The 56,556-nt window shown below is 71.2% G+C and carries 52 protein-coding genes (1 of these 52 cut by a window edge); 30 read left to right on the forward strand and 22 right to left on the reverse strand.

The genetic code is table 11. The annotated features are described in order from the left end of the window. Positions 1-85: 85 nt before the first annotated feature. The 4 genes from ACZ63J_RS28445 to ACZ63J_RS28460 form a co-directional block, all read right to left on the reverse strand. Positions 86-1,117: a trypsin-like serine peptidase gene (locus tag ACZ63J_RS28445; RefSeq protein ID WP_465401942.1), complete on the reverse strand. Its 1,032-nt coding sequence runs from the start codon at positions 1,115-1,117 to the stop codon at positions 86-88. 96 nt (positions 1,118-1,213) lie between these two features. After that, positions 1,214-1,483, reverse strand: a complete 270-nt coding sequence (locus ACZ63J_RS28450) for a helix-turn-helix domain-containing protein (protein WP_465336578.1) — start codon at positions 1,481-1,483, stop codon at positions 1,214-1,216. A gap of 63 nt (positions 1,484-1,546) precedes the next feature. Then, positions 1,547-1,759, reverse strand: coding sequence for a hypothetical protein (locus tag ACZ63J_RS28455; protein WP_465401940.1), 213 nt, complete (start codon positions 1,757-1,759; stop codon positions 1,547-1,549). 124 nt (positions 1,760-1,883) lie between these two features. Beyond that, positions 1,884-2,759 (reverse strand): esterase/lipase family protein, encoded by an 876-nt coding sequence (locus tag ACZ63J_RS28460; protein ID WP_465401938.1) that lies wholly within the window; start codon positions 2,757-2,759, stop codon positions 1,884-1,886. Positions 2,760-2,876: 117 nt separating this feature from the next. Here ACZ63J_RS28460 and ACZ63J_RS28465 point away from each other — a divergent pair, with 117 nt between their 5' ends. Both ACZ63J_RS28465 and ACZ63J_RS28470 read left to right on the forward strand, forming a co-directional pair. Continuing rightward, on the forward strand, positions 2,877-4,004 hold the full coding sequence (locus ACZ63J_RS28465) for a PucR family transcriptional regulator (RefSeq protein WP_465401937.1): 1,128 nt from the start codon (positions 2,877-2,879) through the stop codon (positions 4,002-4,004). Positions 4,005-4,148: 144 nt separating this feature from the next. After that, positions 4,149-4,574: a hypothetical protein gene (locus tag ACZ63J_RS28470; RefSeq protein ID WP_465401935.1), complete on the forward strand. Its 426-nt coding sequence runs from the start codon at positions 4,149-4,151 to the stop codon at positions 4,572-4,574. Here the strand turns inward: ACZ63J_RS28470 and ACZ63J_RS28475 are convergent. Genes ACZ63J_RS28475 through ACZ63J_RS28490 form a run of 4 tightly spaced genes read right to left on the reverse strand, consistent with a single transcriptional unit; the run spans position 4,556 to position 9,320 of the window. Next, positions 4,556-6,184 (reverse strand): DUF885 domain-containing protein, encoded by a 1,629-nt coding sequence (locus tag ACZ63J_RS28475; protein ID WP_465401934.1) that lies wholly within the window; start codon positions 6,182-6,184, stop codon positions 4,556-4,558. The two genes, ACZ63J_RS28470 and ACZ63J_RS28475, sit on opposite strands and share 19 nt — an antisense overlap. A gap of 21 nt (positions 6,185-6,205) precedes the next feature. Beyond that, on the reverse strand, positions 6,206-6,976 hold the full coding sequence (locus ACZ63J_RS28480) for an IclR family transcriptional regulator (RefSeq protein ID WP_465401932.1): 771 nt from the start codon (positions 6,974-6,976) through the stop codon (positions 6,206-6,208). Positions 6,977-7,029: 53 nt separating this feature from the next. Further along, a complete protein-coding gene (locus ACZ63J_RS28485; RefSeq protein WP_465401930.1) occupies positions 7,030-8,544 on the reverse strand; it encodes a GMC oxidoreductase in 1,515 nt (504 codons plus the stop codon). Positions 8,545-8,576: 32 nt separating this feature from the next. Beyond that, positions 8,577-9,320, reverse strand: a complete 744-nt coding sequence (locus ACZ63J_RS28490) for an SDR family NAD(P)-dependent oxidoreductase (RefSeq protein WP_465401928.1) — start codon at positions 9,318-9,320, stop codon at positions 8,577-8,579. 105 nt (positions 9,321-9,425) lie between these two features. On the opposite strand from ACZ63J_RS28490, the gene ACZ63J_RS28495 reads away from it, so the two are divergent. From ACZ63J_RS28495 to ACZ63J_RS28505, 3 genes are read left to right on the forward strand one after another with little or no spacing between them, the layout of a single operon-like run. Continuing rightward, positions 9,426-10,469, forward strand: a complete 1,044-nt coding sequence (locus tag ACZ63J_RS28495) for an ABC transporter permease (protein WP_465401926.1) — start codon at positions 9,426-9,428, stop codon at positions 10,467-10,469. Beyond that, positions 10,411-11,451, forward strand: a complete 1,041-nt coding sequence (locus ACZ63J_RS28500; RefSeq protein ID WP_465401924.1) for a sugar ABC transporter substrate-binding protein — start codon at positions 10,411-10,413, stop codon at positions 11,449-11,451. The genes ACZ63J_RS28495 and ACZ63J_RS28500 overlap by 59 nt, the downstream gene beginning before the upstream one ends. A gap of 1 nt (position 11,452) precedes the next feature. Beyond that, the gene (locus ACZ63J_RS28505) at positions 11,453-12,874 is read left to right on the forward strand and encodes a sugar ABC transporter ATP-binding protein (RefSeq protein ID WP_465401922.1); all 1,422 of its coding nucleotides are present in this window, start codon (positions 11,453-11,455) and stop codon (positions 12,872-12,874) included. 39 nt (positions 12,875-12,913) lie between these two features. On the opposite strand, the gene ACZ63J_RS28510 is transcribed toward ACZ63J_RS28505, so the two are convergent. After that, entirely contained in the window at positions 12,914-15,508 is a 2,595-nt protein-coding gene (locus ACZ63J_RS28510; protein WP_465402214.1) for a glycoside hydrolase family 3 N-terminal domain-containing protein, read from the reverse strand. A 248-nt stretch (positions 15,509-15,756) separates the two neighbouring features. Between ACZ63J_RS28510 and ACZ63J_RS28515 the strand changes: the two genes are divergently transcribed. After that, on the forward strand, positions 15,757-16,185 hold the full coding sequence (locus ACZ63J_RS28515; protein WP_465401920.1) for a GNAT family N-acetyltransferase: 429 nt from the start codon (positions 15,757-15,759) through the stop codon (positions 16,183-16,185). A gap of 110 nt (positions 16,186-16,295) precedes the next feature. Here ACZ63J_RS28515 and ACZ63J_RS28520 read toward each other — a convergent pair whose 3' ends face one another. Further along, positions 16,296-16,712, reverse strand: a complete 417-nt coding sequence (locus ACZ63J_RS28520; protein WP_465401918.1) for an Lrp/AsnC family transcriptional regulator — start codon at positions 16,710-16,712, stop codon at positions 16,296-16,298. A 194-nt stretch (positions 16,713-16,906) separates the two neighbouring features. On the opposite strand from ACZ63J_RS28520, the gene pdhA reads away from it, so the two are divergent. From pdhA to ACZ63J_RS28560, 8 genes are all read left to right on the forward strand, one after another. Beyond that, entirely contained in the window at positions 16,907-17,977 is a 1,071-nt protein-coding gene (pdhA, locus tag ACZ63J_RS28525; protein ID WP_465401916.1) for a pyruvate dehydrogenase (acetyl-transferring) E1 component subunit alpha, read from the forward strand. Next, complete coding sequence (locus ACZ63J_RS28530) at positions 17,977-18,972, forward strand: alpha-ketoacid dehydrogenase subunit beta (protein WP_465401914.1); 996 nt, start codon at positions 17,977-17,979, stop codon at positions 18,970-18,972. Before pdhA ends, ACZ63J_RS28530 begins: the two co-directional genes overlap by 1 nt. Next, positions 18,965-20,143 carry a dihydrolipoamide acetyltransferase family protein gene (locus ACZ63J_RS28535; protein WP_465401912.1) on the forward strand — a complete coding sequence of 393 codons (1,179 nt, stop codon included), beginning with the start codon at positions 18,965-18,967 and terminating at the stop codon, positions 20,141-20,143. Before ACZ63J_RS28530 ends, ACZ63J_RS28535 begins: the two co-directional genes overlap by 8 nt. 55 nt (positions 20,144-20,198) lie before the next feature. Continuing rightward, complete coding sequence (locus ACZ63J_RS28540) at positions 20,199-20,747, forward strand: hypothetical protein (RefSeq protein WP_465401910.1); 549 nt, start codon at positions 20,199-20,201, stop codon at positions 20,745-20,747. Continuing rightward, positions 20,744-21,748 (forward strand): hypothetical protein, encoded by a 1,005-nt coding sequence (locus ACZ63J_RS28545; protein WP_465401908.1) that lies wholly within the window; start codon positions 20,744-20,746, stop codon positions 21,746-21,748. The genes ACZ63J_RS28540 and ACZ63J_RS28545 overlap by 4 nt, the downstream gene beginning before the upstream one ends. A 95-nt stretch (positions 21,749-21,843) precedes the next feature. After that, a complete protein-coding gene (locus tag ACZ63J_RS28550; protein ID WP_465401906.1) occupies positions 21,844-22,419 on the forward strand; it encodes a hypothetical protein in 576 nt (191 codons plus the stop codon). Beyond that, positions 22,416-23,315 carry a hypothetical protein gene (locus ACZ63J_RS28555; RefSeq protein ID WP_465401904.1) on the forward strand — a complete coding sequence of 300 codons (900 nt, stop codon included), beginning with the start codon at positions 22,416-22,418 and terminating at the stop codon, positions 23,313-23,315. Before ACZ63J_RS28550 ends, ACZ63J_RS28555 begins: the two co-directional genes overlap by 4 nt. A gap of 64 nt (positions 23,316-23,379) precedes the next feature. Next, the gene (locus tag ACZ63J_RS28560; RefSeq protein WP_465401902.1) at positions 23,380-24,405 is read left to right on the forward strand and encodes a class I SAM-dependent methyltransferase; all 1,026 of its coding nucleotides are present in this window, start codon (positions 23,380-23,382) and stop codon (positions 24,403-24,405) included. Here the strand turns inward: ACZ63J_RS28560 and ACZ63J_RS28565 are convergent. The 6 genes from ACZ63J_RS28565 to ACZ63J_RS28590 form a co-directional block, all read right to left on the reverse strand. Continuing rightward, entirely contained in the window at positions 24,398-24,883 is a 486-nt protein-coding gene (locus ACZ63J_RS28565; protein ID WP_465401900.1) for a putative immunity protein, read from the reverse strand. The genes ACZ63J_RS28560 and ACZ63J_RS28565 overlap by 8 nt on opposite strands. Positions 24,884-24,921: 38 nt before the next feature. Beyond that, positions 24,922-26,052, reverse strand: a complete 1,131-nt coding sequence (locus tag ACZ63J_RS28570) for an NAD(P)/FAD-dependent oxidoreductase (protein ID WP_465401898.1) — start codon at positions 26,050-26,052, stop codon at positions 24,922-24,924. Continuing rightward, the gene (locus tag ACZ63J_RS28575) at positions 26,049-26,369 is read right to left on the reverse strand and encodes a bifunctional 3-phenylpropionate/cinnamic acid dioxygenase ferredoxin subunit (protein WP_465303373.1); all 321 of its coding nucleotides are present in this window, start codon (positions 26,367-26,369) and stop codon (positions 26,049-26,051) included. The genes ACZ63J_RS28570 and ACZ63J_RS28575 overlap by 4 nt, the downstream gene beginning before the upstream one ends. Before the next feature lie 182 nt (positions 26,370-26,551). Continuing rightward, positions 26,552-28,207 (reverse strand): choline dehydrogenase, encoded by a 1,656-nt coding sequence (gene betA, locus ACZ63J_RS28580; protein ID WP_465401896.1) that lies wholly within the window; start codon positions 28,205-28,207, stop codon positions 26,552-26,554. Between the two features lie 9 nt (positions 28,208-28,216). Beyond that, the gene (locus ACZ63J_RS28585) at positions 28,217-29,785 is read right to left on the reverse strand and encodes an amino acid permease (protein ID WP_465401894.1); all 1,569 of its coding nucleotides are present in this window, start codon (positions 29,783-29,785) and stop codon (positions 28,217-28,219) included. Between the two features lie 35 nt (positions 29,786-29,820). Then, entirely contained in the window at positions 29,821-31,281 is a 1,461-nt protein-coding gene (locus ACZ63J_RS28590) for an aldehyde dehydrogenase family protein (RefSeq protein ID WP_465401892.1), read from the reverse strand. Between the two features lie 91 nt (positions 31,282-31,372). Between ACZ63J_RS28590 and ACZ63J_RS28595 the strand changes: the two genes are divergently transcribed. Next, positions 31,373-31,954 (forward strand): TetR/AcrR family transcriptional regulator, encoded by a 582-nt coding sequence (locus ACZ63J_RS28595; RefSeq protein ID WP_465303380.1) that lies wholly within the window; start codon positions 31,373-31,375, stop codon positions 31,952-31,954. 278 nt (positions 31,955-32,232) lie between these two features. Continuing rightward, positions 32,233-33,354: an aromatic ring-hydroxylating oxygenase subunit alpha gene (locus ACZ63J_RS28600; protein ID WP_465401890.1), complete on the forward strand. Its 1,122-nt coding sequence runs from the start codon at positions 32,233-32,235 to the stop codon at positions 33,352-33,354. Here the strand turns inward: ACZ63J_RS28600 and ACZ63J_RS28605 are convergent. Beyond that, positions 33,351-33,998: a GntR family transcriptional regulator gene (locus tag ACZ63J_RS28605; protein WP_465401888.1), complete on the reverse strand. Its 648-nt coding sequence runs from the start codon at positions 33,996-33,998 to the stop codon at positions 33,351-33,353. The two genes, ACZ63J_RS28600 and ACZ63J_RS28605, sit on opposite strands and share 4 nt — an antisense overlap. 57 nt (positions 33,999-34,055) lie before the next feature. Between ACZ63J_RS28605 and ACZ63J_RS28610 the strand changes: the two genes are divergently transcribed. The 9 genes from ACZ63J_RS28610 to ACZ63J_RS28650 all read left to right on the forward strand — a co-directional run bounded on the left by ACZ63J_RS28610 (position 34,056) and on the right by ACZ63J_RS28650 (position 44,189). Continuing rightward, positions 34,056-34,337: a hypothetical protein gene (locus tag ACZ63J_RS28610; RefSeq protein WP_465401886.1), complete on the forward strand. Its 282-nt coding sequence runs from the start codon at positions 34,056-34,058 to the stop codon at positions 34,335-34,337. Beyond that, on the forward strand, positions 34,334-35,563 hold the full coding sequence (locus tag ACZ63J_RS28615) for a sarcosine oxidase subunit beta family protein (RefSeq protein ID WP_465401884.1): 1,230 nt from the start codon (positions 34,334-34,336) through the stop codon (positions 35,561-35,563). Before ACZ63J_RS28610 ends, ACZ63J_RS28615 begins: the two co-directional genes overlap by 4 nt. A gap of 8 nt (positions 35,564-35,571) precedes the next feature. Beyond that, the gene (locus tag ACZ63J_RS28620) at positions 35,572-35,850 is read left to right on the forward strand and encodes a sarcosine oxidase subunit delta (RefSeq protein ID WP_285475991.1); all 279 of its coding nucleotides are present in this window, start codon (positions 35,572-35,574) and stop codon (positions 35,848-35,850) included. Next, entirely contained in the window at positions 35,847-38,384 is a 2,538-nt protein-coding gene (locus ACZ63J_RS28625; RefSeq protein ID WP_465401882.1) for a 2Fe-2S iron-sulfur cluster-binding protein, read from the forward strand. The genes ACZ63J_RS28620 and ACZ63J_RS28625 overlap by 4 nt, the downstream gene beginning before the upstream one ends. Further along, a complete protein-coding gene (locus ACZ63J_RS28630) occupies positions 38,374-38,841 on the forward strand; it encodes a sarcosine oxidase subunit gamma (RefSeq protein ID WP_465401880.1) in 468 nt (155 codons plus the stop codon). The genes ACZ63J_RS28625 and ACZ63J_RS28630 overlap by 11 nt, the downstream gene beginning before the upstream one ends. Beyond that, positions 38,838-39,680, forward strand: a complete 843-nt coding sequence (gene purU / locus ACZ63J_RS28635) for a formyltetrahydrofolate deformylase (RefSeq protein ID WP_465401879.1) — start codon at positions 38,838-38,840, stop codon at positions 39,678-39,680. Before ACZ63J_RS28630 ends, purU begins: the two co-directional genes overlap by 4 nt. Positions 39,681-39,690: 10 nt before the next feature. Beyond that, positions 39,691-42,126: a GcvT family protein gene (locus ACZ63J_RS28640; protein ID WP_465401877.1), complete on the forward strand. Its 2,436-nt coding sequence runs from the start codon at positions 39,691-39,693 to the stop codon at positions 42,124-42,126. Between the two features lie 3 nt (positions 42,127-42,129). Beyond that, a complete protein-coding gene (locus tag ACZ63J_RS28645) occupies positions 42,130-42,648 on the forward strand; it encodes a cyclodeaminase/cyclohydrolase family protein (RefSeq protein WP_465401875.1) in 519 nt (172 codons plus the stop codon). 134 nt (positions 42,649-42,782) lie between these two features. Beyond that, a complete protein-coding gene (locus ACZ63J_RS28650) occupies positions 42,783-44,189 on the forward strand; it encodes a S1C family serine protease (RefSeq protein ID WP_465401873.1) in 1,407 nt (468 codons plus the stop codon). Here the strand turns inward: ACZ63J_RS28650 and ACZ63J_RS28655 are convergent. Continuing rightward, a complete protein-coding gene (locus tag ACZ63J_RS28655; protein ID WP_465303410.1) occupies positions 44,186-44,560 on the reverse strand; it encodes a MarR family winged helix-turn-helix transcriptional regulator in 375 nt (124 codons plus the stop codon). The two genes, ACZ63J_RS28650 and ACZ63J_RS28655, sit on opposite strands and share 4 nt — an antisense overlap. A gap of 86 nt (positions 44,561-44,646) precedes the next feature. On the opposite strand from ACZ63J_RS28655, the gene ACZ63J_RS28660 reads away from it, so the two are divergent. After that, positions 44,647-46,113, forward strand: a complete 1,467-nt coding sequence (locus ACZ63J_RS28660) for an MFS transporter (RefSeq protein WP_465401872.1) — start codon at positions 44,647-44,649, stop codon at positions 46,111-46,113. Positions 46,114-46,164: 51 nt separating this feature from the next. On the opposite strand, the gene ACZ63J_RS28665 is transcribed toward ACZ63J_RS28660, so the two are convergent. Further along, entirely contained in the window at positions 46,165-47,535 is a 1,371-nt protein-coding gene (locus ACZ63J_RS28665) for an MFS transporter (RefSeq protein WP_465401870.1), read from the reverse strand. Beyond that, entirely contained in the window at positions 47,532-47,990 is a 459-nt protein-coding gene (locus tag ACZ63J_RS28670; RefSeq protein WP_465401868.1) for a carboxymuconolactone decarboxylase family protein, read from the reverse strand. Before ACZ63J_RS28670 ends, ACZ63J_RS28665 begins: the two co-directional genes overlap by 4 nt. Before the next feature lie 47 nt (positions 47,991-48,037). On the opposite strand from ACZ63J_RS28670, the gene pdxR reads away from it, so the two are divergent. Beyond that, on the forward strand, positions 48,038-49,426 hold the full coding sequence (gene pdxR / locus ACZ63J_RS28675; RefSeq protein WP_465401866.1) for a MocR-like pyridoxine biosynthesis transcription factor PdxR: 1,389 nt from the start codon (positions 48,038-48,040) through the stop codon (positions 49,424-49,426). A 57-nt stretch (positions 49,427-49,483) separates the two neighbouring features. Here the strand turns inward: pdxR and ACZ63J_RS28680 are convergent, their stop codons facing one another. Then, on the reverse strand, positions 49,484-50,284 hold the full coding sequence (locus tag ACZ63J_RS28680) for a hypothetical protein (protein WP_465401864.1): 801 nt from the start codon (positions 50,282-50,284) through the stop codon (positions 49,484-49,486). A gap of 261 nt (positions 50,285-50,545) precedes the next feature. Here ACZ63J_RS28680 and ACZ63J_RS28685 point away from each other — a divergent pair, with 261 nt between their 5' ends. Next, positions 50,546-52,126, forward strand: a complete 1,581-nt coding sequence (locus ACZ63J_RS28685; RefSeq protein ID WP_465401862.1) for a substrate-binding and VWA domain-containing protein — start codon at positions 50,546-50,548, stop codon at positions 52,124-52,126. A 10-nt stretch (positions 52,127-52,136) separates the two neighbouring features. Continuing rightward, positions 52,137-53,885, forward strand: coding sequence for a hypothetical protein (locus ACZ63J_RS28690; protein ID WP_465401861.1), 1,749 nt, complete (start codon positions 52,137-52,139; stop codon positions 53,883-53,885). A gap of 29 nt (positions 53,886-53,914) precedes the next feature. On the opposite strand, the gene ACZ63J_RS28695 is transcribed toward ACZ63J_RS28690, so the two are convergent. After that, positions 53,915-54,565, reverse strand: a complete 651-nt coding sequence (locus tag ACZ63J_RS28695; RefSeq protein WP_465401859.1) for a class I SAM-dependent methyltransferase — start codon at positions 54,563-54,565, stop codon at positions 53,915-53,917. Between the two features lie 127 nt (positions 54,566-54,692). On the opposite strand from ACZ63J_RS28695, the gene ACZ63J_RS28700 reads away from it, so the two are divergent. Next, on the forward strand, positions 54,693-56,556 hold the beginning of the coding sequence (locus tag ACZ63J_RS28700) for an alpha-(1->3)-arabinofuranosyltransferase (RefSeq protein ID WP_465401857.1). It continues 2,147 nt past the right edge of the window; only the first 1,864 of its 4,011 coding nucleotides appear in the window; it begins with the start codon at positions 54,693-54,695; its stop codon lies beyond the right edge, outside the window.

Here is a 56,556-nt window from a genome sequence, read left to right on the forward strand (position 1 = left end):
TTTTCCCCTCCCCTTTCCTTCGTTTTTTTTTTTTTTTTCTTCCCTCCCCCCCCCCCCCCCCCCCCCCCCCCCCCCCGGGGTGGGGTCAGGCGGCTTGCTGGGCGTTGTAGACGTTGATCGCCGCGTCGCCGAAGTGCGGGCTGCGCTCCTCGTCGGAGTTGTCGTCGGAGTGGTAGCTCACGTTGCCGACGAGGTAGCCCCAGCCGCGGGCGAGCTGCAGGTCGTCGAGCCAGGGGCCGCCGCTCGCGCCGTGGCCCTGGTCGCAGTGGATGGCCTCCTGGTCGGGCTGGAACGGCCAGATCCCCGGGCGCCACGTCGTCCCGGTGCAGTAGCGCAGCTGCTGCCCGGTGATGCCGGGGCGGGCCGGGTGCGTGTCGAACGGGTAGCCGAACTCGTAGACGTTCCAGTCGTAACCCTGGCCGAACTTGTAGCCCTGCCAGCCGGTCGCGTTCGCGACGCTCACACCGTTGCCGTTCGGCCACAGCGAGATGGCCGCGAAGTCGTAGTCGCTGTCCTTGCCGTCGAAGTAGCCGTTCGGTGTGGACAACGACTTCCAGGTCCACCGGCCCAGCGGCTCGCCGGAGCCGGCGTAGTCCGGGACGAAGACGAAGTTGCTGTACCAGTGCTTCGCGCCGTCGGTGACGCAGTGCCCGGCGGTCCAGACCATGCTGCGGTTGGCGGAGTTGATCACGCTGGCGGTGCACTGGTGACCGCCGTCGGGCTCGTCGAAGTAGAGCTTGCCGACGGTCGACGCGGGCATCTGGCCGTGGGCGGTCCAGACCCCCGACTGGCTGAGCGAGGTGAGCGCGGGCGGGCCCTGCGGAGCGGACTTCGGTCCCGCCGCGCCCGGCGCGGACGTCGCCGGCAGGACGTGGGTCTGCGGTTCGGCGCCGTGCCGCTCGGCGGGCACGTCGGCCGGCTTGGCCGCGCGCATCCGCTCGGGTGTCCACTGGCTCAGGACGTCCTTCGCGGGTGTGGTCGCCTGCTGGACGACCGCCGCGGATGCCTTGCCGGGCACCGCGTCCGCCGTCGTCGCGGCTTGCGCCGTGCCGTGGACCAGCATTCCCCCGAGCACTACGACGGCAAGGACCGCCCCTGCCGATCGGGTACGTCTCACTGGGCACCTCCAGATTCCCCCGGGCGGTGGTCCCGCCCAGCAGCCAGCCTCCCGCCGCGCGCCGGGCGGCGACACTGGACCTTGGAGTTGCGCCGTTCAGGGGAGACCGGGGTGCTCCGGCCGGGAGATGAGCAGGCCGGCGACCGAGCCCGCCTGCAGCCGCGACTCGACGCGCAGCTTGATCAAGACGTTGCTGACGTGGAACTTCACGGTGCGCTCGCTGATGCCCAGCCGGCGGGCGATGCCGCGGTTGGACAGGCCGTGGCCGAGCAGGACGAGGATTTCGTGTTCCCGCCGGCTGAGCCTCCCGACGCGCTCGAGGACCTGGCTCCGCCGGTGTTCGAGTGCCACGAAGTCGTCGTTCATGTCATCCCCCCAAGCCGGAAAACCCGCACCGAGAAGAGGGGGCAGAGGGAAGCTCAGATACGCCTAGTCGTCCGGACCGCTCTGGTGGCGCATGTTTTCGTCGGCCTGCCGGATGCGGTCGGGCGTCCAGTGGCGGTCGACCTCGGCCGGGTCCTGGGGGTTGGTGTGCACCACCGGGGTTTCGGGACCGGGTTGCCTCGCGGCGGCGGCACTGATCCCGGCCGCCGCGAGACCCGCGACCACGGCGAGCACGACGAACGCTTTTTTCCGGGACATGGGAACCACCCTCTCGGTGTCCCGAGAATACCAGGGTGACCGGACTGCGGATCGCGTGATCGTTTCGCCTGGGGGCGGCGGAAAGCGTGGTTGTCCACAGTGGATTCCGGCGCCCCTGCGCCGGTCAGCCGGGCGAGCCCACCGCGCAGACCTTGATCGGCGCCGCGTGCGCCGGGTCGAGGGCGTTGCGGACCAGATGCCAGACGTTGAGGTCGTACGCCTCGCCGATGTGGCCGACCGGGTCGAACGGGCACGAGTCCTGGACGTAGATGTTGTGCACCCCCGGCTCGCGGATGAACGACGTCTCCGTCGGGGTCACCAGCTCGTCGTAGCGCGAGGTGATGATCGTGTAGCCGATGCCGGGCTGGGCGACCGGGCCGGTGTTGAGGGCGACGATCGCCGCGCCGCCGTCCAGCTCGTCGGCGAAGATCGGGAGACCGATCGTCTTCACGATCGTGTCCCAGGTGCTCTTGCCGAGCACGGTGTAGGCCAGCGTCAGGAGCCCGGACGCGTTGGCGCCGTGGGTCGGCGGCGCGATCGCGACGACCTGGCCGATCTCGCTCTGGATGCCCTGCATCTTGGCCAGGTAGATCGACTGGAGACCGCCTTCGGAGTGCCCGACGACGTCGACCTTGGCCGCGCCGGTCGCCGCGCGGACCTTCTCGACGAAGTTCTTGATCTCCAGCGACGACTCCGCGACCGGCTTGAGGCCGCCGACGAACGGGAACTGCGGGTAGGCGCCGTAGGTCAGCGAGAACGTGCAGTACCCGCGCGCGGCGAGGTCGGCCTGCAGGAAGTTGAGGTCTTCGTAGTAGGTGGCGAAGGTGCCGTGGAGCAGCACGACCGGGTTCGGGTGGGCGGCGCTCGGGCGGCAGCCGAAGTTGTTGTTCCCGCCGCTGGGCGCGGCCTGGGCCGGGGCCGCAGCACCCAGGGCCAGCAGGCCCGCGATCCCGAGTCCGGCCAGCCATCGTTTTGTTCCCCGCGCCATTCCCCGCGCCATTGCGAAGTCCCTTCGTCTGGTTGCTATGCACAGCATGAACCACACAATCAAGGCTGTCTGCTGGCAGAACGCGCAGAAACTTGCCGTGGCCGTTTGTGCATGGTGACAATACCGGGCATGGATGCCGTCGACAGGTTGTTCCCTCGGACGGGTGAGATCGCCACCGCGATGATCACGCGGTGTGCCGCCGAGATCCCGGCGTACCGGCTGCTGCCGGAGAGCGTGCTGGCCGGCGACCTGGTCGCGAACGCGCGGGCGGTGTTCGAGCTGTTCCTGACCACGGTCGCCGAGGACCGGCGACCGACCGAGGACGAGCTGGCGCTGCCGATCGTGTGGGGCGCCGAGCGGGCGCGGGACGGCCTGCCGCTGGAGGCCGTGCTGAAGATCTACCCGCTCGCCGCCGGTGTCGCGTGGGAGCAGGCCGACGGCGACCGCGCGGTGCTCGGCGCGCGGATGCTGGACTTCCTCGGCGAGGTGATGCCGCGGGTCGCGTCGGCGTACCTGCGCGAGCGCGACGCCCTCGACTGGGAGCGGCGGGAGGACCGCCAGAACCTCGCGGCCAGCCTGCTCGCCGGCCGCCCGGTGCGCCACCGCGAGCTCGCGCCGAGCTACGACGTCGTCGTGTTCCACCTGCCGCTGCGGCCCGCACCCCCGGATTCCCGCGAAGCGACGGACCTCTTCCGGGCGATCCGGTCCGATTTGGACGGTCAGGCGGGTGTCCTGGTGACGTTCAAAGGGGACGGCGGTGTGCTGCTGGTGCCCTCGTCGTCTTCGGCATCCTCGGCAGACGAGGTGGCGGCGCGGGTGGACGTCCTCTGCGGCCGCCCGTGCGTCGCGGCGGTGGCCCGCGCGGGTGCGCTCGAAGACATTCCCACGGCGCATTCCGAAGCCGTGGAAATCCTGGCGCTGGCGGAAAGCCTGCGCCGTCCGCCGCGGTTGTACCGGCTGGCCGACCTGGCGATCGAATACCAGCTGGCCCGGCCGAGCCCGGCGCGGGAAGCGCTCGCCGCGGTTCTTTCACCGCTGGAAGACCATCCGCACCTGATCGACGCGTTGCGCGCGTTCGTGACGTCGGGCTACAACCGCGGCGAAGCGGCGACGGCGTTGAACATCCACCGCAACACGTTGACCTACCGCCTCGGCCGCATCCAGCTGATCACGGGTTACGACGCAACCCGGCCGGCGGACGCCCGCCACCTGGCCGCGGCGATGACGGCTTACGACATCAGCCGCCAGAACGGGTGAATGTCACGGGATAACGTTCGCGTCGCGATTCCCCCGGATCAAGTGCGCTTTCCGTGGTCCACCCGATTCCTGGTGCGGACACGGAAAAAGCCGATCGTGGTCGCTCGCCGGCAGCCACCTGACCCGGACGAAATGAGCCAGCCCATGCGCATCCTCCGCGCGACCGCCGCCCTCTCCGCCGTTCTCGCGCTGGCCGCCTGCGGCCTGCCGCGCACCGTTGCCGGGAGTCCCGCTCAGGCGCCCGCCACGGCGACCGTCACCGCCGCCGCGACACCCACCGTCACCGTCGCGCCGCCGCAGACCGTTGTCGTGCAACCGCCGCAAACCGTTGTCGTCGCGCCGAAAGCCGTTGCTTCGAACCAGTGGTACGCGCAGCCGAGCTGGATCGCCGCGCAGCCGTGGATCACCATCACCCCTTCGGCCGGGCAGACGCCGTGCCAGTGGCTCCACGCCCGCGGGTACTCCTACGCGCAGGCGTACGCCGCCTGGGCGCAGAACGGGTATCCGGCCAGCTGGTCCGCCACCAACGACGGTTACCCGTGCCAGAAGTCCTACGGCATGCAGCACTGACCGACCCACGCGCGGACGACGTCGTCGAGCACCTTCAGCGGCAGCTGCCCGCCGCCGAGCACGACGCCGTGGAAGTCCTTGAGGGAGAACGCTTCCCCGAGCGTCTCCGACGCGAACCGGCGCAGACGCAGGATTTCCAGCCGGCCGGTCATGTAGGCCAGCGCCTGGCCCGGTGACTCGATGTACCGGTCCGTTTCGGACTGCACCTCGACCTCGCTCAACACCGTGTGGGCACGCAGGAACTCGACGCACTGCGCACGCGTCCACCGCAGCGCGTGCAAACCGGTGTCCACGACCAGGCGCGCCGCGCGCAGCGAGTCCTCCGCCAGCATGCCGAGGCGCATCAGGTCGCTGGAGAAGAGGCCCATTTCGTCGGCGAGCCGTTCGGTGTAGAGCGCCCAGCCCTCGCTGTACGCGGTGATCATCGCGATGCGCCGCAGCTGCGGCAACCCGGTCAGCTCCTGCGTCAGCGACTCCGCGAAGTGGTGGCCCGGCACGGCTTCGTGGAACGCCACGGTCTCGGCGATGAACCGGTCGCGCGTGCGCACCTCGTGGGTGTTGGTGTAGTAGACGCCCGGGCGGGAGCCGTCGAGGGCGGGTGGCAGGTAGTACGCGGGCGCGGCGACCGGCGCTTCCGCGTCCGGGACCGCCCGCACGACACACTCGGCGGCCGGGACGCGGGGAAACCACCCCGGCGCGGTGGCGGTCGCACGGGCGACGGCCGCACGTGCGGTCTCGAGCATCTCCTCGGCGTCGCGCCAGCGGAGGCTCTCGTCGGTCCGCAGCCGTCGGCGGACCTCGGCCGGGTCGGTCAGCCCGAAGACCCGGTTGCCGAGCTCGGTGAACTCGGCTTGGAGGCTGGCGAGGACGTCGAGGCCCAGCTGGTGGAGTTCCTGCGGTGTGTGGTCGGTGGTCGTGTGCATGCGCGCCAACGCCGCGTAGTGCGCTTCGCCGCCTTCGAGCCAGCAGATCCCCGGCTCGCGGTCGGGCCGGCCGCGGCCGGCCAGCTCGGTCGCGACGAACTCGCGGTAGCGGGCCAGCGCCGGCCGCACCACGTCGGCGACCAGCCGGTCGCGGCGCTCGGCGCGGTCGCCGGTCAGCGGCAGGGCGAACGGCTTGTCCTGCGCGAGGAACCGGTCCAGGAACCCGATCGTCGTGTGCGCCATCCGCTCGACGTGCCGGTGCGAGCCGGCGCGCTGGCGCTGGGCCAGTGCGGCGTAGAACGCCGGGAACGCGGCCAGCCGGGCCAGGAAGTCCTCCTCCGCCTGCTCGCCGGACGTCGTGAGCTGCGGCAGGAAGGTCAGGAGGCTGGTCCCGGCCGCGAACATCGGGTCGGCCAGGGTGAACTCGACGTCCCGCGCGTCGAGCCGGGCCAGCACCGCCTCGGCCTGCTGGACGACCACGCCGAGCGTCACGCGGTCGTCGTCGGGCGAGACCCGCGCCCGCGCCAGGACATCGGCGGCGCGGGCGCGCAGCCGCGCCTGGCCGGCCTCGCTCGGGTCGCCCAGCTCGGCGTCGTGCCCGGGGATGCCGACGAAGGTCGCCTCGAGCGGGGACCAGGTGGCCAGGACGTCGACGAGCTCGTCCGCGAGCGCGGTGGCAGAAGTCATCCGGTCATTGTGTCGGCGCGCTCAGCCTCGATCGAGGGGATTTCGCACCGGGGCGAGCGCGAGCTCGCGGGAGAGCGCCAGCGCGGCGGTCCGCACCGCCGGGGCCAGCCGGTCGAGGTCCAGCTTGGCCGCGTTGCCCGTGATGGACAGCGCCGCGAGCACGCGACGCCGGGCGTCGAACACCGGCGCGGCGACCGCGGACACCCCGACCTCGTACTCCTCGTGGTTGACGCCGTAGCCGCTTTCGGCCGCGCGGGTCAGCTCGGCCCGCAGGCGCCCGGGCGCGACGATCGTGCGGGGTGTCCACCGCGCCAGCCCGGCGACGGCGACCCGGCGGAAGTAGTCCGGTGAGCCGAGCGCGAGGAACACCTTTCCGGTCGCCGTGCAGTGCAGCGGCAGCTTGCCGCCGACCTCCGACTCGATCGGCATCGACCGCCGTCCGCTCACCTTCTCCAGGAACAGCGTGTGCGGGCCGTCCTGCACGGCGAGGTGGATGTTCTCGTGCGTCGCCTCGTAGAGGTCCTCGAGGTAGGGCAGCGCGGCTTCGCGGAGGTCACGCCGCCGGGGCACTCGCTGGCCGAGCTCGAACAGCTTCATGCTGAGCCGGTAGCGGCCGTCGCTGCGTTCCAGGCCGCCCCAGCGCACGAGCTCGGCGGCGAGCCGGTGCACGGTCGGCTTCGGCAGGCCCGTGCGCGCGGTCAGCTCGGCCAGCGACAACGTGGTGTCCGCCGAGGAGAACGCGTCCAGCAGCATCAGGCCGCGGGCGAGCACGGACTTCGGCGGGCCGCTCATCCCGTGATGATGATCCGGTGGCGGCGGGGAGGCAACGCCGGTGAGCCGAGCGGTCACCGGATCGCCCCGGCGACCTGGGCGGCCAGCGCCAGCACGGTCAGCGCCGGCGGCACCGACAGCACCGCGGGCAGCAGCGAGGCGTCGCCGACGTACAGGCCGTCGACGTCGTGGGAGCGGCCGTCCGGGCCGACGACCGACCGCGCCGGGTCGTCCCCCATCGGCGCGCCGCCCTGGGGATGGGCGGCTTCCAGGCCGCTCCAGACGACGTCGCGGGCGCCCGCCGCGCGGAGCACGGTGACGCCGAACTCGAGCGCCGCCGCCAGCCGTCGCCGCTCGGCCGTCGAAAAGCGTTTGCCCACCAGGACTTCGCCGCCGGCGCCCGGGTCGGCGACGGCGGTGTTGTCGTCGGTGACGAGCACCCGCAGGCCGAGCCAGCCGGGGTAACGCCGGACGACTTCGGTGAGCCGCGCGCCCCAGAGCGGCCGGTGCCGGCCGTCGACGAGCCCTTGGGCGAAGGCGACCGGCTCGGGCCGCACGGTCGCCTCGACGGCGACTTCGCCGGTCCGGTGCGCGGTCGCCGTGAGCGTGCGGGTGTCGTCGAGCCCGGGGAACCAGCCGTGGACGAGCCGGGCCGGGTGCAGTCCGAGCGTGCGGCCGGCCAGCCGCGCCGACGGGGTGTCGAGCCCCGCATTTTCGCTGGTCCGCACGAGGATCCGCGGGGTGTCGAGCGGCCCGGCGGCCAGCACGACGACAGGGGCGCGCAGCTCGCCGTCGTGGCCGTCGCGGGTGTAGGCGACGCCGGTGACCTTCGGCCGCCGTCCGGACGTGTCGAGCAGGACGTGCCGGACGTCGTGCCGCGCGCGCCGCCGCGCCGCGCCGGGTGCGGGGTGCCCGGGCCAGGTTCGCAGCGGCCGCAGGGGAGTGCTGAGGGCGGTGAAGCCGGGTTCGACCCGCTCGACGTCCGGCTCCGGGCACCCGGGCGGGCCGAGCCGGGCTTCCGCGCGCTCGTACCACGGCTCTAGATCGCTCATGGTGAACGCTCCCGCGGCGCCGAGCAGCCCGGTGTTTTCGTGGAACTTCGCGACGTCGGCGGCGGTCGCGCGCTCGGCGGCGACCGGCCCGTGCCCGGCGGTGAGCACGACCGGCTCATCGTCCACAGTGGACACGAACCGCGCCCGGCCGGGACTGCCTTCGAGCAGGAGCACGTCGGCGCCGCGCGCCGCGAGGTCGGCGGCGATCGGCCCGCCGTCCCGGCCGACGACCACGACGTCCGCGCCGTCGGGGCCGCGCTGCCCGGGCGGGAGGTGGTCGGAGTAGCACGCTTCGATCGCGAGCCGCCGGAACCGGTCGAAGGCGGCGCTCCCCACCAGCCGGCTCAGCGCGTGCGGGTCCGCAACGCCGGCCAGCACCCCGATGGCGGCGTGCACCGCGTCCTCCTCGCCGGGGGTCAGGGCGGGCAGGGTCGCGGCGAGGTAGCGGTCCGGGCGGGTGGCGGCGGACCCGGGGACGAGCAGCTCGCAGACCCGGGTGACCACGGCCGCCTCGCCGGCGCCCAGCAGCTCGCCCACCGTGCCTCCCGCCTCGTCTCCGGCGCCCCACCTCAGCGGAACGCCGAGCCACCGTCCACGTTCAGCGTCTGCCCGGTCAGGAAGCCGCTGCCCTCGTCGCACACGTACCTCAGCGTCGACGCGAGATCCGCCGGGCGCTCCGTCCGCGGCACCGCCTGCTTCGCCCGGACGCGCTCGAAGCCGCCTCCGGCCCCGGTCGTCCGCGCGGCGGTCGCGGTCGACGTCAGCCCCGGCGCGATGGCGTTCACCGTGATCCCCTCCGGGCCCAGCGTGGTGGCCAGTGATCGCGTGAACCCGATCAGGCCCGCCTTCGACGTCGTGTACGCGACCAGCTCCGGCGGCCCCAGGAACACCGCCGCCGACACGATGTTCACCACCCGGCCCCAGCCGGCGGCGCGCAGGTGGGGCAGCGCCGCCCGGGTGACCAGGAACGGCCCCTCCAGGTTCAGCCGGATGACCCGGCGCCAATCGTCCACAGTGGTCTCTTCGAAGGCGATCGGCGGGTAGATCCCGGCGTTGTTCACCACGATGTGCAGCGCCTCGAACGCAGCCACCACCTGCTCGACCGCGGCCTCGACGGCGACCGGGTGGGTCACGTCGACCGTCACCGGCAGGAACTCACCGCCTGCGGCGATCACCCGCGCCGCCGTCTCGGCCTGGTCCGCCACGTCCCAGCCGGCGACCCGGTGGCCGAGCCCGGCGAGGGTCACGGCGAACTCCTGGCCGAGCCCGCGGGCGGCCCCGGTGACCACGGCGACGCGGCTGCTGGACGGCATGGCGGGCAGCGTGGCGGCGTCCTCCGGGTCCCGGCAAGGTCACCGTTTCACCCACCGAAACGCGCGTCTTGCCGAACCCGCGGGTGGCTGGTGACCTTCGCGGCTATGTCCGCCGACACCGCCCCGCGCCCGTGGCACCGCCACCTCCTGCGCGACGAGCTCGGCGTGGTGCTGGTCCTCGTCGTGCTGGTGGGTGTCGTCGGGCTGGCGCACCCGGACTTCCTGCGCCCGGTCAACCTGCTCTCCACCGCCCAGAGCTCGGTCTACGTCGGCCTGATGGCCTGCGGGATGGTGTTCCCGCTCGCGATGCGCGAGGTCGACCTGTCCCTCGGCGGGCAGTACGCGCTCGGCATCGTGCTCGGCGCGGTGCTGATCCGCGACGGCTGGTCGCCGTGGCTCGCGTTGCCCGCAATCCTGCTCGTCGCGACGGTGCTCGGCTGTCTCAACGGCGTGGTCACGACGTACCTGCGGCTGCCGTCGTTCATCGTCACGCTCGCCGCGGCACTGCTCTTCCGCGGCGCCGCGCTGGCGCTGGCCGACGGCAAGCAGATCAGCGGCATGCCGCTGGACCACGCCTTCTTCAGCGTGCTCGGCGGCGAGCTGGCGGGCGTGCCGACGTCGGTCTGGGTGCTCGTGATCGCGGCCGTGGTACTCACCGTCGTGTTCACGCGGACCCGGTTCGGCGCGCGGGTGCGGGCCGTCGGGTCCAACCCGGACGCCGCCGAGTTCAGCGGGCTGCCGATCGCCCGCACGAGGATCGCCGCGCTCGGCCTGTCCGGCTTCATGGGCGGGGTCGCCGCCGTGCTCGGGCTGGCGTTCTTCACCGCGGGCGACCCGACCGTCGGCAACGGTTACGAGCTCACCGCGATCGCCGCGTGCATCATCGGCGGCACCCCGCTGGCCGGCGGGCGCGGCTCGGTGCCCGGCGCGGTGCTCGGCAACCTCATCCTCACCACCGTCGCGGCCAGCCTGGTGTTCCTGCAGGTGCCGATCAACTGGACGACGTTCGCCACCGGCGCGGTGATCCTGGTCGCCGTCGCCTTCGACAGCGTGCTGCGCCGCACGCGTGGCCGCTCCCCGAGGAGATCCCGTGAAACGCTTCCCGATCCTGGCCCTGATCACGTGCCTGATGCTGAGCGCCTGCGGTAGCTCCGGTGACTCCGGCGGTTCCCTCAAGATGGGCATCGCCGTCGCGAACATCAGCCTCAACTTCGCCCACGAGATGGTCGAAGGCGCGGAAACCGCGGCGCAGCACGAAGGCGGCGTCGACTTCAAGGCCGTCGGGCCGCCGAACACCGACGGGCCCGCCGAACAGCAGCTGTTCACCAACCTCACGCAGACCAACCCGGACGGCGTGGTGCTGGAGAACCTCGACCCGCCGATCTTCACCCGGCCCGCCGCGACGGCGATCGACCGCGGCGTCCCGGTCGTCGCGCTGGACACCGCGCCCACCGACGGCAGCAAGATCACCTTCTACGTCGGCAACGACAACTACGACCTGGGGGTGCAGCTCGCTTCGGAGCTGCTGAAGCGGTTGCCCGCCAACCCGTCCGGCACGGTCGTGGTCGGCGTGCCGAACCCGGGCACGCCGGTGCTGGACAGCCGCGCCCGCGGGATCAAGGAGACGCTCACCGCGAAGGCGCCGGGGATCAAGGTGCTCGGCCCGTTCCAGACCTACAGCGACCCCAACCAGAACTACGGCGCGTGGTCGGCTTTGGTGCACGCGAACCCTTCCGCGCTGGCGTTCCTCGGCGTCGGTGACGCGGACAGCTACGACCTCGCGAAGATCAAGCAGACCGAGAAGGGCAAGTACCTGGTCGCGGGCGCGGACGTCGATGCGAAGACGTTGCAGGGCGTCAAGGACGGCCTCGACTTCGTCACCATCGACCCCGAGCACTTCCTCAAGGGCTACGTCGTGACCGCGCTGCTCATCCGTTCGGTCAAGGAGAAGAAGCCGCTGCCGCAGGGCTGGCTGCGGATGCCCGGCCTGGTCGTCGACTCCTCCAACATCGACGCGGTGATCAAGCGGCAGACGTCTCCGCAGGCCGCGTACGACTTCTACAAGCCGGAGATCGACCGGATCCTGGCCGATCCTTCCGCTTCGGTCCGCCCCCTGGCCGAGGCTCGCTGACGTGCTCCGCGCCACCGGCCTGACCCGGCGCTACGGCGGGGTCACCGCACTGTCCGAAGTGGACATAGTGCTGCGTCCCGGCGAAGTGCACGCGGTGGTGGGGGAGAACGGCGCGGGCAAGTCGACGCTGGTGAAGATCCTCTCGGGTGTCCTGCGGCCGGACGAGGGTGTGTTGTCGCTCGGGGACGCACCGGTGGTGTTCTCGTCGGCGCGTGACGCGGTCGGGCGCGGCGTCGCGCTGGTGGCGCAGGAACTGGCGGTGTTCCCGGACCTCACGGTCCTGGAGAACCTGTTCCTGCTCAACCGGCGGCGGCTGACTCCGCTCGCGGCGCCGGTGCTGGCGGAGCTGGGCCTCGACGTGCCGCTGGACGCCCGGGCCGGGTCGCTCACGCTGGCCGACCAGCAGCTGCTGGAGATCGGCCGGGCGCTGCTGCGGAACCCGTCGGTGCTGATCCTGGACGAGCCGACGTCGGCGTTGCCCGCCGAGGCCGTCGAGCGGCTCATGGCGGTGCTGCGTCGACTGGTGTCGCGGGGCGTGGCGGTGCTGTACGTGTCGCACTTCCTGGAGGAGGTGCTGCGGATCGCCTCGCGGATCACGGTGCTGCGCGACGGCCGGTCCGTGCTGGCGGGCGTGGCGACGGCGTCGGTGGACCTCGACGGCGTGGTGGCGGCGATGCTGGGCGACCGGGTGGTCGCTTCGGTCGCTTCCCGGCCGGCGCCCCGGTCCCGGCCACCCGCGGTGGTGGTCGAGGAGCCCGCTTTCGCTGTGGCGGAGGGTGAGATCGTCGGCTTGGCGGGTCTGCAGGGCGCGGGACACCTCGACGTCCTGGCCGCGTTGTCCGGGCGTTCGCCGGGGCACGGCCGGGTCCACATCGGGGGCCGGCCCGCGCCGCGTTCGGTCCGCGCCGCCGTCCGGGCCGGGATCGCGTTCGTGCCCAGCGACCGGAAGCGCTACGGGCTGATGCTCGACAAACCGCTGTGGCAGAACACGAGCGCGGTCGCGTGGCTCGGCGCCGGCCGCGGCGGCTGGTGGCTGCGCCGCCGCACGCACGTTTCGGCGGCGCGCGCCCTGATCACCCGCCTGCGCATCCGCGGCGGCCCGGACGACCTCGTGACGACGCTGTCCGGCGGCAACCAGCAGAAGGTGGTCTTCGCGAAGTGGCTCGAAGCGAACCCCCGCCTCCTGGTCCTCGACGACCCGACCCGCGGCGTCGACGTCGGCGCGCGGGCGGAGATGCACGCGGTGATCGCGCAGCTCGTGGCTTCGGGGAAGCCGGTCGTGCTGGCGTCGACGGACCTGGCGGAGCTGTGCGAGCTGTGCGACCGGGTGCTGGTGTTCCAGCGGGGCCGGGTGGTGGCGCGGCTGACGCGCTCGGAGCTGTCCGAACGCGCGCTGAGCGTGGCGATGAACGCCGGAACGTAGACCGGGCCGGGAGCTTCGCGCTCCCGGCCCGGCCGGCACCTAGGTCAAACTCGAACAAGGTCTCGCATCAGGATCCTTCGCCCCGTTGGGGACCCACCGCACGTTCGCGAACGACGCCTGGAACGCGGCGTCGGTGTAGACCAGGAACGGCGTGTTGATGTGCTCGAAGTCCAGCCCGTTGTTGAAGCAGGACAACGGGATCTTGACCGTCGTCTTCGGGCCGCCCGCCAGGTCGGTGAACAGCTTCGTCGCGTTCACCTCCGAGAAGCACGGGTAGACGCAGTGCATGCTGATCACCGTCCGGTTGACCGGCGCCTGCTGGACGGTCGTGTCGAACTCCAGCGCCCCGTCCGCGTTCAGGTAGCTGCGCAGGTCGTTCGTGCCCGCCGTGTTCTGCATGTAGAGCTGAGCCGCTCCGGTACCCGTCCAGGTCGTCTTCAGGCCGTCACCCTGCACGTTGACGTCCGTCGGGACGGTGTTGATCTCGGGGTGCTCGGCCGTGCCGTCCGGGCCGATCGCGGTGCCGCCCCAGTTCGAAGCCGAGCCGATCTGGCTGGTGTACGGCGCGACGTCGGTCCGGTCGTAGATCGACAGGTCCTCGGTCGCCGTCCCGCCGCCACCGGTGGACCCGCAGGTCGCCGGGCCGGGGGTCTCGTCCAGCTGGCCGATGGTGACGCGCTGGCCGGTCTTCAGACCGTAACCCAGCTTGAACAGCGGGTCGTAGTCCGGCGACCACGGGTTGAGCGGCGACTGGCACGCGCTCTTCGGCCACGAGTAGGACAGCTTGGCCGTGTACCCGCCGTTGACGTCCTTGCCCTTGACCATCAGGTCCGCGACGCCGCCGCCCTCGGAGCCGGGCAGCCAGGCCGCCACGAACGCGTCGGAGCGGTTGATCTCCTTGTTCATGTACAGCGGGCGGCCGCCGACGTAGACGGTGGCGACCGGGGTGCCCTTGCCGCTGACCTTGTCCAGCACGGCGAGGTCCTCGGGGTAGAGCTTCGACGCCTCGAGCGTCTTGCGGGTCAGGTCGCCGACACCCTCGGCGTACGGCGTCTCGCCGATGACCGCGATGACCGCGTCGTACCCCTTCGGGTCGGTGTTGCCGGTGGCGTCGAAGGTGACGTTGGCGTCCCCGAGGTCCTCCTTGAGCCCCGCGAGGATCGAGGTGGCGTTCGGGAAGTCGGCGTTCGTGTTGCCGGTGCCCTGCCAGCTCAGCGTCCAGCCGCCGGTCTGGTTCTGGATGCTGTCGGCGCTCTTGCCGACCACCAGGACCTTCGACTTCGGCTTGAGCGGCAGCACGTTGCCGTTGTTCTTCAGCAGCACCTGCGACTCGCGGGCGGCCGCGCGGGCCAGCTGGTGGTCGGTCAGCGCCTCGGCCGACTCGGCGAACGAGCGGTCCGACGGCGCCTGGGCCTCGAACAGCCCGTCACGCAGCTTGACGCGCAGGATGCGGGTCACGGCGTCGTCGATCCGGGCCATCGGGATCTGGCCGTTCTGCACCTGGGCGATCGTGTTGGTGATGAACGCCTTCCAGTCGGCGGGCACCATCACGATGTCGATGCCGGCGTTGATCGCCTGCGGGCAGGAGGAGTTGGTGCAGCCGGTGACCTGGCCGATGCCGTTCCAGTCGGACACGACGAGGCCGTCGAAGCCCATCTTGCCCTTGAGGATCTGGTTCAGCGCCTTGTCGCTGCCGTGCAGCTTGCCCTCGTTGATGCCGAGGTCGGTGTTGGTCCAGCTGTTGAACGACACCATCACGGTCTGGGTGCCGGCGGCGAGCGCGCCGTAGTAGCCCTGGCCGTGGATGTTGATCATGTCGGCTTCGGAGGAGGGGTTGACACCCTGGTCCTGGCCCTTGAGCGTGCCGCCGTCGCCGATGAAGTGCTTGGCGGTGGCGATGACGCCACTGGAGCCGATGCGCTTGGTGGCTTCGTCCTGGAGGCCGTCGATGGCCTCGTAGCCGTAGGCGCGGGTGATGCGCGGGTCCTCGGAGAAGCCTTCGTAGGTGCGGCCCCAGCGGTCGTCCTGGACGACGGCGAGGGTCGGCGAGAACGCCCAGTCCTGCCCGGTGGCGCGGATCTGCCGCGCGGTGGCGGCGGCGACGTCGCGGGCCAGGCACGGGTCGTGCGCCGCGCCGAGGCCGATGTTGTGCGGGAAGACGGTGGCGCCGTAGACGTTGTTGTTGCCGTGCACGGCGTCGATGCCCCAGATGACGGGGATCTTCGTGCGGCTCGACTTGGAGGCGTACCAGTAGGCGTCGGCGAGGTTCAGCCAGTCCTGCTGGGTGGCGTGCTTGTTGCCGCCCGGCCACGCGCCGCCGCCGTTGAGGACGGAGCCGATGGCGTACTGCTTCACCTCGGCGGGGGTGATCGAGGTGATCTCGGGCTGCGTCATCTGCCCGACCTTCTCCTCCAGGGTCATCCCGGAGACGATCTGGGCGATGCGCGCCTCGTCACCGGCCTTGCCCTTGAACCGGCTGTCGACCTTGGGCCAGTCCGCGAGGGTGGGCAGGCTCGGCTCGATCTTGGCGCAGCCGTACTTGTCCTTGGCGGGCTGCCCGATGACGGGCTGCTCCGCGGCTTGGGCCGCTTGGGGGATCGCCTGCGCGACTCCGCCCAGCAGGCTGAGGCTCATCAGGGTGACGAGCGAACTTCGGCGCGCACGGGACCACGCGCGGGATCTTCTGGCCATGGTCTGGTCCATTCTGCGATGAACGGCGGACCGGCCGATCCTCACCGGGCGAAGGGGACGGCGTCAATAGTTTCGGACGCTTGCGGGGCAAGTTAATTCTCGACATAAAATAAGAGTCGCCCGGTGGTTGGGCGCGTCTAGCGGGTGCGGTGCTTGCGGTCAAGGGTGCTGCGGGGCAAAGGTCGTGCCCCATGGACATCCGCCGGATCACTTCGCCTGCGCCGGTCGCGCGGGCCGGGCACCTTTTCGACGACCCTCCGCGACCTTCGGCCACAGAGCGCTTCCTCGCGTCCGAGGGACACCACTTGCTGATCGCGTATGTGAACGACGAGCCGGCGGGGATGGTGACGGGGGTCGAGATGACACACCCGGACAAGGGGACGGAGATGTTCCTGTACGAGCTCGGCGTCGACGCCGGGTTCCAGGGGCGGGGGATCGGCCGCGCCCTCGTGACGGCGTTGGCGGACGTGGCCCGGGAGCGCGGGTGTTACGGCATGTGGGTGGTGACGTCGGCGGACAACACCGCGGCTCTGTCGACCTACCGCCGGGCGGGAGGGGAGGCGGAGGACGGTCAGACGGTTCTCGTGTGGACGTTCGAGGACCGCGAGCCGGCCCTCTGAGTACCGATCGACACCTTGCGCCGCGTGATCGGAACCGGAACTCGCGTGATCGGAACCGGAACTCGCGTGATCCGGCGCGTATCTCGCGTGATCGGAGGGGCATGAACGGCTCAGCCGAGCACCGAGCCCGGCAGCTCCTCGAAGATCAGCCACGTCCGCGTCGACCGGACCCCCTCCAGGGCCTGCAGCCGCTCCAGGACCACGTCCCTCAGCGTTGTGTTGTCCGGTGTTCGCACCAGCAGCAGGATGTCGAAGTCGCCGCCCACGAGCGCCACGTGGTCGACGTACGGGATCGCGTGGAGGTCCGTGGCCATCGTGCGCCAGGACGTCTGCTCCACCGTCACCATGATGTACGCCGACGTGCCCAGGCCCGCCCGGCGTGGGTTGATGCGCGCGCCGAAGCCGGTGATCACCCCTTCGGCCATCAGGCGCTCCAACCGCGCGTACGCGTTCGTGCGCGAGATGTGCAGCTTCTCCGCCAGCGCGCGCACCGCCAGGCGGCCGTCCGCGGACAGCTCCGCCAGCATCGCGCGGTCGACCTCGTCGAGGGCCGGGACCGTTCGTCCCGTGAGACCGTCCAGTGGCTGGGAGTCGGAAGACGTTTGGTCCGGAGAGGGGCCTGTTGGAGGCCGTTTGTCGCTCATTTCCGCCAACCCTTGAACAGACGACCACCAAGAACGACCATTTCAGCATCATATGTCTGCGAGAGGTGGTGTGCGCCATGGCCGCGGAGACCCTGCTGCCGTCCGTGTCGCCGGTGCGGTTCGTCGCCGAGGACGGGACGCGCGTCGACCAGCACGGCGAGTACGCCGAGCCCACGAAGGACCGGCTGAAAGCCGTCTACCGGCAGATGGTCCTGGGCCGCCGCTTCGACGTCCAGGCGACCGCCCTCACCAAGCAGGGCCGCCTCGCCGTCTACCCCTCCAGCGCCGGCCAGGAGGCCTGCCAGGTCGCCGCCGCGCTCGCGCTCCAGGACAACGACTGGCTCTTCCCGACCTACCGCGACTCCGTCGCCCTCGTCGCGCGCGGCTTGAAGCCCGGCGAAGTCCTGACGCTCCTTCGCGGCGACGCGCACTGCGGCTACAACCCCGTCGAGACGCGCGTAGCGCCCCAGTGCACTCCGCTCGCGACGCAGACCCTGCACGCCGCCGGTCTCGCGCACGCGATGCAGCGACGCGGCGAAGACGCCGTCGCGCTCGCGCTCATCGGAGACGGCGCCACCAGCGAAGGCGACTTCCACGAGGCGCTCAACTTCGCCGCCGTCTTCAAGGCGCCCGTCGTGTTCTTCGTGCAGAACAATCGCTACGCCATTTCCGTCCCCTTCGAGAAGCAGAGCGCCGCGCCCGCGTTGGCGTACAAGGGAATCGGCTACGGCATGCGCTCGGAGCAGGTCGACGGCAACGACGCCGTCGCGGTGCTCGCCGTTCTCGACGACGCCGTGAAGCACGCCCGCGAAGGCCACGGCCCGGTCCTCGTCGAGGCCCACACCTACCGCATCGACGCCCACACCAACGCCGACGACGCCACCCGCTACCGCGACGCGGACGAAGTCGCGAAGTGGCGCGAAGCGGACCCGCTCAAGCGCCTCGAGACCTACCTCGGGGACGCCCTCACCGCGCACGAAATCGAGCTCTGCCACGCCGAAGCCGAAGAGTTCGCCGAGTCCGTCCGCGACACCCTGAACGCCGACGCCGAGCTCGACCCGATGTCGCTGTTCGACCACGTCTACGCCGAGCCGACCCGCCAGCTCGAACTCCAGCGGGCGGCCCTCGAAGCCGAGCTGGAGGCCTGATGACGACCACGATGGCGCAGGCGCTCAACGCCGCCCTGCGGGACGCGCTCAAGGACGACGACCGGGTGCTCGTGTTCGGCGAGGACGTCGGCACGCTCGGCGGCGTCTTCCGGGTCACCGACGGCATCACCGCCGACTTCGGCGAGGACCGCTGCTTCGACACCCCGCTCGCCGAATCCGGCATCGTCGGGTTCGCCGTCGGGATGGCGATGGGCGGCTTCCGCCCGGTCGTCGAGATGCAGTTCGACGCCTTCGCCTACCCCGCGTTCGAGCAGATCACCTCGCACGTCGCGAAGCTGCGCAACCGCACGCGCGGCGCGCTCTCGCTGCCGATGGTCATCCGGATCCCCTACGCCGGCGGCATCGGCGGCGTCGAGCACCACTGCGACTCCAGCGAGGCCTACTACACGCACACGCCGGGCCTTCGCGTCGTCACGCCGGGCACCGCGCAGGACGCTTACGACCTGCTTCGCGACGCCATCGAGTCGCCGGACCCGGTCGTCTTCCTCGAGCCGAAGGTCCGCTACTGGTCCGGGGAAGAGGTCAGCTTCACGCGCAGCGGCCCGGGCATGGACAAGGCCGTCGTCCGCCGCGAAGGCAAGGACGTCACGCTCATCGCGTACGGCCCGATGGTCGCCACCGCCCTGGAAACCGCCGAAGCCGCGAAGGAAGAGGGCTGGGACGTCGAGGTGGTCGACCTGCGCTCGCTGTCGCCGTTCGACGACGAGACCGTGACGGCTTCCGTGCGCCGCACCGGCCGCGCGGTGGTCGTCCACGAGGCCGCCGGCTTCGGCGGGTACGGCGCCGAGGTCGTTGCTCGCGTCACGGAGCAGTGCTTCCACCAGCTGCACGCGCCGGTGCTGCGCGTGACCGGGCTCGACATCCCGTACCCGGCGCCGAAGCTCGAGCGCCACATGCTCCCGGACGTCGACCGGATCCTCGACACGATCGCGCGCCTGCAGTGGGCCGACACCCCGGTGGTGGCCGGTGCCTGACTTCCTGCTGCCGGACCTCGGCGAAGGCCTGACCGAGGCGGCGATCCTCAACTGGCACGTCGGTGTCGGCGACACGGTCAAGATCGACCAGATCGTCGTCGAGGTCGAGACGGCGAAGGCCGCGGTCGAGGTGCCGGTGCCGTTCGCCGGCGTCGTGTCCGCGCTGCACGGTGAGCCGGGGCAGCTGCTCCCGGTCGGCGCGCCGCTGCTGAGCGTCGGCGGGTTCGCCGAGCCGGGCGTGACGACATCGAGCGGCAGCGGCAACGTCCTCATCGGCTACGGGACCGCGCCGACGACGCGCCGCAAGCGCGTCCGCCGCGTCGAGGCTCCCGCGCCGAAGGCCAAGGCGCCCGGCGTGATCTCGCCGTTCGTCCGGAAGCTGGCTTCGGACAACGGGATCGACCTCACGACGGTCACCCCGACCGGCCCCGGCGGGATCATCCGCCGGACCGACGTCGAAGCGCTCCTGAAGAAGCCCCAAACGGAAGGGGAGCGCCGGATCCCGCTGACCGGCGTCCGCAAGGCCGTCGCGACCAAGCTCACGACGTCGCGACGCGAGATCCCCGAAGCGACGGTGTGGGTGGACGTCGACGCGACCGAGCTGGTCGCCGCCCGCGCGGCCCTCAACGCGAAGACCGACCGGCCGGTGAGCCTGCTCGGGCTGATCGCGCGGTTCACCGTCGCGGGGCTCAAGAAGTTCCCGGAGCTGAACTCCCGCGTCGACGGCGACGAGATCGTCCTGCTGGACGGGATCCACCTCGGCTTCGCCGCGCAGACCGACCGCGGGCTGGTCGTCCCGGTCGTGCGCGACGCCGGCGAGCTGTCCACCCGGAACCTTTCGGCGGCGATCGGCGACCGCGCCCGCACCGCCCGCGACGGCAAGCTGCCGCCCGCGGACCTCACCGGCGGCACGTTCACCGTGAACAACTACGGCGTCTTCGGCGTCGACGGCTCGGCCGCGATCATCAACCACCCCGAGGCCGCGATCCTCGGCATCGGCCGGATCATCGACCGGCCGTGGGTGGTCGACGGCGCGCTGGTCGCCCGCAAGATCTGCGAGCTGACGCTGGCCTTCGACCACCGCGTCTGCGACGGCGGCACGGCGGGCGGGTTCCTCCGGTTCGTCGCGGACTGCATCGAGTCGCCGGTCACGGCCCTGGGCGACCTCTAGCGACTCACCGGGCGGATTGGCCGGATGTGACGGCCGTGGCACTTAAAGTGTTCGCGTGACGACTCCAGCCCAGCACGACCGGGACCAGGCGGAAGCGCGCGTGGGCCGGCTCAAGCAGGACCTGCGCGCCGGGCTGGTGACCCCGCCCGGCGACGTCGAGGTGATGGACGAGCTCGTCGCGACGGCCCACCGGCTGCTCGACGCCGAGCTGGCGTTCGACGAGGCGAAGCACCGGCTCGCCATCGCCGAGCTCGAGTCGCGGCACGCGGCGACGCAGCGCGCGGTGGTGTACTTCGCGGCCGCGCCGGTGCTGGTTCCGCTGGTCGCTGCGGCGCTGGTGCTGTTCGACGTGCTGTCGCCGGTTTGGCTGCTGGCGTTCGTCCCGCTGTTCGCGGCCGGGCTGTGGATCGGCTTCGGCCCGGTCCGGCGGGTCGGCGAAGTCATCCGCGAGCGGACGCGGGCCGCGTGGGCGGGGAGCGTCACGGCCGGAGTGCTGGTGGCCGCGCTGGTGCCGTGGGCCGGGTCGGTGGTCTGCACGGTCCTGGCGGCGCTGGGCGTCGCGGCCACGGCCGCGTTGCTGTGGCGGGAAAGCCGGATCCCGTGAGCCACGGTTACGCGACCTACGGCGACGACCCCGGGTTCGAACAGGAGTACGCCGACTACCCGGAGGCCGCGGACCCGACGCGCCGCGACCTCGACGAGCTGTTCGCGGCGGTCGACGGGCTGCGCGCCGCGGTCGAGGAGGCCGACGACCGCGACCGCGGGCTGCGCCAGGACGTCGCGGACCTGACCGACCGGCTCGAGCGCGGCGGCGGGCACCGGCAGGAGGACCGGATCGACCTGCTCGGCCGGCAGCTGGACCGGTTGCAGCAGCAGGTCCAGGCCCTGGAACGCGCGGTGCGGGTGTCCGACGGCGTGCCCCAGGTGAACCTCGACGACGTCGGCGCGGAGACCCGGGCGCTCGCGGCGGAGGCGGCGCGCTGGGACGACCTGCACAAGGAGCTCGTCACGAAGGAGCAGCGCGCCCGGCACGAGCAGGAGATCGCGCGGCTGGCTTCGGTGCACGAAGCGCAGGCCCGGTGTGACACCGACCTGCTCGAGGTGATGCGGGTCCTGGCGTCGACGGACCGCGCTTCGCGGGCCCGAGGGGACGCGGAGTCGTCGTTGCGGGCGTTGTCGACCCGGCGCCGGACGCTGCTGGACGAGGAGATCCCGGCGGCCTCGGAGGCGGCGGACCAGGCGCGGCTGGCGTTGCGCGAGGCGGACGCGGTCGAGGCCCGGATCGTGCCCCAGCTGGAGCGCGCCGAGCGAGCGTGGCACGACCTGCAGGTGCGGCTGCGGACGAGGATTACCGACGCGCTCGGCTCGAACGCGCTGCTGCCGACGTGGTTCGGCCACGCACTGGGCGTGGCCCCACCGGCCGGAGCGGCGGGCGACACGTGGATCCGCACGGCGGCTTCGGTGCTGGCTTACCGCGTGACGTTCCGCATCGTGGACCCGGCACTGCCCCTGGGCCCACCGGCCGGCGAGAACGCGGACACGACGGAACGGCGCTGGACCTGGCGCGCGAGGCTGGAAAGCGACTTGGACGAGCTCGCTCTCTAGCTCACGGAGATCGCGTCGCTGACCCGTTCGGCTGAATCCCGATCCGCTCGGTCGCAGGGTGGAACAACGTCGGGTGCGCCGGCGACTGTAGGGCCATGGAACAGCCCGGGAACGGCACCCGCAACACCTCGCGCGGGGACGTGCACGGCACGGTCTTCCAGAGCGGGAGCATCGACAACGTCAACACAGGTGTGGTGCACGGCGGAGCCGTGTACCTGGGCGGGGTGCACCACCACGGGAGCGCCGACCGGGACTTTCTGGCCGACGGGGCGCGGGCTCTGGACCGCAAGGACTACGAAGCGGCGTTGGCCGACCTCGGCCGGGCTCGGCGCGACACCCCGGACGACTCCGAGCTGGACTTCCTGCTCGCGCTCGCCCTCCTGCGCGGCAACCGGCCGCACCGGGTCAGGTCGAACCATGAGATGACCGCCGTCCGCGAGTGCCTCCGCCGCGCCGTTCTTCTGCCCCACGCACAGATCCTCTTGCTGCTGGCCGAAGAGGACCGTGGCCGGTTCTGGGAGCGGGGTGGGCCGGTATCCGATTCGGTGGGCGCCCTCGTCGACGCGGCGGATCCGGATCGGGTCCGGAAGATCCTCGACCACGTCACCGCGCCCGAGAACCGGGTTTGGCAGCTCCTCGCAGCGAAACAGGACCGGGAGACCGGAAGATGACGTTCACCGATGCCGACGAAGACCGCCGCGAAGTCGTCGACCGCTACTTCGCGGCCGTGCCCACCGCGGAAGAACGTTCCCGCGTCTGGTTGTTCGCCGGCGGTGGCGCCGTGGCGATCGTGCTCGGAGTGGTCGTCTGCGTGCTCGGCTCGTGGTTGCCGGGAGCCATCGTGGTGATCGCCGGTGGCGCGGGCTTCGTGCGGGGGCTTCTGCTGCTCGAGGCTTACCGAGGCGCGTTCGAGGCCGCGCTGCCCAAGCCCCGGGACACGATCATCGACAAGATCCGGGACCACGAGCTGAGCAAGGTGCGGCAGCGCGCGCTCGCCCACTTGGACCTGACCGCCGAGGACCTCGAACTGGATCCTGCGGACTGGGACCCGCTGGCGCGACCGGCCGTCGGCGAAATCGTGCGTGAACCGATGGTCGTCACCGGGCCGGTGCCGACGTCCCGCGCGGTGGTGGGGCAGGACGGCGTCTGGCGGTTCTCCCAGTACGCCGTGCTGGTGATCTGCCCGACGGACTACCACCTGGGGCTGTACCGCTGCGTCATCGACCTGCGAGTCGCCGGCCTGTTCCAGGAGGAGACCCACGAGTACCACTACGCGGACGTGGTCGCGGTTTCGACCGCGATCAGCCGGGGAAGTTCGCTCACGGCCCAGACCACCGACGCCGGCGACGGCGGCCACCGGTTCGAACGGCCCCTGCTGCACGAGTTCCGCCTGGTGGTCTCCAGCGGCGACAGGAGCGCGATCGTGGTCGGCATCTCCGACGAACGGAACCCCGACCACCAGGCCAGGCTGCCGGTGACGGGGATCAACAACGTCATTCGCGCGGTGCGCAGCATGCTCCGGGACAAGAAAGCCGGGACGGCCGTGCGGGAGATCAGCGGCCACTGACACACAGCCGGCTCTCTAGCGAATTCCGCCCCGGCCGCCACCGGTGATGAACTACGTTTTGATCATGTCCTACCGCGACGCCACGGCCCACTACACCTCGCCCAAACGGCGTGATCCGGTCAAGACGATGCTGGAAGAACTGGTCACCCACCGGGTTCTGCGGGACGCCATCGGCCGGATCCGGCGGGAGCCCGGCCGGCCGTTGCGGGTGCTCGACGTCGGGTGCGGCACCGGGGACGGCCTTGCCCTGCTGACCGAGCCGCACGGCGCCCTTGCCCCGCTCACCGACGAGCACACCCTCGACTACCTCGGGGTCGACATCGATCCCGACATGGTCGACACCGCCCGCGCGCTGCATGCGGGGCGGCCGGCCACCTTCGCCGTCGCGGACATGCGGTCCGAACTGCCCGCGGGCGACTTCGACCTCTACCTCTCCTGCGGGGTGCCCTACTCCCACCTGCCCCACGAGGACGTCGTCGAGGTCCTCACCGGTCTCATGCGGCGGATCGTCGAGACCCGCGACAGCGCGGTGCTCGTGGTCGACGTCCTCGGCCGCTACTCGGTCGAGTGGACGCCGAAGTGGCCGGAAACCCGCTGGTCGTACAACATGAGCTTCTTCGAGGACGCGACCGAGACCCTCCACGACCGGATGAGCTTCTTCGACCGCGGGTCGCTCGACGCTGCGCTCGTCGAAGCCGCGATCCGGGCCGGGGCCCGGCTGAGCGGGACGACGTTCACCGACCGGTCGATCCTCGCGGGCCGGCACACCGCCACGCTGTCCTTCAACCCGGCGATCCCGCCCTACCGCACCCTCCTCAACGAGCTCGCCCGCGGCGCCACCGACGTCGACCCCGCCCGGCTGCGGTTCGAGCCGCCCGCCGGGCACGCGCCACGACCGGTCGAGCTGTTTTTCCACGCCTTCGCCGAAGGCTGGAACCGGATCCTCGCCGCGGCCGCCTTGCCGTCCGCCGAGCACGCGAAGGAGCTGGCGAGGTCGCTCTTCGCGTGGGAACAGCAAGCCCAGCAAGGACTCGGGGTCGGCCACTCCCTGATGGCCACCGTGGTCGTCGAACGCCCGATCGTCACCTGAGCGCCGACTCCAGCTGCCGGTGCAGCTCGCCGAGCCGGGACTTGCCGGGTTTGCCAGGTGGGAAGCGGCTCAGGATGTCGCGTACCTCCGGTGGAGCGTGCTCGAGGGCCCAGGCGATCTCGGCGTTCGCGTTGCCGCCGGCCAGTTCGTGCGCCAACGCCGTCTGCTGCGCCGGGCCGACGATGTGCTTCACCTGGTGCGGCGACTCCAACGGGTGCAGGTAGGCCGCGCCCGCCGCGCCGACTGCCGCGCGGGCCGCGGCGGCCGCCGCCGGGTCGGAAGTCGCGCCCGCCGCCTTCAGCGCCGCCCACGCTGCCGTGCGCAAGGCTTTCGTGCGCGGGCCGCCCGAAGCGAACTCCCGCGCCGCCGCGATCGCCGCCGCCGGGCGGGGATCGTCCGGGATCAACGGCAGCGCCCGCGAAGCACAGCCGGCGGCCCAGCCGGTCAGCGCCCGCAGCTCGTCCAGAGTCAGCTCCATGTGGCTGAAGCGTATCTTTGAACCGCCGGTTGAGACTTTCAGACGGCCGCCGGCACCCGAAGCGGACGTCGCAGGCGATTGAACAGTTTCGGGTTGTTCAAAGCGAACACCCCTACCGTCGCGCCGTCGCGGTGCCAGGTCGCCACGAAGGACGCGTCCGAAGGCCCGCCCTCGACGAACGTCAGCGTGTCGTCCGGGCGGGGGTGCCCGGCCAGCTGCAGCCGTCCCGCGTACTGGTCCGACCAGACGTACCCGCTGGGGGTGTACGTCCGCGAGGTCTGCCCGGACAGGAGGTTCGCCACCGCGACCGGCGCCTGCTCGGACGCGTTCGTCCAGTGCTCGTGCCGACGTCCCCCGTACCGCGCGACGTCGCCCACGGCGACCACCGAAGGCAGTTCCGTGACCAGGCCCGCGTCCACGCAGACGCCGTTGGAAACGGTCAGCCCGGACCCGGCCAGCCAGTCCGTCGCCGGGGTCATGCCGACGCCGGTCACGACCACGTCGGCCGGGACGAGCGACCCGTCGGCCAGGTGGACGCCTGCTTCGGACATGCCCGTCACCGACACCCCGCAGCGCAGCTCCGTGCCGTGCTCGGCGTGCAGCCGCGCGCAGACCGCCGCCAGGTCCGGGCCCAGCACCGGCGCGAGCGGCGCGGGCAACGCTTCCAGGACGACCACGTCGAGGCCCAGCGACCGGCACGTCGAGGCCACCTCGGCGCCGATGAACCCGGCGCCGACGATCGCCACCCGGACCCCGGGCACCAGGGCCGCGCGCAACGCGAGAGCGTCGTCGATCGTCCGCAGCGTGTGGGCGGCTTCGAAGCCCGGCAAGGTGCGCGCCCGGCCGCCGGTGGCGACGACGACGCCGTCCGCGTGCACCGACCCGCCGTCGGAGAGGCGGACCCGCCGGTCGGCCGGCTCCAGCGCCGTGGCCCGCACGCCTAGCCGGAAGTCCAGCGCCAGCGACGCGAGATCGCCGGCGTCGAGCAGCTCCAGCGACGCCCGGGAAGCCGTCCCGGCCAGGAAGCCCTTGGACAGCGGCGGCCGGTCGTAGGGCAGGTGCGCCTCTTCGCCGATCAGCACGATCCCGCCGTCGTAGCCCTGCGCGCGCAGCTCCTGCGCGGCGCGGACCCCGGCGAGCGACGCGCCGACAACCGCGATGCGCTTCACGCGGCGTCCTCGCGAGCCGTGCCCTCCACGTAGACGACACCTTCGTCGACGACGACCGCGTACGTGCGCACCGCTTCCTTCGCCGGCAGGCAGCTCGGCATGCCGGTGCGCAGGTCGAACAGCGCCGCGTGCAGCGGGCACTCGACGAAGCAGCCTTCGAGCCAGCCGTCGGCCAGCGAGGCGTCCTGGTGGGTGCACGTGTCGTCGATGGCGTACAGCTCCCCGTCGTCGGTGTGGAACACCGCGATGGCGGGCGACCCCGGGATCCGGACGGACTCACCCGGGGGCAGCTCGTCCACCGTGCACGCGCGAATCATGGGTCCTCCGAGACTGTTGCGCATAGGGGAACATCAACTGTGATCCGCAACAAAGTCTGAATCCCCAGGTGGACGCCGTCAAGGGGGTACGCCCCGGTAGTTTTTGTTACCCGCTAACGGATAATCCGGGCACACCGAAGGCCCGTACCGAGGATGGCGGTACGGGCGCTCCTGCGTCCGGGCTAGTTCTCGCCGTGCCGGTAGAACGGCGTCTTGATCGGCGCCAGCGGGGTGTTGCCGAGGATGAGGTCGGCCGCCTTCTCGGCGGTCATCATCACCGGCGCGTAGATGTTGCCGTTGGGGATGTAGGGCATCACCGACGCATCGACGACACGCAGGCCCTCGGTGCCGTGCACCCGCATGGTCTGCGGGTCGACGACGGACTTCTCGTCCACGCCCATCTTGGCCGTGCACGACGGGTGCAGCGCCGTCTCGGCGTCCTTGGCGACCCAGTCGAGGATCTCCTCGTCACTTTCCACGGACGGCCCAGGCGAGATCTCCCCGCCGTTGTACCGGTCCATGGCGGACTGGTTGAGGATCTTCCGCGCCACCCGCACGGCTTCGACCCATTCGCGACGGTCGTTGTCCGTGGACAGGTAGTTGAACTTGATCGCCGGGTGCTGCCGCGGGTCGGTCGAGGTGAGCTTCACCGAGCCGCGGGTGTCGGCGTACATCGGGCCGACGTGCACCTGGTAACCGTGGCCTTCCGTGGGCGCCGAACCGTCGTAGCGGATCGCCACCGGCAGGAAGTGGAACATCAGGTTCGGGTACTTCACCTCGTCGTTCGAGCGGACGAACCCGCCGCCCTCGAAGTGGTTCGTGGCGGCCGGGCCGTTCCGCAGGAACAGCCACTGCGCGCCGATGTAGGGCCGCTTCCACTTGGCCAGCGACGGCTGCATCGACACCGGTTCCTTGCAGGCGTACTGGATGTACACCTCCAGGTGGTCCTGCAGGTTCTCGCCGACCCCCGGCAGGTCCTTGACGACGTCGATGCCGAGCTTCTCCAGATCCGCCGCGTTGCCGACGCCGGAGAGCTGCAGCAGCTGCGGGCTGTTGATGGCCCCGCCGCAGAGGATGATCTCCTTGCCGTACACCTCACCCGGCACACCCCGGCCCTCGGCGTACTCGACGCCGATCGCGCGGGTGCCGTCGAAAAGGATCTGGGACACGAACGCGTGCGTCTTCACCGTGAGGTTGGGGCGGTTCTCCACCGGGTGCAGGTAAGCGCCCGCGGCCGACAAGCGGCGTCCTTTTCGGACGTTGCGGTCGAAGGCCGCGAAGCCTTCCTGCCGGTAGCCGTTGACGTCGTCGGTGCGCGGGTAGCCCGCTTCCTCGGCGGCGTCGAAGAACGCCTGGAACAACGGGTTCGACGCCGGGCCGCGCTCGAGTTCGAGCGGCCCGTCGTGGCCGCGCCACTGCCCGTCGGGCGCGTCGGCGAGGCAGTTTTCCATCCGCTGGAAGTACGGCAGGCAGTGCGCGTAGTCCCAAGTGGACATTCCGGCGTCACCGGCCCAGCGTTCGTAGTCCATCGGGTTGCCGCGCTGGAAGATCATCCCGTTGATGCTGGACGACCCGCCGAGCACCTTGCCGCGCGCGTGGTAGATGCGACGGCGGTTCATGTGCGGCTCGGGCTCGCTTCGGTAGCCCCAGTCGTAGAACTTCGACCCGATCGGGAAGGTCAGCGCGGCCGGCATGTGGATGAAGACGTCCCACTTGTAGTCGGACCGCCCCGCTTCCAGGACCAGGACCTTGTTGTTCGGGTCGGCCGACAGCCGGTTCGCCAGCGCGCAGCCCGCCGAACCACCGCCGACGATGACGAAGTCGTAGTTTTCACTCATGCGTCCTCCTCAGCCGGGCAGTGAGTCCGGGGCGTTGTCCGGCATGTGCTCGGGGCTCGTGTGCGACGAGCCCCAGGTGCGGCGCCGGACGTAGAGCATGATCGCACCGATGATCACGATCAGCCCGGTGACGATCACCGCGCCCCACTGGAAGTACCAGTGGTCGTCGCCGTAGACCTCGGCACGCGGCCAGATCAGGTTGACCGTCATCGCCCCGCCGTAGAGCACCGCGACCAGGTTCACGAACGTGCCCCAGCGGCCGAGCTTGAAGTACGGGCCGTGGCCCGGGCGCGGCCACTGCCCGCGCAGGCGGCGCAGCAGCATCGGGCCGGTGACCATCAGGTAGGGGATGTAGAACAGGATGATCGCGGTCGAGGTCAGGATGAAGAACGCCCGCTGGTTGCCCAGGTTGATCAGCAGCACCACGACGGTGAGGCCACCGGTGAGCAGCGCCGGCAGGATCGGCGTCTTCGAGCGCGGCGACACCTTCGCCATCGCCTTGCTGAACGGCAGCCGGCCGTCGCGGGCCATCGCCCACGCCATCCGGATCGCCGCGGTCTGCACGGCGAGGCAGCACACGGTGATCGCGATCGCCGAGCAGATCAGGAACGCGTCGCCGAGGCCTTCGCCGAGCGTGCTCTTCAGCAGGTACGGCATGCCGGAGGTGCTCAGCTCGTCGGCGTTGATGTCGCCGACGGCCATCATGCCGACCAGCATCACCAGGCCGCCGACGATGAACGACGCCGTGATCGCCCGCAGGATCGCGCGCGGCGCGTGCTTGCGCGGCTGGGTGGTCTCCTCGGCGAGCGAGCCGGCGGTGTCGAAGCCGTAGAAGACGTAGGCGCTCATCAGCGACGCCACCAGGAACGCCCCGAGGTACCCGAGTGAGTGACCGTCGCCCGTGGCGTGCGTTTCGAAGACCACCTGCGGGCCGCGCTTGATGTGGATGGCCAGCGCGATGATCAGCAGGATGACCGCGGACAGCTCCACCGCGACGCCGAAGTTGTTGATCTTCGCCATCAGCTTGACGCCGATGACGTTCACGATCGTGGCGAACACGACCAGCACCAGGGCCAGGATGATGGCGTTCTGCGCGCCGCCCGGCGTCGACGTCAGGCCGGCGTCGGAGTCGCTGCCGACGATCTGGAACGCGGTCGAGACCTGCGGCAGGATGATCTGGTAGGCCACGGCGACCGCGCCGGCCGTGACGATCGCGCCGATGATCATGATCCAGCCCGCGAGCCACGACGTCGCGGGTTTGGCGATCTGTTTCGCCCACTGGTACACCGATCCGGCGAGCGGGAACTGACCGGCGAGCTCGGCGAAGCACAGCGCGACGGCGAGCTGGCCCAGGAACACCAGCGGCCAGGTCCAGATGAACGCCGGCCCGCCCGAGGCGAAGCCGAAGAAGAACAGCTGGAACACGCCGGTCATGATCGAGATGTAGGAGAACCCGGCGGCGAAGCTGGAGAACGAGCCGAGGGAGCGTTCGAGCTCCTGGCGGTAACCGAACTTCTCGAGATCGGAGCTGTCGTCCGGGGCAGGCCCCCCGCCCGCCGGCTTTTCTTGCGTGGTCATGGCAACGTCCTCACGTGGTGGGGGTGGGGGAGGGATCAGCCTTTGAACCAGTGCTGCGGAACGGGATCGATGTTCTGGTAGACGTGCTTGCTCTCCTGGTACTCCGCCAGCCCGGACGGTCCGAGCTCGCGGCCGATGCCGGACTTCCCGAACCCGCCCCACTCCGCCTGCGGCAGGTAGGGGTGGTAGTCGTTGATCCACACGGTGCCGTGGCGCAGGGCCCCGGCGACCCGCTGGGCGCGGGACGCGTCCGACGTCCACACGGCTCCGGCGAGCCCGTACTCGGTGTTGTTGGCCAGGGCGATCGCGCCGGCCTCGTCGGCGAAGCGCTCCACGGTGACGACCGGGCCGAAGACCTCTTCCCGGACGACCGCCATGTCTTTCGTGCAGTCGCCGAACACGGTCGGGCGCAGGAAGAAACCGTTTTCGTACTGGGCGCCTTCGGGGCGTTTGCCGCCCGCCCGGAGCGTCGCGCCCTCGGCGAGAGCGCTTTCGATGTACCCCTCGACCTTGGCGCGGTGCTGCGCCGAGACGAGCGGGCCCGTCTCGGTCTCGGGATCGAGGCCGTCGCCGACCCGGATCCGGTCGGCGCGCGCGGCGAGGTCCGCCACGAACCGGTCATGGATTCCATCTTGGACGATCAGGCGCGCGCCCGCCGAGCAGACCTGTCCCGAATGGACGAACGCGGCCATCAGCGCGTAGTCGAGGGCAGTGTCGTAGTCGGCGTCGTCGAAGACCACGTTCGGGTTCTTGCCGCCGAGCTCGAGGGCGACCCGGCGGACACCCTTCGCGGCGGCCGTCATGATCTTCTCGCCGGTCGCGTACCCGCCGGTGAAGGAGACGAGGTCGACGGCCGGGTGCTCGACCATCGCCGCGCCGACGTGACCGGGGCCGAGCAGCAGGTTGACGACGCCCGGTGGGGTGCCGGCTTCCTCGAGCAGGGCGACGAGCTTGATCGTGGTCAGCGGCGTCACTTCGCTCGGCTTGAGCACGATCGTGTTGCCCGCGGCCAGCGCGGGGGCGACCTTCCAGGACATCTGGAGCAGCGGGTAGTTCCACGGCGCGATGAGCGCGCAGACCCCGACCGGCTCGTGCACGATCCGGCTGACGACGGTCGCGCTGCCCGCGTCGACCAGGCGTCCGGCGTCCTTGTCGGCGAGGTCGGCGTAGTAGCGGAAGACGTTCGTCACGTCGTCGATGTCGATGCGGCCTTCACCCAGCGTCTTGCCGGTGTCGAGGCTCTCGGTGCGGGCCAGCTCCTCGCGGTCGCGGACCAGCAGGGCGGCGACTTTGCGCAGGAGCTCACCGCGTTCGGTGGCGGTGGTCCGCCGCCACGGGCCGTCGTCGAAGGCCCGCCGCGCGGCGCCGACCGCGGCGTCGACCTCCTCGCGCCCGGCCTCGGCGACCTGCTCGATCACCTGGCCGGTGGCGGGGTTCAGCACGTCGGAGTGCGTGCCGGCGTCGGACCAGGCCCCGTCGATGTAAAGATCCTTCATGCGGCCCCTTCCGGATCGGTAGTGGCTGCTTCGTGTCAAGAGTGCGTACATTTGTACGCGATACGTGTACAGATGTCCACAAGGGGGCTCGATGGCGAAGAGCGAACCCGCCGCGGCGAGGCGCCGCGGCCCGAACGACCCCGAACGCCGCGCGCGCATCGCCAAGGCGGCGATCGAGGTGGTCGCGCAGCGGGGGATCGACGGGGTCACGCACCGTTCGGTCGCGGCGGCCGCGGGGGTGCCGCTCGGCTCGACGACCTACCACTTCGCGACGCTGGACGACCTCTTGGAGGTCGCGCTGGTCGAGGCCGCGGAGAAGAACGTCCACGCGCTGAAGGAGTGGGAGTCCGCCCTCCCGCCGGGCGCCGACTTCGCCGCGGCGCTCGCCGACCTCGTCATGGGGTACGTCAACGAGCAGTACCGCGACACGGTCGTCGAGTACGACCTGTACGTCGCGGCTTTGCACCGTCCCCGGCTCCGCAAGGCGAGCGCGGCCTGGGACGAGGCGCTGATCGCGTTCTTCGGCTCCCGCACCGACCCCCTGACCGGCCGTCTCCTGGCCGGCCTGTTCTGCGGCCTGCTGATGCAGGCGGCCCTCGCCGACCCCCGCCCGTCCCGCGAGGAGATCGAAACCCTCTTCCGCCGTGCCATCCACGGCCCGGCCAACCCGTAACTCGCGTGATCCGAGAGGCATCACTCGTGATTGAAGGGGCATCACGCGTGATTGGAGAGGCATCGCGCTGATGCCCGCTCAGTCACGCGTGATGCCCGCCCAATCACGAGTGATGCCCGTCCAGTCACGGGTGATGCCTGAAACGTGCCGGGAGTCTTGGTGGGCGTTGAAAAACCTGTCTTGACAGCGTTGCCGGGTGGCAGTCACTCTGTTCCGGAGTGAGCAACAAGACGCGTTCTGCGCAACTCCCGTCCTGATCCGCGGAGAGGACCACGCCGGTGACCACTACCGATCTGCCGCCGAGCCTGCTCGCCACGCTGCCCGGCACCTACTACACCGACCCGGCGATCTTCGCGCTGGAGCAGGCGAAGATCTTCGAGGCGGACTGGTTCTGCGCCGTGCGCAGCGCGGACCTCGCCGGGCCCGGGGCGTTCGAGACCGTCCAGGTCGGGAAGGAGAGCGTCCTCGTCTCGCGGGGGCGGGACGGGAAGCTCAGCGCGTTCCTCAACGTCTGCCGCCACCGCGGCGCCCGGCTCTGCACCGAAGAGTCCGGCACCGTGAAGCGCGCCTTCCAGTGCCCGTACCACGCCTGGACCTACGGCCTCGACGGCAAGCTGGTCGCGGCGCCGAACCTCACCGGCATGCCGGACGTCGACCGCACGACGTTCGGCCTCACCCGCGTCCACCTGCGCGAGTGGCTCGGTTACGCCTGGGTCTGCCTGGCCGACGAGCCGCCGCCGTTCGACGGCTCCGTCGTCGCCGCGGTCACCGAACGGCTCGGCGGCGCGGAGGCGATCGAGGCGTACGGCGTCGACGGGCTCGCGCTCGGCAAGCGCATCGAGTACGACGTGAAGGCGAACTGGAAACAGATCATCGAGAACTTCATGGAGTGCTACCACTGCGCGACGATCCACCCGGAGCTCACCGAGGTCCTGCCGGAGTTCGCCGACGGTTACGCCGCGCAGTACTACGTCGGTCACGGCGCGGCGTTCGGCGGGGACGTCCAGGGCTTCACCGTCGACGGCGGCGAGGGCGTCGACCGCCTCCCCGGCGTCACCGAAGACCAGGACCGCAAGTACTACGCCATCACCGTGCGCCCGCAGGTGTTCGTCAACCTGGTGCCGGACCACGTGATCCTCCACCGGATGTTCCCGCTGGCCCCGGACCGGACGCTGGTGCGCTGCGACTGGCTCTACCTGCCCGGCGTGGTCGAGTCCGGCCGCGACCTGACGCGCTCGGTCGAGCTGTTCCACCGCGTCAACCTGCAGGACTTCGAGGCGTGTGAACGCTGCCAGCTCGCGATGGACTCACGCTCCTACGCCGGCGGCGGGGTGCTCGTGCCCAGCGAGCACCACATCGGGGAGTTCCACGACTGGGTCCGCGCCCGGCTGGGGTTCTAGATCAGCGCCCGGATGGCGGCCTCGAACCCGGTGACGTGCTCCAGGGTCAGCGCAGCCGCCTTCTCGGCGTCACCCTCGATGATCGCGGTGAGGAGCGGGACGTGCTCGTCGACGTGGCCGGCCATCCCGGACAGCCGCGGCACGAACACGCACCAGATCCGCGTCGCGAGATTGTCGTACCGGATCAGCGTGTCCTCGAGGAACGGGTTGTGCACGCACCGGTAGATCGCCCGGTGCAGGGCGAGGTCGGTGCGCAGCAGCTCAGCGTTGTCCCCGCTCGGGACGCCGGCGTCGAGCTGCGCGCGCAGCTCGGTGAGCGCCGCCCGGTCGGCCGCGGTCGCGCGCTCGGCCGCGGCGGCCGTCGCCATCGGCTCGAGCGTGCGCCGGACCTCGGAGATGTGCGCGAGGTCGGAGATGTTGACGTCGGTGGCGAACGTGCCCCGCCGCGGGTAGGCGACGACCAGCCGTTCGGACTCCAGTCGTTTCAGCGCTTCGCGGATCGGCGTGCGGCCCATGCCGAGCGTGGTGCCGAGCCACTCCTCGTTGATGGGCTCGCCCGGCCGGATGTCGAGCATGACCAGGCGGTCGCGGACGAAGACGTACGCCTGTTCGGCCAGCGAGGGGGGATTGACCTGCGGGTGCATGCCGCTTAGCCTACATCGACGATTGATATATCAGAAGTCGACCACGGAAGGTTCGTGATGACCTCGACGATCGCCCCAGCGCTCAACCGCTCCCCGGCCGGCTACGACCCGGTGGTGGTCGAAACGATCGGCGCCGAGCTTCACCGCCTGCGGTCGACGCTCGAGATGATCGCCTCCGGCCACGTTGTGTCCGAAAAGGACTTCCGGGTCGATGTGGCCGAGGTCGAGCGCCCGGCGAAAGAGCACCAGCTCATCGCACAGGTCGTCGCGGCCGGAGCGGAGCGCCGGCAGCGGACCTTGGCCGAGCAGTTCCCGCCCTACCCGCAGGAGACCCGATGACCCGCACACCCGGCGCGGACCTGCCGGAGCACCCGGACTTCCTCTGGGACAACCCCGAGCCCCAGCGCGCCTACGACGTGATCGTGGTCGGCGGCGGCGGGCACGGCCTCGCCACCGCGTACTACCTGGCCAAGGTGTACGGCATCACGAACGTCGCCGTGCTGGAGAAGGGCTGGCTCGCCGGCGGCAACATGGCCCGCAACACGACGATCATCCGCTCCAACTACCTCTGGGACGAAAGTTCCGGCATCTACGAGCACTCCCTCAAGCTGTGGGAGGGCCTCGAAGAGGACCTCGGCTACCCGATCCTCTTCAGCCAGCGCGGGGTGCTGAACCTCGCGCACAGCCTGCAGGACGTCCGCGACAGCGTCCGCCGGGTCGAGGCCAACAAGCTCAACGGCATCGACGCCGAATGGGTGGACGCCGGCGGCGTCAAGGAGATTTGCCCGATCGTCAACACCTCGCCGGACGTCCGCTACCCCGTGCTCGGCGCGACCTTCCAGCCGCGCGCGGGTATCGCGAAGCACGACTACGTGGCGTGGGGTTTCGCGCGAGCCGCGCACGAACTGGGGGTCGACCTCATTCAGAACTGCGAGGTCACCGGCATCTCCACAGTGGACGGCCGGGTCACCGGCGTCGAGACGTCGCGGGGCCGGATCGCCGCGGGCAAGGTCGCGCTGTGCGCCGCCGGGCACTCGTCGGTGCTCGCGAGGATGGTCGGCCTGGACCTGCCGCTCGTGTCCCATCCCTTGCAGGCACTGGTGTCCGAGCTGCTGGAGCCGATCCACCCGACGGTCGTCATGTCGAACGCCGTGCACGTCTACGTTTCCCAGGCGCACAAGGGTGAACTCGTGATGGGCGCCGGGATCGACAGCTACAACGGTTACGGCCAGCGCGGCTCGTTCCACATCATCGAGCAGCAGATGGCCGCCGCGCTGGAGCTGTTCCCGGTGTTCGCGCGGGCGCACCTGCTGCGGACGTGGGCGGGCATCGTCGACGTCAGCCCGGACGCCTCGCCGATCATCGGGCTCACCCCGGTCGAGAACTTGTTCCTCAACTGCGGCTGGGGAACCGGCGGCTTCAAGGCCACACCCGGGGTCGGCGACGTCTTCGCGGCGACCATCGCGCGGGCCAAGCCGCACGAATACGCCGAACCGTTCACTTTGGACCGGTTCACCACCGGTGCCCTCGTCGACGAGCACGGCGCCGCCGCCGTGGCCCACTAGGAGTCCCTGTGCAACTCATTCCCTGCCCGTGGTGCGGGCCGCGTGAAGAGGCCGAGTTCCACTACGGCGGTCAGGCCCACGTCGCCTACCCCGAAGACCCGGCCGCACTGTCCGATGAGGACTGGGCCAAGTTCGTCTTCTTCCGCGCCAACCCGAGCGGCCCGCTCGCCGAGCGCTGGAGCCACTCCGCGGGCTGCCGCCGGTGGTTCAACGCCGTCCGCGACACCCGCACCCACGACCTCCTGGCGGTCTACCGCCTCGACGAGCCCAAGCCGGTGATCCCATGACCCGACTGTCCGGCGTCCCGCTCAAGTTCACCTTCGACGGCCGCGAGCTGACCGGTTTCCTCGGTGACACCCTGGCTTCCGCGTTGCTGGCCAACGGGATCCACCAGGTCGCGACCAGCATCAAGTACGGCCGGCCGCGCGGCATCGTCGCGGCGGGGGTCGAGGACTCGAACGCGCTGGTGCAGATCGAAGCGCCGTTCCCGGAGCCGATGCTGAGCGCGACCACCGTCGAGCTGTACGACGGCCTGGAGGCCCGCGGCCTGCGCGGTCAGGGGCGGCTCGCGACCGAACCGGACCCGGCGCGGTACGACGCCAAGCATGCCCACTGTGACGTCCTGGTCGTCGGTGCCGGACCCGCGGGCCGGGCCGCCGCGGCCGAGGCCGAAGGCCGGGTCCTGCTCGTGGACGACCAGCCCGACGGTGAAGCTCCGGAGGGTGTCCGGTTCCTTTCGCGCACGACGGCGTTCGGCATCTACGACGACGGGTTCGTGCTGGCTTTGGAACGCCGGGGCGAGCCCGCCGCGCCCGAACGGATCTCGCGGCAACGGGTGTGGCGGATCCGGGCCCGCAAGATCGTGCTGGCCACCGGCGCGCACGAACGGCCGATCGTCTTCCCGGACAACGACCGCCCGGGCATCATGCTCGCCGGTGCCGCGCGCACGTACCTGAACCGGTACGGCGTTCTGGCCGGGCGGCGGGTGGTCGTGTTCACCACCAACGACTCCGCGCTCGAGGCCGCCTCTGACCTGGCGGCGGCCGGCGCCGAGATCGTGCGGATCGTCGACGCCCGCGAGGGCTACGGCGTCATCGGCACCGACGGCGACACCCACATCACGGCCGCCCACGTGGCTCCGCTCGGAGAAACGCAGGGGGAGCGGGTCGAGTGCGACCTGCTGCTCGTGTCCGGCGGGTGGAACCCGGCCGTGCACCTCTACAGCCAGGCTCGTGGCACGCTGCGGTACGACGCCAGGCTAGGCGCTTACATCCCGGACGGCGACCTCCCGAACGTGAGCGTCGTGGGTGCCGCGGCGGGCGAGGGCCTGCCGGAGACGAAGGTGCTCTGGCAGGTGCCCGCGCCGGAGTCCGAAGTGGACACCCGGTTCGTCGACCAGCAACGCGACGCCACCGTGTCGGACGTCCTGCGTGCGACCGGCGCCGGACTCCGCTCGCTGGAGCACATCAAGCGCTACACGACGATCGGCACCGCGCACGACCAGGGCAAGACGTCCGGCCTCCTCGCCGCGGGCATCACCGCCGAAGCCCTCGGTGTCGACTTGGCGACCCGGCGCCCGACGACGTTCCGGCCGCCGTACACGCCCGTGTCGTTCGCCGCGCTGGCCGGGCGGAACCGCGGTGAGCTGCACGATCCCGTGCGGGTCACGATGATCCACCCGTGGCACGTCGAGCACGGGGCCGAGTTCGAGAACGTGGGCCAGTGGAAACGGCCGTGGTACTACCCGCGGCCCGGCGAATCGATGCACGACGCCGTCCAGCGCGAATGCCGGGCGGCGCGGACCGACGTCGCACTGATGGACGGGTCCACTTTGGGCAAGATCGACGTCCAGGGCCCGGACGCCGGCGCGTTCCTCGACATGCTCTACACGAACATGATGAGCAACCTCAAGGTCGGCCGGATCCGCTACGGCGTGATGTGCGGCGTCGACGGCATGGTGATCGACGACGGCACGGTCATCCGCGTCGGCGAGGAGCGCTTCCTCGTCACCACCACAACCGGCAACGCGGCGATGGTTCTCGAGTGGATGGAGGAGTGGCTCCAGACGGAGTGGCCGCACCTGCGCGTCTTCGCGACGTCGGTCACCGAGCACTGGGCCACCATACCGCTGGTCGGCCCGCGTTCCCGGGAGGTCCTGGGCGCGCTCGCACCGGGTCTTGACGTGAGCAACGAGGCGTTCGGGTTCATGACCTGGCAGGACGCCGAGGTCGCCGGGCTGCAGGCGCGCGTCTGCCGGATCAGCTTCTCCGGCGAGCTGGCGTACGAGATCAACGTGCCTTCGTGGTACGGGCTCGCGCTTTGGGAGTCCATTGTGGAACAAGGTGCCACGCCGTACGGCACCGAGACCATGCACGTCCTGCGCGCCGAGAAGGGTTACCCGATCATCGGCCAGGACACCGACGGCACGGTCACCCCGCAGGACCTCGGCATGTCCTGGGCGGTGTCCAAGAAGAAGGCCGACTTCCTCGGCAAGCGCTCGTTCGCCCGCGCCGAGAACAACCGCCCGGACCGCAAACACCTGGTTGGTTTGCTCCCCGTCGATCCGTCGGTGCTGCTGCCGGAAGGGGGACAGATCATCGAGTCCGAAACCGTGCCCGAGCCGCCGGTCCGGATGCTCGGGCACGTCACCTCCAGCTACGACAGCGCCGCGCTGGGCCGGACCTTCGCGCTGGCCCTGGTGCGCTCGGGCCGTGAGCGCGTCGGCGAGACGCTGTACGTCCCGGTCGGCGACCAGGTCGTGCCGGTGACCGTGACCGAATCCGTGCTCTTCGACAAGGAAGGAGCCCGCCGTGACGGTTGACGCGGTCGAAGAACCGTTCCGCACCCAGCTCACCGTCCGCCTCCGCGACGGGCACCGCCTGCTCGGCGTCGACCTGCCCGGGCCGTGCACGTTCACCAGCACCCACGGCATCGACATCCTCTGGATGGGCCCCGACGAGTACCTGGTGCTCGCCGCGCCCGGCCGCCAGGCCGAGCTGGAAGCGTCCCTTTCCCGGGAAAGTGACGCGGTGGTGGACGTCTCGGCGCAGCGGAACGTCGTGCGGCTCACTGGGGCGCACGCCGCCGATGTGCTGGCGCACGGGTGCTCGATCGACCTGGAGATGTCTCCGCCGGGGACGTGCGTGCAGACGTTGTTCGCGCGCACCGGGATCGTGCTGATGGTCCGCGAAGAGGGCTTCACGATCCTCGTGCGACAGTCCTTTTCGGACTACTTCAAAGCCTGGCTGGCCGACGCGAGTCTGGAGTACGTCTCGTGACCTTCACCTTGACGCTCAAGTGCCCCGAGCGCTCGGGCATCGTGCACGCCGTGACGACGTTCCTCGTCGGGCAGGGCTGTGACATCGTCGAGCACCAGCAGTTCGACGACGACGTCCGCGGCTCGCTGTTCCTCCGCACGTCGTTCACCGCACCCGAGCCGACCACAGTGGATGAACTGCGGCGCGACTTCGCCGTGGTGGCCGGGGGTTTCGGGATGGAGTTCGATCTTTCCGACGGGACGCCACCGCGGCTCCTGGTGATGGTGTCGAAGTTCGGGCACTGCCTCAACGACCTGCTGTTCCGCTGGCGTGCGGGCAGTCTCGGCGCGGACATCGCCGTGGTCGTCTCGAACCACGAGGACCTGCGGCCGATGTGCGAGGCGGCCGGGGTGCCGTTCGAGCACGTGCCGGTGACCCCGGAGACCAAACCCGAGGCGGAACAGCGGCTGCTCGACCTCGTCGGTGAGTACCAGGCCGACCTGGTGGTGCTCGCGCGGTACATGCAGGTGCTGTCCAACGACCTGTGCCTCAAGCTCGAAGGCCGCGCGATCAACATCCACCACTCGTTCCTGCCCGGCTTCAAGGGCGCCAAGCCCTACCACCAGGCCTACGACCGGGGCGTCAAGTACGTCGGCGCGACCGCGCACTACGTCACGCCCGACCTCGACGAAGGCCCGATCATCGAGCAGGAGGTCGCGCGCGTCGACCACACCTACTCGCCGCGCGAGCTGGTGACCGTCGGCCGCGACGCCGAAGCCCTCGCCCTCTCCCGCGCGGTGCGTTGGCACTGCGAACGCCGTGTCCTGCTCAACGGCAACAGCACCGTCGTTTTCCGTTAGGAGTTCCGCCATGACCGCACCGAAAGTCGTGATCATCGGCGCCGGCATCGTCGGCGCGAACCTCGCCGACGAGCTGACCGCCCGCGGCTGGGCCGACGTCACCGTGCTCGACCAGGGTCCGCTGCCGCGCACCGGCGGGTCGACCTCGCACGCGCCCGGCCTGGTGTTCCAGACGAACGCGTCCAAGTCGATGACGGAGTTCGCGAAATACACCGTCGCAAAGCTGCTGGAGCTGGACTGCTTCCTGCCGGTCGGCGGCATGGAGGTCGCGACCACCCCGGCGCGCTGGGAGGACCTCAAGCGCAAGCACGGCTGGGCGACGTCGTGGGGCGTGCCCGGCTCGATCATCGACGCCGGCGAGTGCGTCGACCGCTGGCCGCTGCTCGACGGGTCGCAGGTCTTCGGCGCGCTGCACACCCCGACCGACGGCCTCGCGCGGGCCGCGAAAGCTGTCGAAGTCCTCGCCGAACGGGCCACCGCGCGGGGGGCCCGGTTCGTCGGCTCCACGCGGGTGACCGACGTCCTGCAGGAAGGCGGGCGCGTCACCGGCGTCCGGACCGACCAGGGTGACTTCCCGGCGGACGTCGTCGTGTCGTGCGCCGGGTTCTGGGGCCGTGAGATCGGCGCGATGGTCGGTATGGACGTGCCGCTGCTGCCGCTGGCCCACCAGTACGTCAAGACCGGGCGCGTCGACGAACTGGTCGGGCGCAACACCGAAGCGGTCGAAGCGAGCCTGCCGATCCTGCGGCACCAGGACCAGGACCTGTACTTCCGCGAGCACGTCGACCGGATCGGCATCGGGTCCTACGCGCATCGGCCGATGCCGGTCGACGAGTCCACTTTGGACCCGATGGTGACCGAGACGGCGATGCCGTCGATGCTGCCCTTCACCGAGGACGACTTCGCGCCGTCGTGGGAGGAGAGCAAGCTGCTGCTGCCCGCGCTGCGGCAGACCAAGGTCGAGGAGGGCTTCAACGGGATCTTCTCGTTCACCCCGGACGGCCAGTCGCTCGTCGGCGAGTCGGCCGACGTCCGCGGGTTCTGGCTGGCCGAGGCGATCTGGGTGACGCACTCCGCGGGCATCGCCAAGGCGGTCGCCGAGCTGCTCGTCGACGGGCATTCCGAAGTGGACGTGCACGACATCGACGTCCACCGCTTCGAAGACGTCCAGCTCGCGCCGTCCTATGTGCACGAAACGGCGCAGCAGAACTTCGTCGAGGTCTACGACATCCTGCACCCGTTGCAGCCCAAGCTTTCCCCGCGCGACCTGCGCGTGACGCCGTTCCACGCGCGACAGCGGGAGCTGGGCGCGGTGTTCCTCGAGGCGGGCGGCTGGGAGCGGCCGCACTGGTTCGAGGCCAACGCGCCGCTGCTGAAGAAGCTGCCGCACGACGCGCTCCCGCCGGCGCGCGACGCGTGGTCGGCGCAGTTCCACTCGCCGATCGCGGCCGCCGAGGCCTGGCACACGCGCAACGGTGTCGCGATGTACGACATGACACCGCTGAAGCGCGTCGAGATCAGCGGAACCGGGTCACTGGCGTTCCTGCAGTCACTGACCACGAACCAGCTGGAGAAGTCGGTCGGGTCGGTCACCTACACGCTGATGCTGGACGACGCGGGCGGCGTCCGCAGCGACGTCACCGTGGCCCGGCTCGGGCCGGAGCGGTTCCAGGTCGGGATCAACGGGAACATCGACGTCGACCACTTCGTGAAGCACGCGCCGGCCGGGGTGCAGGTGCGGGACACCACCGGCGGCACGTGCTGCATCGGCGTGTGGGGCCCGCTGGCGCGCGACCTCGTCCAGCCGTTGAGCCGGGACGACTTCTCCCACACGGGGTTGAAGTACTTCCGGGCGCGCGAGGCACGCATCGCCGGGGTGCCGGTGGTCGCGATGCGACTGTCCTATGTGGGCGAGCTCGGCTGGGAGATCTACACCAGCGCGGACAACGGTCTGCGGCTGTGGGACGCGCTGTGGGCGGCCGGCCGGCCGCTCGGGGTGATCGCGGCCGGACGCGCGGCGTTCAACAGCCTGCGCCTGGAGAAGGGCTACCGGCTGTGGGGCACCGACATGACCACCGAGCACGACCCGTACGAGGCCGGGATCGGCTTCGCGGTGCGTCCGGCCAAGGGGCCGTTCGCCGGCAGTGACGCGATCGCGGGACGCAGTGAGGAAACCGCGTCACGGCGGCTCCGGTGCCTCACGGTCGACGACGGCCGCACGGTCGTGCTGGGCAAGGAGCCGGTCTTCGTCGACGGTGTCGCGGCGGGGTACGTCACCAGCGCGGCCTACGGCTACACGATCGGCCGGCCGATCGCCTACGCCTGGCTCCCGGCGTCGGCGGACGTCGGCAGCAGTGTCGAAATCGAGTACTTCGGTCGCCGGGTCGCGGCCACCGTGGCCGCCGAGCCACTGGTCGACCCCGGCATGGAACGAATCCGGCGGTGAGTCGTGCGTGACCAGATCCTGAGTGACTTCCTGAAGGCCCTCGCGTCCGAGGCCTCCCCGGGCGGCGGGGCGACGGCGGCCCTGCACGTCGCGCAGGCGGCGGCCTTGGTCGGCAAGGCGTCGCCCGACGGGCGCGAGGCCGGGGCGCTGAGCATGCACGCGTTGCGGCTGGCGGAGAAAGAGGCGCACGCGGCGGCCATGCTCGCCCGGGCCCACCGGCTGCCGCCCGGCGAAGCGCGGGAGCTCGCGGTGGCCGAGGCGCGCCGGCGCGCGTGCGGACCGGCGGCGGAGGTGATCACCGCCGCGGCCGCCGTGCTGGACCTGGCGGACCGGGTGCCGCCGGACCCGCTGCTGGCCACCGACCTGGCGGCGGTGGCGGAGGCGGCCCGGGCCGCGGCGACGACCGCCGGGATCAGCATCGAGATCCACTCCGACGCGGCCGCTCCGCCCGAGGTGGCGGCCGTGGGCGAGCACGCGGACCGCCTGACGGCCTCGATCCGGCGGGGGGTGGTTCCGGCGTAACGTGGATCACGTCGGCATGCCGGAAGGTCGTCGCGGGTACATCCACAGCAACTCCATGGATCGACGCCAGGAAATTCTCAGGAACGCGGCGTTTCCTGGAGGGGCCGGAGGCTGGTCGAGGGCTGGAGCTGTGCATGAGTGAGTACGACCGAGGACCGCAGGGCGGCGGCGAGTACCCGTACGGCTACGGCCAGGGTGACCCGCGGGGCCACTACGGCCAGGGGTACCCGCAGCAGCCGTACGACCAGTACGGCCAGGCCCGCGAGCAGCAGCCGTACGACCAGTACGGCCAGGCCCGTGAGCAGCAGCCCTACGACCAGTACGGCCAGGCCCGCGACCAGTGGGGAGGCCCGTACCCGCCGCAGTACACCCAGCCCCAGGGCTTCTACGGCCAGGCTCCCGGCTACGGCTACCCGCCGCCCGTTCCGCAGCCCCCGCGCCGGCGGCCGCTGCGCGCGCTGACCGTCGCCGTCGTCGCGGTCGCCCTCGCGGTGGTCGCCGGGCTCGGCATCGGGCACCTGATCTCGGTGAACAACCCGACAGCCGCCGGCAACCAGAACTTCGGCTTCTCCGGGCAGCCCACCGCGTCGGCCACCGTGCTCGACGTCGACGCCGTGTCCGCGAAGGTCAACCCGGCCATCGTCAACGTCAACACCGAGCTCGGGCTGCAGGGCGCGGCCGCGGCGGGCACCGGCATCGTGCTCACGCCGGACGGCGAGGTGCTCACGAACAACCACGTCGTCGCGGGCGCGACCAGCATCAAGGTCACCAGCATCGGCACCGGCGACACCTACAAGGCCGAGGTCGTCGGCTACGACCGCAGCGAGGACATCGCGGTCCTGCAGCTCCAGAACGCGTCGGGGCTGCCGACCGCGTCCATCGGCGACTCGTCGACGGTCAAGGTCGGCGACCAGATCCTCGGCCTCGGCAACGCCGGCGGCAAGGGCGGCGACCCGGTGCCCGCACCCGGCACGGTGAGCGCGCTCGACCAGTCGATCACCGCCTCCGACGAGTCCAGCGGGGCGTCCGAGCAGCTCACCGGGCTGATCCAGGTCCGCGCGAACATCGAGTCCGGCGACTCCGGCGGCCCGCTCGTCAACGCGAACGCGCAGGTGATCGGCGTCGACACCGCCGCGTCCACCGGCTATCAGCTCAACGGCCGCCGCAGCGGCGCGGGCGGCCAGGGCTTCGCGATCCCGATCAACCAGGCCGTCGACATCGCGCACAAGATCGTCGCGGGCACGGCCACCGACAAGATCCACATCGGCAAGACGGCGTTCATCGGCGTCTCGGTCGCCGACGGCCAGGGCCAGGGCGCCCAGGTGCGCGACGTCGTCGCGAGCGGCCCGGCGCAGGACGCGGGCCTGGCGGCCGGCGACGTGATCACGGCCATCAACGGCACGCCGATCGGCTCGGCGACCACACTGACCACGGTGATGGACACCCACCACCCGGGTGACCAGCTGACGCTGACGGTGTCGAACGCCTCCGGCGCTCAGCGGCAGGTGCAGGTCAAAGCCATCGAAGGGCCCGTGGGCTAACGCAGCGTCTCGTTCAGCACTTCGCGGTGGGTCCGCTTCGCCTCGAGGTAGCGCTCGCGGCCGGCGTCGGTCAGGGTCACGAAGATCCCGCGCCGGTCGACGTCGCAGAGCGCGCGCTGGACCAGGCCTTCCTTCTCCAGGCGGGCCACCAGGCGTGAGGTCGCGCTCTGGCTGAGGTGGATCGCGCCGGTGAGATCGGCCGAGCGGCACTGGAAGTCGCAGGTCGCGAGCCGTTCGAGGGCTTCGAACTCGTTCGCGCCGATGCCGTGGCGCTCCTGCAGGCGGCACTCGAGCGTGCCGAACACGGCCGAATACCGCGCCAGAAGTTCGTGCCACTCCTGCACCAGGCCTTGCTCAGCGACGTCGCTCACGGCGACCAACTTAGCATGCGCGCACATCAGATGCAAAGACATTAAATGCTTAGACATTAGATGCGTATGCATGTACTGTCGCCGCCATGAGCTCTTCCGCTGCCTTGTCCACCACCTCGACCCGGTGGGACGCACGTCTCTGGGGTGTCCTGCTCACCGTGTCGATCGTCATCGGCCTCGACGCGCTCGACGTGTCGATGGTCGGGGTCGCCCTCCCGGCCATCCAGGCCGATCTCGGCCTGTCCACGAACGCGCTGCAATGGGTCGTCAGCGGGTACGTGCTGGGGTACGGCGGCCTGCTGCTGCTCGGCGGCCGCACCGCCGACCTGCTCGGCCGCCGCCGGGTGTTCCTGGTCGCCGTCGCCGTGTTCGCGCTGGCCTCGCTGCTCGGCGGCCTCGTCGACGACGGCGCGCTGCTGATCGCCAGCCGTTTCATCAAGGGACTCGCCGCCGCGTTCACGGCGCCGGCCGCCCTGTCCATCATCACCACGACGTTCCACGAAGGACCCGCCCGCAACAAGGCGATCAGCATCTTCGCCGTGTTCGGCGCCAGCGGGTACTCCGCCGGGCTGGTGTTCTCCGGCCTGCTGACCGAGGTCGGCTGGCGCTGGACGTTCCTGCTGCCCGCGCCGATCGCGCTGGTCGCGTTCGTCGCGGCCTGGAAGCTGATCCCGTCCTACCGGCGCGAAGAAGGCCGCGGGTACGACTTCCCGGGCGCCATCACCGGCGCCGCCGGCTCGCTGCTGCTGGTGTTCGGCGTTGTCGAGGCGCCCGAGATCGGCTGGGCCGCGCCGCGCACACTGATCACGTTCGCCGTCGCGCTCGCCCTGCTGGTGACGTTCGTCGTCATCGAGAAGCGCAGCGCCCACCCGTTGCTGCGGCTGGGGATCCTCAAGTCGGGACCGCTGGCGAGGGCGAACCTCGGCGGCGCGCTGTTCTTCGGCGCGTACATCGGGTTCCAGTTCGTCGTGATGCTCTACCTGCAGCGGGTCCTCGGCTGGTCCGCGCTGCAGACCGCGCTCGGGTTCCTGCCGGCGGCGCTGATCGTGGCGTTCGGCTCGCCGCGCATCGAGCCGCTGATCGACCGGGTCGGCACGCCGCGCACGATCTTCGCGGGCGTCGTCGCGCACGTGCTGGGCTACGCGCTGTTCCTGCGCGTGGACGAGCACTCGGGTTACGCGGGGTACGTCCTGCCCAGCATGATCCTGCTCGGCATCGGCTTCACGCTGGCGTTCTCGTCCCTCAACATCCAGGGAACAGCCGGGATTTCGGACGACGAGCAGGGGCTGGCCGGTGGCCTGCTGAACACGTCGCTGCAGGTCGGCGGCGCGATCGGGCTCGCGGTGGTGACGGCGGTGCTGACCGCCAACGGCGGCCGTGAGGCCTCGCCGGCCGCGCTGCTGACCGGGCTGACCCCGGCGTTGAGCGTGGTCACCGGCATCGCGGTGCTGGGCCTGCTGATCGCGATCAGCGGCCTGGTGGCCCGCAAGCGCCCGGAACCGGTCGTCGAAGAGTCCGTCCCCGAGGATGACCTGCTGGCCCTCGCCGACTGACACCGAAAGCGGAAGAACCACCATCGCCGGGGGATGGTGGTTCTTCCGCGTTCAGGCCGGGACCGGAACGGCCGGGCGCGTGCCGCTGAAACGCAGGGCCGCCAACGCCGTCAGCGCGATTCCGGCCGCGGCCAGCAGGACCGCCGTGCGCAGACCGTCCACTACGGACGTTTCCGCGTTGGCCACCGCGACGAACACCGCCAGGCCCACCGAACCACCGACCTGCTGCGCGGTCGAGGCGACGCCGGACGCGATGCCCTGTTCCCGCGCGGGGATGCCCGCCGCCGCGGCGCCGAACATCAGTGTGTACCCGGCGCCCTGGCCCAGTCCCAGCACGACCAGCGCCGGGACCAGCCCCAGGTAGGACGCGTCCGCCGTCATCGATAACCCGAGCGCTACCGCACCGGCGCCGCCGACGACCAGGCTCACCACCAGCGTCGGCCGGGTGCCGTAGCGGGTGGCCAGCCGGCCCGCGGCCTGCGAACCCGCGGCGATCGCGACCATCGGGACGCCGAACGCGAGCCCGGTCGCCAGCGCGCCGTAGCCGTGCACACCCTGGAAGTACTGCGTCAGGAAGTACGGCAGCGTGCCGAACGTGCCCATGTAGAGGAACGTCACGACCACGCCGGTGCCGAGGTTGCGCTCCCGCAGCAGCCGCAGGGGCAGCAGCGGGTCGAGGCCCCGGCGTTCGATCACGGCGAACGCGGCCAGGAGCGTCACACCCGCCGCCGCGGCCACCAGGACCACGGCCGACGTCCAGCCCAGCTCCGGTCCTTCCACCAGCGCGAACACCAGCAGGGTCGTGCCGAGCGTCGCGGTCAGCGCGCCACCGAGGTCGAACCGGCGGCCCGGCTCCCGGGCGGGATCCCTGGCCAGCAGCGGGAAAGCGAGCACGGCGGCCACCGCGGCCAGCGGGACGTTCACGAAGAACACCGCCGCCCAGCCGAACGCCTGCGTCAGCACCCCGCCCAGCAGGGAGCCGAGGATCATGCCGCTGCCGCCGGCGGTGCCCCAGACCGCGAACGCGCGGTTGCGCTCGCGGCCCGCCGCAAAACTGGTGCTGACCAGCGTCAGCGTCGCGGGGAACAACAGCGCCCCGCCGAGGCCCTGCCCGGCCCGGGCCCCGACGAGCAGGCCCGGGTCGGCGGCCAGCCCGCCGGCCAGCGACGAGCCGGCGTAGAGCGCGCAGCCCAGCGCGAACACCCGCCGCGGGCCGAACAGGTCGCAGGCCCGCCCGCCGAGCAGGAGGAACCCGCCGAACGCCACGGCGTACGCGCTCACCACCCACTGCAGGCTTTGCACGGAGAAGCCGAGTTCGCGGCCGATGTCCGGCAGGGCCACGTACACGATGTTGTAGTCGAGGGAGATGATCAGCTGCGCGAACGCCAGCAGCGCCAGCACCGCGCCCGGGCGGCGGGTCACCGGGCCACCCGCTCGTCCGTGCCCGGCACCTTCGCCGTGGTGATGGCGATGCGGTTCCACGTGTTGATCGTGAAGATCAGCGCGAGCAGCTGGGCGAGCTCTTCCTCGCCGAACTGGCCGGCGGCGCGGGCGTAGACGTCGTCCGGGACACCGCCGGTGGAGACCAGCGTGACGGCTTCGGTGAGGGCCAGCGCGGCCTGCTCCTTCTCGCTGAAGAAGCTCGTGGCCTCGTGCCACACGGCCACCATGTGCAGCCGCTCCTCGCTCTCGCCGGCCTTGCGGGCGTCCGAGGTGTGCATGTGGAGGCAGTAGGCGCAGCGGTTGAGCTGCGACGCGCGGATCTGGACCAGCTCGACGAGCGCGGGGTCGAGCCCGGCGCGGGCGGCGGCGTCGAAGCCGATCAGGGCCTTGAAGGCCTTCGGGGCGGTCTTGGCGAAGTTCACTCGGTTCGTCATGACCAGAAATCTAGGGCCCGGTTGACCCCCGTGTAGGGTGCATTTCTGTGGCGGATTCGTGGGTCAATTCCGGAGTCGACCTGCACCTCGAGCTGACCGGCTCCGGCGGCAGGCGGGCCGCGCTCATCACCGCGCTGCGGGACGCCGTCCGCACCGGACGGCTCGCCCCGGGCACCCGGCTCCCGCCGTACCGCGCCCTGGCCGTCGACCTCGGCGTGGCCCGCAACACCGTCGCCGACGCCTACGCCGAGCTGGTCGCCGAAGGCTGGCTCACCGCCGTCCAGGGTTCCGGCACGCGGGTCGCCGAGCGGGCCGAGCCGCTGCCCCGGTCGCGGACGCCGAAGAAGGCGCCGGGGCCGCCGAAGCCGCGGCACAACCTGCGGCAGGGCCAGCCGGACGCGACGACGTTCCCGCGGGCCGACTGGCTCGCCGCCGCGCGCCGGGCGCTGAACGTCGCCCCGCACGACGCCTTCGGCCCCGGTGACCCGCGCGGCCGTCTCGAACTGCGGGAGGCGCTGGCCGGGTACCTCGCGCGCGCCCGCGGGGTGCGGACGTCACCGGAGCGGATCGTCGTCTGTTCGGGCTTCGCGCACGCGTTGCGGCTGCTGTTCCCGGCGGTGCTGCCGGGACCGCTCGCCGTCGAGTCGTACGGCCTGGCGTTCCACCGCTCGATCTTCGCCGCGGCCGGCGTCGAGACGCTTCCCCTGGCCCTGGACGAAAAGGGCGCGCGCGTCGAGGACCTGGCCGTCGCGAACGTGCTGCTGACGCCCGCGCACCAGTTCCCGACCGGCGGCCCGTTGCACCACGACCGCCGCACGGCGGTGGTCGGGCACGTCCGCGCGTCCGGCGGGGTGCTCGTCGAGGACGACTACGACGGCGAGTTCCGGTACGACCGCAAGCCGGTCGGCGCGGTCCAGGGCCTCGACCCCGAGCACGTCGTCTACGCCGGTTCGGTCAGCAAGAGCCTGTCACCGGCGCTGCGGCTCGGGTGGCTGGTGCTGCCGGAGCACCTCGTCGACGCCGTGCTGGCGGTGAAAGGGGAGCGCGAGGCGTGGGCGGGGGTGCTCGACCAGCTCACGCTCGCCGAGTTCATCACGGCGGGCAGCTACGACAAGCACATCCGGCGCATGCGGCAGCGCTACCGGCGCCGCCGGGACGTCCTGGTCGAGGCGCTCGCCGAACGGGCGCCGCACGTCGTGCCCACCGGCGTCGCCGCCGGGCTGCACGCGGTGCTGCGCCTGCCGCCGGGCACGGAGAAGTCCGCGGTCAAGGCCGCGGCGTGGCAGGGACTCGCGCTGGACGGCCTGGCCGCCTTCCGGCACCCGGCCGCCACGATGTCCACATCGGACGGACTGGTGGTCGGGTACGCGACGCCGTCCGAACCCGCCTACGCCGCGGCCGTCGACGCCTTGTGCCGTGCCTTGCCGCCCGCCTGAGCCCAGACGCACCGAGGCGGCCTCGGGTGAACGCACCCGAGGCCGCCTCGAAGCGGGCTACCCGACGATGTCGACTTCGAAGGGGTCGCCGGAGCTGTAGTTGATGTCGGCCCACACCGCGCCCGGCAGGTCGTAGCGGCGGTGGGACGTCAGCTTGTTGTTGTACCCCGGCGTCTGCGTCGGGTTGTGGCCGACACCCTGGCGGTCGTTGCCCCAGGCGAAGATGTCGCCGACCCACATCGGCTTCGAGAAGCCGTCGCCGCCGAGCCGGGGCCGGATGATGACCGCCGCGCCGGGGCTGCCGGACAGGAAGACCCGCACGGTGTTCTGCTCGGCGTTGGGCGGGGTGACGGTGATGCGCTCCATGATCTCCACTCCAGTCGAGGCGGATCCGATGCCGTCCACTCCGGGCCAGTAGTCGACGACCGACGAGACGTCGTAGCCCGGGGCGACGTTCCCGCGGTACTGCTTGGCCACCGCGCCGTCGGGGATGGCCGGATCGCCGTTGTAGTGGGCGATCCAGTAGTGCGGCTCGGCCACGCCGGCGGACGAGAACGCCGACCGCACCGCGGGCCAGGTCGACAGGCTGCAGTAGATGGTCGGGTCCGCGCCGGACGCGCGGCGCATCCGGACCCAGCCCGGCGCCTCGCCCGGTGTGGCGTCACCGGGTTCGACGTCGAGGACGTGGCCGTCGTTCGTGCCGGCCTTCTTGACGATGGTGACCTTGACGGCGCGGGGGAAGCGCGCCCAGTCCGAGGCCGACCAGGGTTCCAGTTTGATCTTGTCGATGTATCCCGCCACCATCTGGGCGTCGCCGGGGATGTTCGCGGCCGTGACCGCGTCGTACATCGTGCGCACGGGTTCGGTCTCCGTTCGGTGCCATTCGCCGCTTGCGGGCACGGCGAAATCGTCCTGCGATCCGCCATCGTGCTGTTACCCACGTGGGACGGGCGTCAAGCGGGAAACGTTACGCAGTTCCTGTCAATCACCAAAACGGCCGCACCGCGCAATTCCTTCACCACCGGCACACACACCCACGGTCACCTTTCGCCCGCGGTACTGGCTTCCCGCTCACCCGGCTGGCAAGCTGCCAGCACTTCACCGACGGAAGGCACGTGCATGGCGGCACCCCCGGCGCGGTCCCGGCGCTTCGACGCGCGGGTCGTCGTCCTGAGCGTGCTGCTCGTGCTCGCCCTGCTGGCCTGGGCCGGCGTCGACTACCTGCGGGACCGGCTCGCCTCCGGCGGCTGTGACACCACAACGCCGGTGCGCATCACGGCCGCGCCCGACATCGCGCCGGTGCTGACCACGCTCGCGCGGTCCACACCGGAGCGGGACTGCTACCGCGTCGAGGTCACGGCGAGCGCGTCGCCGGCCACCGCGGCGGCGCTAGAAGCCAACGGCGCGAACGGTCCCGACGTCTGGGTGCCCGAGTCGAGCACCTGGCTGCTGCAGGCCCGGGACGGCGGCGCGTGGAACCTGCCGGAGACCGGCCAGTCCGTGGCGAGCTCGCCGGTGGTGCTGGCGCTGACCGACGACGTCGCGAAGCAGGCCGGCTGGCCGGGAAAGGCACCGTCCTGGTCGGACGTCCTCGCGGGAGGCGCGGTCGGGCTGCCCGACCCGGGGCGCGACCCGGCCGGGATCGCCGCGCTGATCGGCCTGCAGCAGCTGACGAAGGACGCGCCCGACCCGGCCGCCGCGTTCACCGAGGAGATCCGCAAGCTTTCGGCCGTGAAGGCGCCCTACACCGCGTCGCCGGCGTCGGAACAGTCCGTGCTGGCCCGCAAGCTCGTCGCCGCGTACCCGGCGGCCGGCGTGCCGAGCTTCGACTACCCGTACGTCGTGCTGCCGCGCGCGTCGGAAGCCTCCCGGTCGGCGGCCGAACGGTTCCTGCGGCTGCTGCTCGACCAGACCGCCACGAAGACGTTCGGCGACGCCGGGTTCCGCACGCCGGCCGGGCAGCTGCTCGGCGACCGGCCGGCCGACACGCGCACGAACGCCGCGCCGCGCCCGGCCGGGCCACCCGCGCCCGAGGCGATGTACGGCGTGCTCCAGGCCTGGGCCGGGGCGAACCTCAGCGCGCGGGTCCAGGTCCTGCTCGACGTCTCCGGCTCGATGGCCGCCACCGTGCCCGGCACCGGCCGCAGCCGGATGGCGCTCACGCTGGAAGCCGCGACGCAGGGGCTCGGGCTGTTCAAGCCGACGACCGAGCTCGGCCTGTGGCTGTTCTCCACCCGGCTCGACGGCGACAAGGACTACAAGGAACTGCTGCCGATGCGCTCGATCGCCGACCAGCTCGCCAAGGGCGGCCTGGCGACGCTGCAGGCGGTCAAGCCCAAGTCCGGCGGCGCGACCGGGCTATACGACTCGATCCTCGCCGCGTACCAGAACGCCCGGCAGAGCTGGCAGCTCGGCCGGATCAACGTGGTCGTCGTGCTCACCGACGGCCGCAACGAGGACAGCGACTCGATCGGGCTGCCCGGCCTGCTCGCCGAGCTCGGCCGGCTGCAGGACCCGCGGAAACCGTTGCCGGTCATCGGGATCGGCATCGGCCCCGACATCGACGCGGGCGAGCTGAAGCAGGTTTCGGCCGCGACCGGCGGCGAGTCCTTCACCACGCCCGACCCGCGCAAGATCTCCGACGTCTTCTACCAGGCGCTGAGCAAGCTCATGTGCCAGCCGCCCGCCTGCAAGAATTGAGGATCCCGTGTTGCTGGAGACCGAAAAGCCCGCGGCACGGGCCCGTCGAAGACCGTCCGCGCTGGTGCTCGTGGCGTTCGTCGCGGGTGTGGTCCCGTTTGCCCTGCACGCGTGGGCCGCGCTGCACGGGAGTTTCGCCCAGGACGACTTCGTCGTCACCTACCGGGCCGCCGCGGCCGGGCCGTTCGACCTCGGGTTCCTCTTCCAGGACTACCACGGGCACCTGCAGCCGGGCGGGTTCTTCCTCGCCGCGGTCCTGACGGCCTGGGCGCCGCTGAACTTCGCCGTGCTGATGGTGCCGCTGCTGCTGATGCGGGCGCTCGCCGCGGTGTTCTTATGGTGCCTGCTGGTGCGGTGCTTCGGCGCCCGGTGGGCGATCCTGGTGCCGTTCACCGTGTTCAGCGCCTCGACGCTGCTGCTGGTCCCGACGCTGTGGTGGTCGTTCGGCGTCCAGCTGGTGCCCGTGGTGCTCGCCGCCGCCGGGGCGCTGCACGCCCACGTCCGCTACCTCGCCGACGGCGGCCGGTGGTGGATCGGCGCTTTCGCCTGGACGCTCTTCGGGCTCGCGTTCTACGAGAAGGCCGCGGTGATCCCGCTGCTGCTGGCCGGGGTGACCGTCCTGCTCGGACAGTCCTTCCGGGAGCGTGCCCGCTACTGGCTCGGCCACGCCGTCCTGCTGGTGGCGTTCGTCGCCGTCTTCTTCGCCTTGACGTCGAGCCAGGTCGGCGCGGGCGCGTCGCCGCTGTCGGCCGGGACGGTGGCCGACCTGACCGGCCGGATGGTCGGGGACACGCTGCTGCCGGGCCTCGCGGGCGGGCCGTGGTCCGGCCCCGGCCCGGGCGCGACCTGGGCGCCGTCGCCGTTCGTGGTGGTGGTGCTGCTGATCGCGGCCGCGCTGGCCCTGGTGGTCGCGGGGGTGCGGGCCGGCGGGCGGCGTGCGGGGGGCGCGTGGCTGCTGTTCGGCGCGCTGTTCGCGGTGGACGTCGGGCTCCTCGCGTTGACCCGGTTGAAGGAGGTCGGGCCGGCCGCCGGGGACGATCCCCGGTACGTCGCCGATCTGGTGCTGGCGGCCGCCCTTTGTGGAGGGTTCGCTTTCCTGCCCCGCGGCGAAGTTGCGCCGTCCGGCGGAAAGCGTGAACGGCCGATCGCGGTAGTGGTGTGCGTGCTTTTGCTCGCCAGCTCCGCCGTGGGGTTCCTGCGGCTTTCCCCGCCGCTGCGGTTCGAGCATTCGGGACAGTACGTCGCCAACGTGCGCGCGGCCGTCGCCGAAGACCCGGATCTGGTCTTCTACGACACTTTTGTGCCCTCCGACGTGGTCCACGAGTGGTTCGGCGCGGACTCGCGCGCGTCCCGGGTGGTCGGCCTGCTGCCCGGCACGCACTTCGACCAGCCGACGAGCCGGATGCACCAGCTCGACGCGACCGGCACCCCGCACCGGATCACCGGTGTGGAACCGGTTTCCCGCGGGGTGGCGGGCCCGGTGCCGAACTGCGGGACGGCGGTGGGCGAGGCGACGGCGCGCGTCGCGCTGGACACCCCGGTGCTCGGCCGGTACCTGCTGAAGCTCGATTACTACACTTCGGACGGTGGGGAAGGCCTGGTGGACCGGACCCCGGTCTGGTTCCAGGCCGGCCTGCACTCGCTCTACCTGCCGGTGGACGGCCTGTTCGACCACCTCGACCTGCGGCTGTCGAGCGCGGGCGCGCCGGTGTGCGTCGCGAAGGTGGAGGTCGGGAAACCCGTCGTGAGTGATAATTAGGGTTAGAACCCGAATTACCACTCACGACATCAGTACGGGTCGTACGGGCTGTCGTGGCCGAACAACCGGGCCACCGGCCGCAACCGCAGGCGCAGCAGCACCTTGATGCCGACGTTGCGCACGAACCACGGCAGCTGTGCGAGCACCCGCAGCCGGTCCGCAGCGGACGGCGGCGAAAGCCGGAAGCGCGCCAGCGACGTCGCCCGGTCCACATAGGTGTATCGCCGTCCGAAGAGGACTTTCACCACCGTGCCGAGGGTGACGCCGATGGAGGAGAAACAGTCGTGGACCAGGATTTCCGCGCCCGGCGGCAGGTGCGCCGACCAGCGCAGGTCGTCGGTGTAGGTCCAGTAGTCGTGCTTGCCGTCTATGTAAAGCAGCTGTAAGGGCCGGTCCCAGTCAGGACGCAGTGCCGTGCTGTAACCGGCGACGAGCTCGACGACGTCGTCCAGCCCGGCCCGGTGGATGTTGCGCTCGAACAGTTGCCGCGTCGGCGATCCGCCGAAGAGCCGGCCGTCGACGAACGGGTCGACGGCGATCACCGTGGCGCCCACCGTGCGGGCGGCGGCGCCCAGCACGATCGTGGATCTGCCCTGGTGGCTGCCGATTTCCAGGACCACGTCACCCTTCTCCAGCCGGCACGCGGCGTGCCAGAGCGCTTCGCCCTGCGCGCGCGTCATCCAGCCCTTGACCGGCTCGGCCAGAGCCCAGGCGTCTTCGAACGAGATGGCGCACCTGCCAGGAGTTCGGGGGACTCGGGAAAATCGTCGGCACATGGTAGCCAGGTTTCGGCCTAGTATCTACCGGATGGTAACCGCCACCCGCGAACGAGCCCGGGACGACGCCCCGCCCTCCGGCGGCGCCCGGAAGTTCTCGGTGGGCGCGTTCCTCCGCCGCCCGAGCACGTGGATCGTGCTGGCGCTGACCACGTTGTCGTTCCTGCAGATGCCGGGGAAGACGACGTTCGACACGAAGCTCGACCTCGCCGTCGACCCGCTCGCGTTCCTCGGCCGCGCGCTGCACCTGTGGAACCCCGAGGCCACCGCCGGTGAGCTGCAGAACCAGGCGTACGGCTACCTGTTCCCGATGGGCCCGTTCTTCGCGCTGTGCCAGGCCGCGGGGATGCCCGCGTGGATCGCGCAACGGCTGTGGGGCGCGATCCTGCTGTCGGCCGCGTTCGGCGGGGCGCTGCTGCTCGCGCGCGCGATGAAGATCGGCACCGAGCGCACGCGGCTGATCGGCGCGCTCGGGTACGCGCTCGCGCCGCGCATGCTGACCGAAATCGGTGGTCTGTCCGCGGAAATGCTGCCCGCCGTGCTGCTGCCGTGGGTGCTGGTGCCGCTGGTGCGGGCGGGGAAGACCGGCTCGCCGCGGCGCGCGGCCGGGCTGTCCGCGCTGGCCGTGCTGTGCATGGGCGGGGTCAACGGCGCCATGGTGGTGATGGCACTCGTCCTGCCGGGGCTCTGGCTGCTGACGCGGAAGTGGACCCGCGAGCACGTCCGGCTCGTCCTGTGGTGGACGGTGTTCGTCCTCGGCGCGACGCTGTGGTGGATCCTGCCGCTGCTGCTGCTCGGCGAGTACAGCCTGCCGTTCCTGGACTACATCGAGTCCGCGACGAACACCACCGCGCCGATGTCGCTGTTCGAGGTGCTGCGCGGGACGAACCAGTGGGTCGCCTACGTCGTGCAGGGCACGCCGTGGTGGCCGGGCGGCTGGTCGCTGATCGACAACCCGGTGCTGATGCTCGCGACCGGGCTGGTCGCCGGGGTCGGCCTGTTCGGTCTGACCCGGCGCGGCCTGCCCGAGCGGCGGTTCCTGGTGCTGGGTGTGCTCACCGGGCTGACCCTGCTGACCATCGGGTATGTCGGCACGCTCGACAGCCCGCTGGCCGAGCAGGTCCGGCACCTGCTCGACGGGCCGCTGGCCCCGCTGCGCAACGTCCACAAGTTCGAGCCGGTGCTGCGGCTGCCGCTGATGCTGGCGTTCGTGCACGGCATCTCGAGCCCGGCCCGGCTGAAGTCCGCGCGCCGGCTCCTGCGGCCCGCGCTCGGGCTGCTGCTGGTGCTGGTGATGGCCGCGCCGGCGTGGCTGCTGAACCTGCGGTCCGGCCCGGGCTGGGACGAGGTGCCCGCCTACTGGCACAACGCGATGGACTACGTCGCGAAGGCCGATCCGAACGCGCGGACGCTGATGCTGCCGGCCACCGGGTTCGGTGAGTACGACTGGGGCCGCACGGTCGACGAGCCCGCGCAGGCGATCGCGAAGAGCCCGTGGGCGGTCCGCAACCAGGTGCCGCTGGGGTCGGAAGGCAACACACGGCTGATGGACTCCGTGGACGCCGCGCTCGCCGACGGCCGTGGTGATCCCGGGCTGGCCGCGCTGCTCGCGCGGTCGGGCTACCGATTCCTGTTGCTGCGCAACGACATCGACCGGGAGCGGACCACGGCCCCGCCGATCGCCACGCTCCGCGCGGGGCTCGCCGGGTCGCCGGGCATCGGCAAGGCGGCCGAGTTCGGGCCGCTGGAGGTCTACGAGGTGCGGCAGCAGGTGCCGCTCGCCACCGCGACGTCCACAAAGGACGTCCCGACGGTCAGTGGCGGGCCGGAGAACCTGCTCCCGCTGATCGACTCCGGCCAGCTCGACCCGGCGACGCCGACCGTGCTGACCGGTG

This window comes from Amycolatopsis sp. NPDC104863, assembly GCF_055582965.1.

What these genes read in the sequence shown, in the direction of transcription:
- ACZ63J_RS28555 (WP_465401904.1), top strand. Translation starts at nt 22,416, where the DNA reads ATGACGTTCACCGATGCCGACGAAGACCGCCGCGAAGTCGTCGACCGC.
- ACZ63J_RS28510 (WP_465402214.1), bottom strand. Translation starts at nt 15,508, where the DNA reads ATGAGCCTCAGCCTGCTGGGCGGAGTCGCGCAGGCGATCCCCCAAGCG.
- ACZ63J_RS28520 (WP_465401918.1), bottom strand. Translation starts at nt 16,712, where the DNA reads ATGCTGGCGGAGCTGTCCGCGGACGGCCGCCTGGCGGTGCGCGCGCTG.
- ACZ63J_RS28475 (WP_465401934.1), bottom strand. Translation starts at nt 6,184, where the DNA reads ATGACTTCTGCCACCGCGCTCGCGGACGAGCTCGTCGACGTCCTGGCC.
- ACZ63J_RS28660 (WP_465401872.1), top strand. Translation starts at nt 44,647, where the DNA reads ATGAGCTCTTCCGCTGCCTTGTCCACCACCTCGACCCGGTGGGACGCA.
- ACZ63J_RS28560 (WP_465401902.1), top strand. Translation starts at nt 23,380, where the DNA reads ATGTCCTACCGCGACGCCACGGCCCACTACACCTCGCCCAAACGGCGT.
- ACZ63J_RS28495 (WP_465401926.1), top strand. Translation starts at nt 9,426, where the DNA reads ATGTCCGCCGACACCGCCCCGCGCCCGTGGCACCGCCACCTCCTGCGC.
- ACZ63J_RS28480 (WP_465401932.1), bottom strand. Translation starts at nt 6,976, where the DNA reads ATGAGCGGCCCGCCGAAGTCCGTGCTCGCCCGCGGCCTGATGCTGCTG.
- ACZ63J_RS28515 (WP_465401920.1), top strand. Translation starts at nt 15,757, where the DNA reads ATGGACATCCGCCGGATCACTTCGCCTGCGCCGGTCGCGCGGGCCGGG.
- ACZ63J_RS28595 (WP_465303380.1), top strand. Translation starts at nt 31,373, where the DNA reads ATGGCGAAGAGCGAACCCGCCGCGGCGAGGCGCCGCGGCCCGAACGAC.
- ACZ63J_RS28465 (WP_465401937.1), top strand. Translation starts at nt 2,877, where the DNA reads ATGGATGCCGTCGACAGGTTGTTCCCTCGGACGGGTGAGATCGCCACC.
- ACZ63J_RS28455 (WP_465401940.1), bottom strand. Translation starts at nt 1,759, where the DNA reads ATGTCCCGGAAAAAAGCGTTCGTCGTGCTCGCCGTGGTCGCGGGTCTC.
- ACZ63J_RS28610 (WP_465401886.1), top strand. Translation starts at nt 34,056, where the DNA reads ATGACCTCGACGATCGCCCCAGCGCTCAACCGCTCCCCGGCCGGCTAC.
- ACZ63J_RS28590 (WP_465401892.1), bottom strand. Translation starts at nt 31,281, where the DNA reads ATGAAGGATCTTTACATCGACGGGGCCTGGTCCGACGCCGGCACGCAC.
- ACZ63J_RS28650 (WP_465401873.1), top strand. Translation starts at nt 42,783, where the DNA reads ATGAGTGAGTACGACCGAGGACCGCAGGGCGGCGGCGAGTACCCGTAC.
- ACZ63J_RS28605 (WP_465401888.1), bottom strand. Translation starts at nt 33,998, where the DNA reads ATGCACCCGCAGGTCAATCCCCCCTCGCTGGCCGAACAGGCGTACGTC.
- ACZ63J_RS28575 (WP_465303373.1), bottom strand. Translation starts at nt 26,369, where the DNA reads ATGATTCGCGCGTGCACGGTGGACGAGCTGCCCCCGGGTGAGTCCGTC.
- ACZ63J_RS28685 (WP_465401862.1), top strand. Translation starts at nt 50,546, where the DNA reads ATGGCGGCACCCCCGGCGCGGTCCCGGCGCTTCGACGCGCGGGTCGTC.
- ACZ63J_RS28470 (WP_465401935.1), top strand. Translation starts at nt 4,149, where the DNA reads ATGCGCATCCTCCGCGCGACCGCCGCCCTCTCCGCCGTTCTCGCGCTG.
- ACZ63J_RS28670 (WP_465401868.1), bottom strand. Translation starts at nt 47,990, where the DNA reads ATGACGAACCGAGTGAACTTCGCCAAGACCGCCCCGAAGGCCTTCAAG.
- ACZ63J_RS28530 (WP_465401914.1), top strand. Translation starts at nt 17,977, where the DNA reads ATGACGACCACGATGGCGCAGGCGCTCAACGCCGCCCTGCGGGACGCG.
- ACZ63J_RS28695 (WP_465401859.1), bottom strand. Translation starts at nt 54,565, where the DNA reads ATGACGCGCGCGCAGGGCGAAGCGCTCTGGCACGCCGCGTGCCGGCTG.
- pdhA (WP_465401916.1), top strand. Translation starts at nt 16,907, where the DNA reads ATGGCCGCGGAGACCCTGCTGCCGTCCGTGTCGCCGGTGCGGTTCGTC.
- ACZ63J_RS28490 (WP_465401928.1), bottom strand. Translation starts at nt 9,320, where the DNA reads ATGCCGTCCAGCAGCCGCGTCGCCGTGGTCACCGGGGCCGCCCGCGGG.
- betA (WP_465401896.1), bottom strand. Translation starts at nt 28,207, where the DNA reads ATGAGTGAAAACTACGACTTCGTCATCGTCGGCGGTGGTTCGGCGGGC.
- ACZ63J_RS28640 (WP_465401877.1), top strand. Translation starts at nt 39,691, where the DNA reads ATGACCGCACCGAAAGTCGTGATCATCGGCGCCGGCATCGTCGGCGCG.
- ACZ63J_RS28565 (WP_465401900.1), bottom strand. Translation starts at nt 24,883, where the DNA reads ATGGAGCTGACTCTGGACGAGCTGCGGGCGCTGACCGGCTGGGCCGCC.
- ACZ63J_RS28460 (WP_465401938.1), bottom strand. Translation starts at nt 2,759, where the DNA reads ATGGCGCGGGGAATGGCGCGGGGAACAAAACGATGGCTGGCCGGACTC.
- ACZ63J_RS28550 (WP_465401906.1), top strand. Translation starts at nt 21,844, where the DNA reads ATGGAACAGCCCGGGAACGGCACCCGCAACACCTCGCGCGGGGACGTG.
- ACZ63J_RS28450 (WP_465336578.1), bottom strand. Translation starts at nt 1,483, where the DNA reads ATGAACGACGACTTCGTGGCACTCGAACACCGGCGGAGCCAGGTCCTC.
- ACZ63J_RS28615 (WP_465401884.1), top strand. Translation starts at nt 34,334, where the DNA reads ATGACCCGCACACCCGGCGCGGACCTGCCGGAGCACCCGGACTTCCTC.
- ACZ63J_RS28625 (WP_465401882.1), top strand. Translation starts at nt 35,847, where the DNA reads ATGACCCGACTGTCCGGCGTCCCGCTCAAGTTCACCTTCGACGGCCGC.
- ACZ63J_RS28585 (WP_465401894.1), bottom strand. Translation starts at nt 29,785, where the DNA reads ATGACCACGCAAGAAAAGCCGGCGGGCGGGGGGCCTGCCCCGGACGAC.